Genomic DNA, 57,671 nt, shown 5'->3' with positions numbered 1-57,671 from the left:
TGAGGTTGGCGCTGGACAGGTACATCACGCGGTTGACGATTTCGTCGGTCCAGCCGCTCTGGTGCATGGCCAATGGCGCATTGGTCACCGGCGGCAAGGCATTCGCCGTTTTCGGCGTGGCGGCTTGAGTCAACGCGGCCAAGCGGTTGGCGAAGTCATCGACACGGGTGTCGCTGCTGGCATTCTTCAGGTCCTTGAGGCCATCTTCGATCAGCCCGCTGAACGCTTTGTCGCCGCCTTGGTCAGTGCTGTCCTTGGTGGCTTGCTGGTCGACCATAGTGGCCAGGCCAGCAGCGAAATTCTGTGCGGCGGTCGGTTGATCCTGGGTCGGGGCCGGGGCCGCTTTCGCCTGCGCCTGGCTGCTGGCTGAGACATGACCGCCCTGCTCCATCGCCAGGCGCACGGCCGGCATGGCATCCAGGGGATCCGCTTGCGGGTCGAAGGCCGGCTTGGCCTCCTCGGTTGCTGCGATCGGTGCCGCGACTACCGGCTGAGCCTTGTCATCCTTGGCGGTGGTCACGGGCGCCGGGGTTTCTACCGGTATTACCGGCACAGCCACCGGGGTGACGGTGGCAATCAATGCCGGGTCGACCACCGGATCAGCCGGAGGCTGCTGCACGAGGGTCGGGTCGGCCGGTGCGTCATCGTCTTTGCTGGCAGAGTCGTCGGTCTTCGCCGGCGGGGTGGCAGGCAAGGGTTTGCCGCTATCGGCAACTGCTGGCGTGCTGGCGGCAGGTTTGTCGTTGCCCGCTGCGGGTTTGGCACTTGTATCCGAAGACTTGCCGGCAGTGGGTTTGGGCGAGTTATCGTCGGCCTTGACCGTGGGTTTGGCGCCTTGGCTGGCGAACACTTGAGCGAAGCCAGGGCCCGTGTCCCGTGGGGTCGCAGCCGCTGCCGGTGGGTTGGCGACGGGTGCTTGAGGCTTGGCCGCAGGGGCAGCCTGAAGGAGCAAATTCGGGGCGACTGGCATAGGTAAAGGTCTCCACTGCATGGGGATCGGGGATGCAGTATCAGGAGGTACAGCAAGAGTTGGGCCAGGTTGGTATATCGACCGAGTAAATATCCATTTTTTCGGTAACGGCCAAATGGTGGGAGCTGGCTTGCCTGCGATGCAGGCAACTCGGTACATCAGGTAAACCAGGGTGATGCCATCGCAGGCAAGCCAGCTCCCACATTTGAACCGAGATCGACAGTTAGAAACCGGTCGGCTTTCAGGCCGCCGCGCTTTTGATCTTGATCTGGGGCGCCCCGTCAAACACGCTGGCCGAACGCAGGCTTTGGAGCGTGGGTAACCCGGCAGGACGCCGGGTTAGCCGCGCTGGGCCAAGGATGGCCCATCGCGGTAGCCCACGCTCCAAAGCCGGAGTGAGGGCACACCGAGCCTAGGCGAGGTGCCGAGTGTTGGGGCGAGGACCTTTTGGTTACTTTTGGGTCCTTCCAAAAGTGACCCGCTGTAAGAGCGGAACCAATAGTGGCCGTTACCTAAATAACGGATATGCACACACTCAACTCAAACCCCAAACCGCTGCCGCTCCGACTCATACATCGGCTTAACCAAAGCAAACTCACGATCAATCTGATCCACCAACTCGCCCAAATCCCCAACCGCAGGTCCAACCGATTCAACCTCCAACCGCTGACACAACTGTGCCAACCGCACCGCCCCAAGGTTCCCACTGCTCCCCTTGAAGCTATGCGCAATCCGCCCCAACGCCTTCGCATCATCCCTAGCCTTGCGCAGCGCCTCGACACGCTTCTGGGAATCATCGAGAAAGGTATCAAGCAATTTGGGATACTCACCCTCCATGACTTCCTGCAAACCCGACAACACATCCGGGTCCAGATGTAGATCAACCACTTGCTCGCTCCTTGATCAAGAATCGGCGGATTATGCCAGAGCCTCCCAGCAAAACTCCACGCAGACACTGCGCCCGCCGTCGGACCAGCGTACATCGCTGCTCAACTGCCGTACCAAGCTCAAACCCCGGCCAGACAGACGGTCGATGTCCAGCGGCCGCGCCAGCACCTGTTCCACGTCAAAGCCCGCGCCGCTGTCTTCAATACTCAGGCTCAGGCGACCGCCCCCCTGCGTCGGCACCACCTGCACATGCACGCGCACATAACCGCTGGTCAGCAGGTTCAGGCGGTCATTGCGCAGGTGGTAATACTCGGCAAACCCTTGGGCATCGCGCTTGAGCCGGGAGTCCAGGCCCAGCACGCCATGCTCCAGCGCATTGGAGTACAGCTCGGCCATCACGCTGTAAAGCGCCCCGCTCTGCTCGCGAAGGCCATGGATTTCCAGCAGCAGTTGCAGCAGGTACGGCAAAGGGTTGTAACGTTTTAACGTTTCGGCGCGGAATTCAAAACTCACCGACCAATCCAGCGGGCATGCCTGCCCGCTGTCGGCGTACAACTGCCCGGTGGCACGCGGCTGCTGGCCGGCTTGCAGGGTGATTTCCACCATGCTCACGTCATCCCGCGCTTCACCTCGAAACGCCGCCAGGGCCTGTTCGATATCTTCAAATAAACGGTCAGGTTCGCGATTGGCAGCGAACACCTGCTGCAAACGCTCTGCGCCAAACAACTGGTCATTGGCGTCAGCAGTGTCCAACACGCCATCGGACAGCAAGAACACCCGGTCGCCCAGGGCCATGGGCCAGACTTCGGTGCGATCATCAAAGGCCTCAGCCGCCAGCACCCCCAACGGCAAATGTCGGGACGCCAGTGGCGTACGCTTGCCGGTGGCGACTTCATGCACATACCCTTCGGGCATGCCGCCGTTCCACACCTCCACCACCCGCCGCTGCGTGCTCAGGCACAACAGCGTGGCGCAGCAGAACATGTCCACCGGCAGGATGCGCTTGAGCTTAGCGTTCATCTCGCCCAGGATTTGCGCCAGGCCATAGCCCTTGGCGGTCATGCCGTAGAACACTTCTGCCAGGGGCATGGCGCCCACCGCCGCCGGCAGGCCGTGGCCGGTGAAATCACCGAGCAACACATGCATGTCGCCGGAGGGCGTGTAGGCGGCCAATAACAAGTCGCCATTGAATAACGCATAGGGCGATTGCAGGTAGCGAATATTCGGCGCGGCGTTGATACAGCCCGAATGCGCGACCTTGTCGAACACCGCCTTGGCCACCCGCTGCTCATGCAGGAGATAGTCATGATGCTTGGCGATCAGGTCTCGCTGCTGCAGGACCGTGGCCTGCAACCGCCGCAGACGGTCCATCGCATTGATCTTCGCCGCGAGAATAAGTTGGTTATAGGGTTTGGGCAGGAAATCATCGCCGCCGGCATCCAGGCATTGGGCCAGGGCTTCGCTCTCGCGCAGGGAGGTGAGGAAAATCAGCGGCACCAGCTCTTCACCCGCCAACTGCTTGATCCGGCGCGCGGCTTCAAAGCCATCCATCACCGGCATCAGCGCATCCATTAACACCAACTGCGGGCGCTCACGGATAAACACCTCGACCGCCTCCGCACCGTTGGTGGCCGTCAGCACGTGGTGGCCCTGGCGCCGTACGATGGTCGCCAGCAACAGCAGGTCAGCGGCGCTGTCTTCGGCGATCAGGATCGTCAGCGGCTCAAGAACGGGGGCCAGGACGCTCAACTGATGTCGAACAGTTTGTCGAAGTTGGAGATAGCGAGGATCTTGCGCACATCGGAGTTGCTGTTGATTACCCGGACCTCCGACTCGTCGCCCCCCGCGTGATCACGCAACAGCAAGAGCATGCCCAAGGCCGAGCTGTCCATGTAGGTGGTGTCCTTCAAGTCGACGACGTACAACTCAGGCACTTTGTAGAACCGCTCATAGGCGTCGCGAAAGGTTTGATGGCTGCCGAAATCGAACCGGCCTTTGATCACGATCGTCAATTTCTTCCCATCCAGGGATACTTCTGACTCAACTGACATGCGACTGCTTCCTTGTCATTGGCAATGACACAAGGTTTAGCAGGTGAACCGGCTATGGGCAACACAACGAATCAAATGTGTGTGGGCGATGCAATATCGTAGTGAGCGGGCTTGCCCCGCGCCGGGCTGCGAAGCGGCCCTAAAACCTGGCACCGCGTTTTAGCTGAAAAACCCGATGGCCTTGTTGGGGAGGCTTCGCCCCCCCGGCGCGGGGCAAGCTCGCTCACTACAGTAGTGTGTAAATACCCATGGCCATCGCAGGTAAGCCGGCTCCTTAATACTGTTCTTGGCGTGGAAGGCGCTGTGACAGTTCATCCAACAGCTTCTGCTCGCGCTTGTCTTCCAGCGCCCGCGCTTCATCGATGTAACGCTGCACCAGTTTGCGCAAGCCTTCGACGCGGGCAAATGCCTGCTGCCAACTCTCGCGGGCCTTGTCGAGGTTGTTCTGGTGCCACGCCAGGCTCTGGCGTTGCTGGGCGACGGCAGTTTCCAGTTGGTTGAGAAAGCCTTGGTAGCCCATCAACCATTGGCCCGAGACACCTTTGGTGCCGCGCTCGATCCATTGCTGCTGGTACTCGCCGCGAAAGCGCTCCAGGTCACCCAGTTTGCTTTCCGCCAGGCGGACCTGGCCCTGGAAATAACCCAGGCGCTGAACGGCAGTTTTTTCGGCCTTTTCGGCCATGTCCACCACCGGAGCCAGGCGCGCAGCGCGGCTGTTGGCCATGGCTTAGCCGCCCGGCGCGGGAGCAAAGATCGTCTGCAGGTGCGCTTCGCTTTCGCCCATGCTGATCTTGTCGTTGAGGCCCTGGCGCAAGTAGGTCACCAACTGAGGTTGCAGGGCGATGGCCAGGTCGGTCTCGCGATCGCCGCCGGCCACGTAGGCGCCGACGCTGATCAAATCGCGGCTCTGCTGATAACGCGACCATAATTGCTTGAACTGTTGCGCGCGGGCCATGTGTTCCGGCGTGACCACCGCCGGCATAACCCGGCTGATGGACGCTTCGATGTCGATGGCCGGGTAGTGCCCCTCTTCTGCCAGGCGCCGCGACAGCACGATGTGACCATCGAGCACGCCCCGCGCCGAGTCGGCAATCGGGTCCTGCTGGTCATCGCCCTCGGACAGCACGGTGTAGAACGCGGTGATCGAGCCACCGCCGGCCTCGGCGTTACCGGCGCGCTCCACCAGCTTGGGCAGCTTGGCGAACACCGACGGCGGATAGCCCTTGGTGGCAGGCGGCTCGCCAATGGCCAGGGCAATTTCCCGCTGGGCCTGGGCGAAACGTGTGAGCGAATCCATCAGCAAGAGGACGTTCTTGCCCTTGTCGCGAAAATATTCGGCGATGCGGGTGCAGTACATGGCGGCGCGCAAACGCATCAGCGGCGCATCATCCGCCGGTGACGCGACCACAACCGAGCGCTTGAGGCCTTCTTCGCCGAGGCTGTGCTCGATGAATTCCTTCACCTCACGGCCCCGCTCGCCGATCAGCCCCACCACGATGATGTCGGCTTCGGTGAAGCGCGTCATCATGCCCAGCAACACCGACTTACCCACGCCGGTACCGGCGAACAGGCCAAGGCGCTGGCCGCGACCGACCGTCAATAATCCGTTGATGCTGCGAATGCCCACATCCAGCGGCACGCTGATGGGGTTACGGTTGAGCGGGTTGATGGTGGGCCCGTCCATCGGCACCCAATCTTCGGCCTTCATGCCGCCTTTGCCATCCAACGCACGACCGGCACCGTCAAGTACGCGGCCGAGCATGCTCATGCCCATGGGCAGGCGGCCGGTGTCGGCCAATGGCACCACGCGAGCGCCGGGGGCAATGCCCGCCAGGCTGCCGACGGGCATCAGGAAAATCTTGTTGCCGGAAAAGCCCATCACTTCGGCTTCGACCTGCACCGGGTGGTAACTGTCGTCGTTGATCACCATGCAGCGGCTGCCCATGGCGGCGCGCAGGCCTTCGGCCTCGAGGGTCAGGCCGACCATGCGCAGCAGGCGCCCTTCAAGGATTGGCTGGCCGGGCAACTCTGTGGCGTCGGCGTAACCGCTCAAGCGCTTGGCGAAGCTGGTGCGATCAAGGCGCATCGGGGGTGTCCAGGTCCACGCTCAGGTCCGGTTCGGCCGGGTTCAACACCTGCTCGTGGGCCTGGTCCAGCAGCTTGGCCATGATCTGGCTGATGCGGGTTTCCACCGTGGCGTCGATGCGGCTGTGTTCGGTCTCGACACGGCAGCCACCGGGTTGCAGCGCCGCATCTTCGACGATGCGCCAGGTTTCTTCATGGCGCTCGCGCAGGGCTTTGACCTGTTCGAAATCCTGCGGGTTGATGTACAACCGCACATTGCCGACGCCCAGGGGCAGCAGCTTGAGCGCTTCGCGCATCACGCTTTCGATATGGCTGGAGTCCAGCACCAGCTCACGCTGGATCACCTGGCGGGCAATGTGCTGCACCAGGTCGACCATGGACTTTTCGATCTGCGAATCCTGCTCGGCGATAGGCTCGAACAGGCAGCCCATCAAGCGTTCCAGGCTGGCCAGCTTGACGCTCAGCGCTGCCTCGGCTTCCTGGCGCACCTTGAGCGTGGTGCTGCGAAAACCGTCTTTTTCACCGGCGGCGAAGCCTTCGTTGTAGGCCTCCTGGCGGATGCTTTCCAACTCTTCCAGGGTCAGTGGCTGGACTTCATCCAGCGGCACTTCTTCCATTTCCACCGGGGCTTCTACAACCGGTTCCGGTTCAGGCTCCGGCACGTGCGGGTCGAAGCTGGGCAACGACCAGATGTCGAACCCGCCGACATCCCGTGCGCGAATCAGATCGCTGGGTGCCTCATCTTTGTTCGACATGGAAAGCGCCTTAAATCATTTCTTCGCCGCCCTTCCCGCCGAGAACGATTTCTCCGGCTTCGGCCATACGGCGGGCAATGGTTAGGATTTCTTTCTGCGCGGTTTCCACGTCGCTGACGCGTACCGGGCCTTTGGCTTCCAGGTCGTCGCGCAACAGTTCCGAAGCGCGCTTGGACATGTTCTTGAAGATCTTTTCCTTGACGCCCTCGTCCGAGCCCTTGAGGGCCAGCACCAAAACATCAGACGACACTTCACGCAGCAGCGCCTGGATGCCACGGTCGTCGACATCGGAGAGGTTGTTGAACACAAACATGAGGTCTTCGATCTGGCCGGACAGGGTGTCGTCGATCTCGCGGATCGAGTCCATCAACTGGCCTTCGACCGAGCTGTCGAGGAAGTTCATGATGTCGGCCGCGCGCTTGATACCACCCAAGGTGGTACGCGAGGCGTTCGAGTTGCCGGAGAACTGCTTCTCCAGAATGGTGTTCAATTCTTTGAGGGCCGCCGGCTGCACAGTGTTGAGCGACGACACGCGCAGGATGATATCCAGGCGCACTTTATGGTCGAAGTGGCCGAGGACTTCACCGGCCTGGTCGGGGTCGAGGTACGCCACTACGATCGCCTGGATCTGCGGGTGCTCGTAGCGGATCACGTCGGCAACGGCGCGCGGCTCCATCCATTTCAGGCTGTCGAGGCCGCTGGTATTGCCACCCAGCAGGATGCGGTCGATCAGGCCGTTGGCTTTGTCTTCGCCCAGGGCCGAGGTGAGCATCTTGCGGATGTAGCTGTCGGAGCCGACGCCCAGGCTGGTCTGGTCGCCGACGATCTCGACGAACTCGCTCATCACCTGCTCGACTTGCTCGCGGTGCACATTGCGCATTTGCGCCATGGCCACGCCGACTCGTTGAACCTCTTTGGGGCCCATGTGGCGCAGCACTTGGGCGGCGTCGGTTTCACCGAGGGACAGCAGCAAGACTGCGGCTTTATCGACCTTGGTGAGCTTGGCAACAGCGGCTCGATCACTCATCTGCGTTAATCCACTCTTTCACGACCTGGGCCACACGGCCCGGGTCTTCTGCTACCAGACTCTTGATTGCGTTCAACTGAGCGTCATAGCCTTCGCTCGGGCTTGGCAACAGAATGCTTTGCGGGCCGCCCAGGCTGACGCGGTCGTTGGCCAGTTCGCCGTCCAGGCCGCCCATGCCACCCAACTCGACATCGCTGCCACCAAAGGCAGCCAGTTGTTTCTTGCCGTTGCCGGTGATGTTGTTGAGCACCGGGCGCAGCACGCCAAACACCAGTACCAGGATAAACAACACACCCAGCACTTGCTTGACGATGTCCCAGAACCACGGCTGCGTGTAGAACGCGGCCTCGGCGATGACTTCGCCACGTTCGGCGGAGAACGGCATATTGATCACGCTGACGCTGTCACCACGGCTGGCGTCGAAACCGACGGCGTCCTGCACCAGGCGAGTGAAGCGCGCCAATTCGTCGGCGCTCCATGGGGCGCGGGTTACCGCACCGTCAGCAGCGTTGACCTTGACTTGATCATCGACCACCACCGACACCGACAGGCGATTGACGCGCCCCTGTTGCTGCTTGGTGTGGCTGATGGAACGGTCAAGCTCGAAGTTCTTGGTGGACTGGTTACGCTTGTCCGCCGGGTACGGTGCGAGCATCGGCTGGCCAGTGGCCGGGTCCATGATCTGCTGGCCGTTGGCATCCAGCAATGGCTGGCCAGGCTGGATCGCACCCGCGGTAGCGGCAGCGCCACCTGTGGTTTGCGGAGCCGAGGCCGGGGCCGGTGGCTGGTTGCTCAGGGCACCCGGCACGCCTTGCGGCGGGCCATTGGCGGCGGTGCGTTGTTCGCTGGTCGACTGCTCGCTGCGCAACGCCGGCTGGTCCGGGTTGAACTGCTCGGAGGTCGACTCGACGGCGCTGAAGTCCACGTCGGCGGACACTTCAGCCTTGTAGCGATCATTGCCCAGCACCGGTTGCAGGATGTTGTGCACACGCTGAGTGAGCATGCTTTCCATGCGACGGCTGTAGTCGAACTGCTTGCCGGCCTGGGTCAGCGCGGAGTTTTCGGCCATGTCGGACAGCAGGTTGCCCTTCTGGTCAACGACGGTGATCTGCGACTTGCTCAGCTCAGGAACACTGGTGGCTACCAGGTTGATGATCGCCAGGACCTGGCCAGGCTCAAGGGAGCGGCCAGAAAACAGCTCAACCAATACCGAAGCACTGGGCTTGCGCTCATCGCGCACAAACACCGAGCTTTTCGGAATGGCCAGGTGCACGCGGGCACCCTTGACGTTATTCAGGCTGGAGATAGTGCGCGCCAGTTCGCCTTCCAGGCCACGACGGTAGCGGGTGGCTTCCATGAACTGGCTGGTCCCCAGGCCCTGGTCCTTGTCGAGGATTTCAAAACCGATATTGCTGTCGGACGGGGTCACGCCGGCCGCCGCGAGCTTCATGCGCGCACGGGCCACATCGTCGGCCTTGACCAGCAGGGCCCCGGAGTTGGGCTCCACGGTGTAGGCGATGTCGGCGGCGGCCAGGGTTTCCATGATCTGTTTGGAATCCATGCCCGCCAGGCTGCCATACAGCGGCCGGTAATCAGGTTGCTGCGACCACAGCACCACGGCAAAACCAATCGCCACGCTGGCAGCCAGGCCGACCAACAGGCCCACCTGACGCAACATGGTCATTTCGGAGAGGTTTTCCAGGAACGACAGGCCAAACAGCGGCGGCTTGCCGTCTGCCTTGGCGGGTGCGTTGTCCACGACTGCTTCTGCCATGACTTAAATCTCGTCCTTAAACCGGCATCTGCATGATGTCTTGGTAGGCCTGAACCAGCTTGTTACGCACTTGGGTCAGCGCCTGGAACGAAACGCTGGCCTTTTGCGAAGCGACCATCACGTCGGTGAGGTCCACGCCGCTTTTGCCGATCTCGAACGCATTGGCCAACTGGCTGGAGGCTTGCTGGGTGCTACTGACTTTGTTAATCGCCGAACCCAGCATGTCGGCAAAACTGCTTTGGCCCAATTCCGGCGCTGGCGCGACGGATTTCGGTTGAGCCATGGCGTCCATTTGCATGGAGCGCATATCCAACATCAACCGATTGAACTCAATACCCTGGCTCATGACCTTCTCTCTCCGACAACCCGCAGTTTTTTGACGCTACGCCGCAATTACTAAGGGAGGTAGCAACAAGGGTGCCAGCTCTGTATCAACTCGTAAGAAAAGGCGACAAAGCTTGTCGGCCTTGATACTAACTGCCGCGATAAAACTAGGTTGCAAACAGATACGCTTCCACGTCCATGCCGGCGTCGCGCATCTGCGCCAGCTTGTAACGCAGGGTACGCGGGCTGATGCCCAGGCGTTCGGCGGCCTCTTTGCGGCGGCCGCGTTCGGAACGCAGGGTGTCGATAATCATCTGGAATTCGCGGCGACGCAGGTCGTCGCCCAGGGCACCAGCGGTTTCGATTTCAGCCACCACGGGCGCAGGCGCCAAGGTTGGGAGCGGCGCCACGCCGCTGCCCATGGCTAGGCAGAAATCCTGGGGCTGAATCAGGCCGCCCTGCTGCAAGATCAGCGCGCGCTGGATGGCGTTGTCCAATTCCCGCACGTTGCCCGGCCATGGGTAGCTGATCAGGCAGGCCTGGGCCTCAGCGGACAGGCGTGCCTGAGCGTGCTTCATTTTTTTGACGTGGTTGTTCAACAGGCGCTCGGCCAGCGGGATGATATCTGCCGGGCGCTCACGCAGAGGGCGCCAGGCCAGGGGGAACACCGACAGGCGGTAGAACAAATCCTCACGGAAGCGCCCCGCCGCCACTTCGCCCGCCAGGTCGCGGTTGGTGGTGGCGACCACGCGGATATCCAGCTGGATCGGCTTGCGTGCGCCGACGCGCTCGACTTCACGCTCCTGCAGCACCCGCAGCAACTTGGCTTGCAGGCCCAGGGGCATTTCCGAAATTTCATCGAGCAGGATGGTGCCGCCGTCGGCCTGTTCGAACTTGCCGGCCTGCGCCGCGATGGCGCCGGTGAACGAGCCTTTTTCGTGGCCGAACAGCGTGGCTTCGAGCATGTTGTCGGGGATCGCCGCGCAGTTGATCGCGATAAACGGTTGTTTGGCGCGGGTCGATTGTTGGTGGATGTAACGCGCCAGCACTTCCTTGCCGGTGCCGGACTCGCCGGAGATCAACACAGTGGAATCACTGCGCGCCACGCGTGCCGCCAGCTCCAGCAACTGAGCACTGGCCGGCTCGAAGGCAATCGGGCCCTCGCTTTCGCTGGCCGAGATCACACCGAGGGCATGCCGCGCGACCAGCTCAATCAGTGCTTTAGGCTCGAAGGGCTTGACCAGGTAATCTGCCGCGCCCTGGCGCATCGCGTCGACCGCGCGCTCAACGGCGCCATGGGCGGTCATCAGCAACACCGGCAACTGCGGCTGGCGTGCACGCAGCAGGCTGAGCAACTGGTGGCCGTCCATGCCGGGCATATTCACATCACTGACCACCAGGCTGAAGGACTCCTGTTCCACTGCCTCCAAGGCTTCCTCGGCAGAACCGACCGCCCGGTAGTCATGGCCCGCCAGCAGCAGCGTGTCAGCCAATGCTTCACGCAGGGCGCGATCGTCTTCCACCAACAGAACCTTGATAGCCATATCCTCTCTACTCCGCGCTTGCCGCGCATGAAAACAGCGGCAAGGTCATCAATGCACAAGTGCCACGCCCCAGGCGGGAATGCAGCTGCAATTCTCCCTGATGAGCACGCGCCACTGCCTTGACCACGGTCAGGCCCAGGCCTGTACCGTTGGTCTTGGTGGTGAAAAAGGGTTCGCCCAAACGCTGCAACACGGCGGGCTCGATACCGCTGCCGCTGTCACTGATGCACAGGCGCAGAGTTTGCTCGCGGTTGTACAGGTGCACCTTGAGCCGCGCGCCAGGGCCGCTGGCCTGGGTGGCGTTTTCGATCAGGTTGAGCAGTGAACCCACCAAGGTGTCGCGGTTGCACAGCAGCTCACCGAGATGGCTGTCGCACTGCCAGCGCACCTGGACGTCTTGAATATGGGTGGCGGCCGCCGCTTGCAGGGCCTGCATCAACTCGGATGGCGTGATGCGGTCGGTCAGCGGCAGTTCACCGCGGGCAAACACCAGCATGTCGCGCACTTGGTGTTCCAACTCGTGCAAACGCTCCTTGAGGCGTCCGGCAAAGCGCTGGTGGGTGGCGGCGGGCAATTGCTCATCAGTCAAATGACTGGCGTAGATCAACGCTGCCGACAATGGCGTGCGGATCTGATGCGCCAGAGAAGCGACCATGCGCCCCAGCGAGGACAAACGCTCGTGGCGGGCCAGTTGATCTTGCAAGTGACGGGTTTCGGTCAGGTCGTTGAGCAGCACCAACTGGCCCGGCTCCGCGTCAAGAGAACGGGTAGCGATGGACAACCGGCGGCCATCCTTGAGCGAGATCTCGTGGCCGTCGTCTTCACGCGGCGCAAAACAGCGGGTGATGACGTGCCGCCACAGCTCGCCTTCCAGCGGCAGACCAAGCATGTCGCAGGCGGCCGGATTGGCTTCGCGCACGCGGCCGTCTTCATCGATGACGATCACGCCGCCAGGCAATAGCGAGAGCAGGTTCTGCAGACGGTTGGCCAGGCGCTCTTTCTCGGCCAATTCTTCCATGCGCTGGGCACTGACCACGGCCAGCTCGCCTTTTAGCTCGGACACCCGGGCTTCGAGCAGGCTGTAGGAATCGGTCAGTTGGCTCGACATTTGGTTGAACTGCGAGAACGCGTGCTCAAGACCCTGACGGGTCGGCGGTTCTACAGGCGGGATCAACCCCTGGATGACAGGGGCCGAAGATAGTTGGGCGGCGTGGGGCATCATGCTCTCTCGCTTGGCTGACCGTCAGTTAAACGGAACGTTGCGAGGGCTGTAGCAATACTTGTGCCGAAAAAAAACCAAGGTGCCCGGCCTCGCCAATACAGTTTCGTTTTGACGAGTGGCTGTTGCCGTCAGACAAGGCGCAGCGACGACTCATAGCTGGCTATGGGGAGGAGCTGCAACGCAGTATGACGGCAACAGACGCCGTCAAAAACGGAACAGTATTGGCGAGGCCGGACACCCAAAATCAGCGGCTTGAAAAACAGGCGTCAATCATCCGCCTGTTCATCACCTTCTTTGCGGCTCATACCGTACTTGCGCATCTTCTCCACCAGCGTGGTTCGACGGATACGCAGGCGCTCAGCGGCGCGGGCGACGATGCCGTTGGCATCGTCCAGGGCTTGTTGAATCAAGCCTTGTTCCAGGTTGCCGAGGTAGTCCTTCAGGTCCAGACCTTCAGGCGGCAACATGGCGGTGGAACCGAAGTCCGGAGTATGGCCGTTGATGGCTACGCGCTCTTCCATGTCGCTGCGCAGGCTGTCGACCAGTTGCTCGTCTTCGTCGTCGACGTAGCGGAATTTCTTCGGCAACTCGACCACGCCGATCACACCGTAGGGGTGCATGATCGCCATGCGCTCCACCAGGTTGGCCAGCTCGCGCACGTTACCCGGCCAGCCGTGGCGGCACAGGGACATGATTGCAGCGGAGTTGAACCGGATCGAGCCGCGCTTTTCGTGCTCCATGCGCGAGATCAGTTCGTTCATCAGCAACGGGATGTCTTCCACGCGCTCACGCAGCGGAGCCATCTCGATGGGGAATACGTTGAGGCGGTAGTACAGGTCTTCGCGGAAACTGCCGACCTCGATCATGCTTTCGAGGTTCTTGTGGGTGGCCGCGATGATGCGCACGTCGACGCTCTGGGTCTTGTTGCTGCCCACGCGCTCGAAGGTGCGCTCCTGCAACACGCGCAGCAGCTTGACCTGCATCGGCAGCGGCATATCGCCGATTTCATCAAGGAACAGGGTGCCGCCGTTGGCCAGCTCGAAACGCCCGGCACGGCTGGTGATCGCCCCGGTAAAGGCGCCCTTCTCGTGGCCGAACAGTTCGCTTTCAAGCAACTCTGCCGGGATCGCCCCGCAGTTGACCGGCACAAAAGGCCCGTCGCGGCGCTTGGAGTGATAGTGCAGGTTGCGCGCGACCACTTCCTTGCCAGTGCCCGACTCGCCGAGGATCAACACGCTGGCGTCGGTATCGGCCACTTGCTGCATCATTTGGCGCACATGCTGGATGGCACGGCTGGTGCCGACCAGGCTGCGGAACAGGTTAGGTTCGCGATGGCGACCGCGCTCGCGCGCCTGGTCGTACATCTCACGATAAACCTGGGCACGGTGCAGGGAGTCCAGCAATTTGCTGTAGCTGGGCGGCATTTCCAGGGTGGAAAGCACGCGGCGGCGTTGGTCTTCTGGCAGATCGACAGAAGAAATATCGCCCATTAGCAACACAGGAAGGAACTCATCCCATGTGGACAGTGTCTTTAACAAGCCCAAAACAGCGCCAGGAGCGTTTACCGTCCCGATCAGCACGCATATGACTTCACGGCTCGACGACAATGAGCTGACCACCTGCTGCCAGTCATGGCTGCCGCAGGGCAAATTTTCTTCACCGAGAAAATTTAAAATCACCGCCAAGTCGCGGCGGCGGACGCTATCGTCATCGATCAGCAGAATTTTGGTTTCACGCCACATGCAATAGCAACTTCCCTAGTAAAACTTCCTGCCCGGTGTGAGGGCAATCGAGACGGCTGTAGGACTTCTTACTCTATAGACGTCTGAAATCTGAAAACAGCACTAGTTAAGTCAAAAAAGCTGGCACGGTCAAATTTATGACGCGCCGAATCGGATTAACTGCGCCTGTTCAGCCGAACAGATGGTAAACCTTTGACGCGTTTTTCGCTTGGTTGATCTGCGACATCTCTTCGAAAATCGCCTGGCGCTCGCCAGTCGTCACCTCGAGCAATTGCTGGTACACCGCCAGTAGGCTCTCAAGCTTTTCGCGCAACGCATCCTCATCTACCGGCGCTTCGTTGAGCACCTCATCGATCACGTGACGGCAGCCCAGGTCCAGTTCGCCGATGGCGTCCCAGTTACGGTCCGCCAGCGCGCCCATCAGCGCCTCACGGGTTTCATCAATGCGTTGCAGTGCTTGGCTCATGACGTGTTCCTCAAGGCCGATGGCCTTATTCTGCTGCTGCCTGTGGCGCCGCGATAGCGTCCCAGCCTTCTTTTACGGTGATCAGCAAACGCGCCACTTCGTCGATCATGTCGGCGTCGTTATGCAGGTTCGCTTCCATCAGTCGGTTGGTCATATATGCATACAAACTTTCCAACTGCTGGACGTAAGCCGGGTTATCACTCTTTGCTGCATCCAGGCCGTCACGCAGGCCGATCACGATATCAATCGCCTTGCCGAGCATCAGGCCCTTGGCCGCGATGTCGCCACGCGCCAGCGCGCCTTTGGCCTGCGCCATGCGGTCCAGACCGCCCTCCATCAGCATCTGCACCAGGCGATGTGGGCTGGCTTCGGAGATCTGAGCATGGGAATTGACCTTCTGGTATTGGCGAAGGGCTCTCATGGGATTCATGTTTCTACCTCGTGACAGGCGACAGCGGAAAGGATTTCAGTAACCAATATGTCGACTGGCTCGCAAAAAGCTTTAGCGCGAGTCGTCGTCTGATACAAAAAGGCCAGGCAGTTTGCCTGGCCTTCTTTATTTACTTGGAATCAATTATTGGTTTTTGGATTGTTCAACGCATTGAGCGTGGTCATGACGCTGGTGCTTTGCTGGCGCAATTGGGCGACCAGGGTGTCCATGGCGTTGTATTTGGCAGAGAGGCTGCTGGTGAGCAGGGTCATGCGCTCATCGAGCGTTGCCTGATCCTTGGACAGATCTTTCAACGTGTTCGACAAAGAAGCCGTGCGCGTAGCCAGTACGCCCGTGCTTGCCCTGGCGTAATCATCCGTCGCACTTTTCATGCGCGCCAGCATGCCGGTTTTGCCGGAAAACATGCTGCTGATGTCGGCTGCGTTGGTCTTGACCGCCGCGTCCCACTTTTTATCGTCCAGCGCCAGCATGCCGGTCGTCGAACTCGTACCCACGCCGAATTGAGCCAGGGACTTGAACGTACCGGTGCCAGACAGCTTGTTGAACTCGTTGCGGATAGCGTTCTGCAGCGCACGCATGCTGGAGTCGCCCGTCAGGGCCGCCGCCGTAGTGCTGCCATCGAGGTTGGTAGTGACCTTGGTCTCGGCGGTCATCGCAGTCATCAAGGCGTTGTAAGTATCGACAAAGCCCTTGACCCCGGATTTGAGGGCCGCGTTGTTTGTGCTGACCGTGATCAGCGTGGCGTTCCTCGGCGCATTTTCGGAATCGTCACCAGCCGTCACGGTAGCCGAGACCGAGACCAGCTTGATGTTCACCCCACTCAGGGCGCCTTCGATGTTGTTGGACTTGGAAACGGAATTGACCCCATCAATGCTGTATAGAGCATCCAACGGTTTATCAACGACCGTAGCGCCGACATCCAATCCCGAAGTCCCCGACAGCGTCAGGTCCGAACCCGTCCCCATGGTGGTCGAGGTCAGGATCAACCGCGAACCATTGGCGTCGGTCTGGATGTTCGCACTCAACCCCGAAGTACCGAATTGGGTATTGATCGAATCACGCACCTGCTGCAGGGTCGCACCAGCCGGGACGCTCAGGTCGTAGCCCTTGCCCGACTGCGTGATAGTTAACTTCGTCGGCTTATCAGTGGCGTTTACCACCGCATTGGCACCCGCGGAGAACGTTGTACTGGACAACTTGGACGCCTGGGCCAACTGACTCACGATCAAACGGAAACTACCGTTGGACGCCGTATTGCTCGCCGTCATGGTGGCGACCTTTTCATCCGAGGATGAACCCGTCAAGCCGGTGAAGCTGTTGCCGGTGGACATTGTGTCGAGGGCACCACGAAACGCATCCAGCGCTGCCTGAATCTTGCCGATCGAAGACAGCGTGGTGGTCGCCTTCTGGGACGCGGTATTGATCTGCGTCTGCTTGGGCACCTTTTCGGCGTCCACCAAGGACTTCACGATCGCTTGCGTATCGATGTTCGAACCGATACCACTTACCGTTGAACCCGCCATCATCTATCTCCTGTTCGGTGGCTGCCGTTATCTTGACTTATTACACCTCAAGACACGACAGCAACAAGTTTCATGCCAGCTCAGGCCTTGTCGTCAAACAACAGGTGGCTTGCGCTGGAAAGGTTCTGTGCCAGCTTCAGCGCCGTTTCCGACGGAATCTGACGGATCACTTCACCGCTGTCGGTGGCGATCACCTTGACCACCACACGATGGGTGGAGTCATCAATTGAAAAGTCCAGCTTGCGCTCGGACGCTTGTACGAATTCGCGAATATCGGTAACTGCTTTTTCCAGGTCCGCACGCTCAGGCTCTTTGCCTGTTGCCGGGGTTTCCTGGACTTTAGTGACGCTCTTGTCGGCGGCCACCTGCACAGGTGCGCCTTGAGGGGCAACCGGCGGATAAGACTGGTTCAGCTTTACACTCATGTCCATGTCCAATCTCCTCTAAACCGAAAAAACGGAAGGGCACTTAGCGCGCCCTTCCGTTAGTGACCAAGCGCTGGAGTTACTGAAGCAGCTTCAGTACAGCGGATGGCAGCTGGTTAGCCTGCGACAGAATCGCGGTGGAAGCCGATTGCAGGGTTTGTTGCTTGGTCAGCTCGGCGGTTTCGGAAGCGAAGTCGACGTCCTGAACGGTGGAGCGTGCAGCGGTGGAGTTCTTCTGAATGTTCTGCAGGTTGTCTGCAGTAGTAGTCAGACGGTTCTGGGTAGCACCCAGGCCCGAACGAACACCGTCGATGGTGCCGATGGCTTTGTCGATGACAGCCAGGGCGTTCTGGGCCTTGGTGGCGTCGGTCACGTCGGTTTGAGCAACGGTGGTCTTGGTCGCAGCTGCTTCGGTAGCAGCACCGGCCGCGAACAGACCAGCAACACCAGCACCACTCAGGGAGTAGCCTTTGGCGGAGTCCAGCGACACTTGACCGGTAACGATCAGGGCGTCCGCCAAGGCAACTGCAGTACCGTAAGCCCCAGCACCATCTTTAGCAGCAACAGTCACCGAACCTGGAGCAGTCGAACCGCTGACCACGATGTTCTCACCGGTGTCGGACTTGACTTCCAGAGTCTTTTTGGTTTCGTCGAAGCTGACGCTGATACCCAGTTTGGCGGCGTTGGATTTCAGCTGGTCGGCCAGGCCGGCTTGGGTGGTAACGCCCTTGAACTCAACGGCAGCGCCGCCAACGGTCAGGGTGAACGAAGCAGGAGTAGTAGTGGCAGCCGCTTCGTCTACAGTGAACTTGGCTTCGGTGCTGGCAGTTGCAGTCAGGCCACCGATGAGGCCGTTCAGGTTGCTGGCGATGGTTTTAGCCGAGTCGCCGGCACCGGCAGTGTAGGTACCGGTCTGGCCGTTACCAGTGACGTTGATCGCGCCGGCAACAGTACCGGTACCTGGAGCGATGGCAACGCTTTTCAGCTGCTGGGAGCCGATGTTGTTGGCCGAAACGTTTTCCAGGCTCAGGTTGATGGTTTCGTTAGCGTTTGCGCCAACCTGGATGGCTTTGGTACCGTACGAACCGTCCAGCAACTTCTGGCCACCGAAGGTGGTAGTAGTGGAGATACGGGTCAGTTCCGAAGTCAGAGCCTGGTATTCGTCGTTGTTCGACTTACGGTCGTCAGGGCTGAGGGAACCAGTTGCCGAGGACAGAGCCAGGGTACGCATTTTTTGCAGGATGTCGGTCGAAGCCTGCATCGCGCCTTCAGCGGTCTGAGCGATCGAGATACCGTCGTTCACGTTCTTGACTGCTTGGCCCAGGCCGTTGATTTGGCTGGTCAGGCGGTTAGCGATCTGCAGGCCGGCAGCGTCGTCTTTAGCGCTGTTGATACGCAGGCCGGAAGACAGGCGCTGCATGGAAGTGGCCAGGGCGCCGCCGGCTTTGTTCAGGTTGCCCTGAGTAGTGATCGAAGCAATGTTGGTGTTTACTGTTAAAGCCATGACGAAATCCTCGTTGGATGGATACTGCGGCTTCCGGCCCTGGCAACCGCCGGGTGTGGCCTGAGAACCTACGTAATAGTTATCGTCGTGGTAGCCGGATGCTTGAGGATTTTTTTGAAATTATTTACTGGCGTCGTGCCACCCCTTGTAATTCAAGGGTTTACGCAGGCTCGAAACCCAGATTTCATTAGGTTTTCTGGCGCCAAATAAAAAACGCCGATGATCTTTCGATCATCGGCGTTTTTTTATTGAAGCGATTAAAGCATCAAGGGCGATAAAGAATCGCCGAACCCCACGACAGGCCCACACCAAAACCACTGATGGCCACGCGCTTCCAGGTGGCGTCCATCACGTGTTTTTCCAGCAACAACGGAATGCTCGATGAAACGGTGTTGCCGGTCTCGACCATGTCCTTGATGAACTTGTCCACCGGGGCGTCTTCAAAACGGCGCGCCACGGCGTCGACAATGGCCGCACTGCCCTGGTGAATGCAGAAGGCATCAATCTCGTCAGCCTTGAGGTCCGACTCGTTGAGCAGCTCGTGCAAATGTGCCGGCACTTTAAGCAGCGCGAAGTTGAACACCTGGCGGCCATTCATAAAGAACACGCCGTCGCTGACCTTAAGGTGCGGTGCGCCGGAACCGTCGGTGCCGAACTTGGACTTGCCGAGCAACCACGGCGCGTCTTCGCCCATCCAGGTGGCGGTGGCAGCATCGCCGAACAGCATGGTGGTGTTGCGGTCTTCCGGGTCGACGATCTTCGAGTACGGGTCGGCGGTGATCAGCAGGCCGTTTTTCAGGCCCGTGGCTTCCATGAAGCCTTTCATCGCATAGATGCCATACACGTAGCCGGAGCAGCCCAGGGAAATATCGAACGCCGCGACGTGAGTCGGCAGGCCGAGTTTGTCCTGGACGATGGCGGCGGTGTGGGGCAAGCCCTCTTCATCACCGTTCTGGGTCACGACGATCAGTGCGTCGATGGACTCGCGCTTCAAATCCGGGTTGTTGGCAAACAAAGCGTTGACCGCTTCGACACACAGGTCAGACGTTTCCTGCGCGGCATCCTTGCGCGGCAAAAACGCCGAACCGATCTTGCCAATGATGAACTCTTCATCCTTGGCGAATTTGGCACCCTGGGCGTAGTTATCGATCCCGTCTGCCGGCACGTAACTGGCGATGCTTTTTATGCCAATCATTGTGGCTTCCCAATACTAAATAGCTGGAGAACACCCCTGGGACTGCGCCCGGAGTGCTGACAATAAAGGGGATAACCCCATAAAAATCTCGCTGAAAGCCGCCCCGCAAGGACCCTGTGACGACTTATCCTTTTCACACGATACAGTGAAGATGCGCTTTATGACTCACAGGTCACTCAATTTTGTGTGCTTTGTGCAAAACCTTCAAACAATTAAACCCCATAAACGACAACGGCCCGCCCTGTTTCCAGAGCGGGCCGCTTGACGTAATGCCGCTTACATCTTGTTGAAGAGGCTCAACTGCGAGACTTTTACAAACGCCAGCTGCGAGGCTTCCAGCATGGTTTGCTGCAGGGTCAGGTTGATCGCGGCTTCGCCCATGTCGATATTGGCCAGTGCACTCATGGTGGTGGTATTGGCCAGGCCGATACTGGCGTTTGCGTCGGATTGCACATCGAGCGCGTTTTCGCGCGCACCAATCGAGCCGATCACATTGCCCAGTTGGGTAGTCGAGTTATCCAGGTTACTGACTGCGGCGTTCAGCGCATCCTGAAGCTTCACGCGCGCGCCCGGAATACCGTCAGCCGGTTTTTCCAGCGCTTGGCGCAGCTGACTCAACGTGTCGAGGGCGTTCTGGGTTTTTTGAGTGCTGGCACCGGCTGAAAACTGGTCACCGACCGCAGGAGCACTGCTCAGACCGAAGGTAACACCCGCTGCGGTGATCGAATTCGGTGTGGTCGTCGTGTCTATCACGCCCGAGTCAATCGCCTTGCTGTTCGTGCTATACGGCTGCGCAAATACCTGGAAGGCCGTAGGGTCGGTGTCACTGAACTTGATCAGCACCCCGCTATTGCCGGGAAAGGTACTGGCATAGTCTGTCGCACTGCTGACGTTGCCATTAGTCAGTTGTGCCACCGACTGGTTGCTTGCGGTACGCGAAACGCTGAACGTATCCGGTTTGGCAGCCAGGCTGAACTCGCGGCCCTTGACCAACGCATCGGCATTCGGCCCGGTGGCAGTGTCGGTAAGGTCGATGGTGATGTCGAACTTAACCCCGCGAAGGTTCACGCTGCCGCTGCCTTCCTTGGTGGAATCGAACGTGCCATTACCCGCAATCTCTGAGGTAATGTCATTGTTGTCCTTGTCCGTCACCGTGTACTGGGTGCTGCTGGTGAAGGTGAGCTTATACGGCTGGCCGTCGGCAAACTGCTTGGTGTAATCGACGCCCGAGGTCACCAGGCCGGCCGAGATCGCTACCTTCTTGTCATCGACCAGCGGCGGAGAAATCGCTGGCGGCAGCGGCGCGGTCGCAGGTGCAATGTAGGTAGATTGGGTGCGGCTGCTGTTGGCCGCGCCTTCCAGAATGGTTTTGCCGGTATCGCCCGTGCGCACAGTGAGCGTCTCGGAAACCTGCAGGCTCAGTTCGTTTTCGTCGCCCTGGTAGCTGTAGGTGCCATCGCTGTTGCGCGAATACGGTGGTGTTTGGGTCTTGGAGCCGGAGAACAAGTAATTGCCCGCCGCGTCCTTGCTGTTGAGCAAACCCAATACCTGCTCTTCCAGGGCCCCCACTTCGACCGAGATGGACTTGCGATCAGCATCGCTGGTCACACCGCCAGCCCGCAGGGCCAGTTGCTTGCCAGCCTGCATCGCCTTGTCGAGCGCATCCAGGATGCTCTGCTCGTTGGTCAGCGAACTTTTCAGGGAGCTGATATTGCCGCTGGACTGCGCCAGCATATCTTTCTGCTGCTGCAACATCAGCAAACGCTGCGCGGCCACCGGATCATCCCCAGCGGTCTGTACACGCACGCCGGAACTCGCCTGCTCCTGGGCCTTAACCACGCTGGAATAATTGTTCTGATACTTGCTCGCACTGGTGTCGAAATACTGCTGTGTAGAAATGCGCATCGTCCCAGACTCCCTTAAAGACTATTAATCAGCGTGCTGAAGGTTTCTTGCGCAGCCTTGATGATCTGCGACGACGCTGTGTAGTACTGCTGGAACTTGATCATGTCGCCCGCCTCTTCGTCCAGGTTGACCTGGGACACGGAGTTGCGCGCATTCTTGTTAGCCGTCAACAACGCATTGGTGGCGCTAGTGTCAGTGCTGGCCGCAGCGGCCTTGGCGCCAACGGTGGACACCAACTTACTGTTGGCCCCGACCAGGCTGGTGCCGCCGGTGCCATCTGTCGCCACGCCCACGGTGGCCTTGGTTTGCAGATTCAGCAGTTGCTGGGCATTGCGGTTGTCGGATACGCCCGTGGCGTTAAACGAAAAGGTGGTGCTGTCGCCATCGGTTGGCGAGCCCGCAACCGTGGTGTCAAAGCCAAAACTCTTGGCCGGCACAACCAGGGCACCGCTGGCATCACGCATCGGCACGTTGACGGTGATTTTATTGGCCTGCCCCGGAATGATGGTCCCCGAACCGATAGGATCGCCCTTGGCGTCGTTAAGGGTATAGCTCTGAGTGCCATCAGCCGCCGGCTTGCCGAACACCATCTTCACCGGCATCGAATTTTCAATGCCAACGCGCAGTTGCGCGGTAGTGGCGCCACCCTGGATGTCCAAGGGCAGGGTCAGGGTCGGCGGTGTGAAGCTACCGGTGCCCTGGTTGGTTTTGCTGGCCTCCCCTTTCAGCGGCGCGGCAAACGCAATCTTGCTCGGGTCGTTGAGGACAGTACCGATATCCTGGGCGCCACTGGCGGTCGGGCTGACTTTAAAGCTGTCACCCGCCTGCATCGGTCCGTTCTTGAGTTCCAGGGTAAAACCATCGATCACCGAGGGCGGTGTGGCCGTGATATCAAACGTGCCCATGGCTTTGCCATCAGAGCGCTCGACGGTGATTTTGTTGAGATCGGCAGGGTCGCTGAAGGTGACCTTGTAATCGAAGTTGGTCAGCTTGCTGGTGTCCTTGATCGTAACACCCAGGCTACCAACGCCCTGATTGCCTTGAGCGGAAAGGCTACGCAGCGCGACAGACGCAGCGCTGTTGATGTCCTTGAACATCGACGAGCCGAATTCGCCGTTCAGGTCGATGCCCTGGCCCAGCTGGCTGTTGATCGTATCGGCAGTGACGATAGCAATGCGACCCAGGTCATTGATGGCCGGCATCAACACATCGCTGCGATAGCGCAGCAAGCCGCCGATGCTGCCACCACTGATCACATTGCCCAGGTCCATCGCCGTCCCGCCAGACGCATTCATCTGAATCGTGTACTGGCTGGTGTCGCTCTTGCTCGGTACGGCGGAAAGGGTGTTGGACCGATCGCCCAGCACCAGGGACTGGCCAGTACCGGTGCTGACGCTGAACACACCGTTCTTCTCGCTGGCGTTCACGCCGATCAACTCATTGAGCGAACGTACGGCTTCGGCGCGCGCGTCCAGCAGGTTGGCCGGGGTGGTGTTCGAAGCCCCCTGCACCTGGGTGATCTGCTTGTTGAGCGAAGCAATCGACGAAGTCAGCTGGTTGACCTGATCGGTCAGGGAGGTCAGCTGGCTGTTAATGGTTTCTTTCTGCTGGCTCAACTGGCTGGAGATCGAGTTGAAGCGGTTGCTCAATGTCTGGGCGCTCGTCAGCAGTATTTGGCGAGCCGAGGTATCGCTCGGGTTGGCCGAGGCGGTCTGAACAGCGGCAAAGAACGAGCTGAGTACGGACGACATGCCCGTCGTCTTATCCGACAACGTCTTGTCCACGGCGCTCACTTGATCCAGGTAAGCCTTGGCATCGCTGTTGAGCGAGGTGCTGTTCTGGTACGCCGTGTCCAGGTATTCGTTGTACACCCGGCGCACGTCGGCCAGGGTCGTGCCGCTGCCGATGAATACGCCGCCATACGGGTTCGACGCATTCGCGCTCTGGGTAGTCTGCTGACGCGAATAGCCCGCCGTGTTGGCGTTGGCAATGTTGTTACTCAAGACCGACAACGATCCTTGAGCAGCGTTAAGCCCCGACATCCCGATATTGAGCAAACTCATGGTTCAGACCTTATAAATGTGTGGTTGCGCCAGCGGCAGCGTAGTTCTGGTAACTGTCCATCGTTTTGGCGATCTGCGAAATCTTGCTGGCGTAGGCCGGGTCAGTTGCGTAACCGGCTTTTTGCAACTCGCGTACAAACTGTTCCGGGTTGTCGGCCGACTTCACAACTTCTTTATAGCGATCATTGCTTTGCAGCAATGTCACCAGGTCATGGAAGCTGTCCTGGTAAGAGTTGTAGGAACGGAACTGCGCCGTTTCCTTGACCATTGCCCCATCACGGAACTCACTGGTGATCGCACGCGCCTGGCCGCCCTGCCAACTCTGGCCAGCCTTGATGCCGAACAGGTTATGGCTGCTGCTGCCATCTTCGGCGCGCATCACCGATTTACCCCAACCGGTTTCCAGGGCGGCCTGGGCCACCAGGTACTTCGGATCGACACCAATGCGCGCGGCGGCCGCCTTGGCCATTGGCAACATGGTCGCGACAAATTCATCCTGCGAACTGAAGGCCTTCTTCGCCGGCGCCAACGGTGGCTGGGCCACGGCACGGCCGTAGACCTGCATGCGGTCGCCGGGCACCGCGAACGTGCGCGCCGTGCTGTTGACCACGTTGTCATCGGCCGCGCTGTTACGCAGTGGCGCGCTTTTGGCATCAATAGCAACCGGCGCGTTCGGCACAATGCCGGCGAGCAAGCGATCAGTCAGCTTGCTCGGCAAGGCAATCCGGCGCTGGTTCATCAATTCCATGTCATTGCTGTGCGATGCAGCAGCGCCAGCCTGTGGCTCAGCCACGCGGTAAGCCCACAGCGGACGCTGGCCGTTGGAACGCCCCAACGGACCTTCGGCCTGGGTGCCGGCGGCAATTTCCGTCGGCACGTTGACCTTCTTGGCAGCCTCAGCCGCCGCCGGGCCCTGCAGGGTGGCGGCCTGGGCCTCCACCGGTTTGTTCTTCTGCATCTGGCGCATCAGCACATCGGCCAGGCCGATACCCCCGCCTTCGCGGGACATCGAGACCGCCAGTTGCTGGTCGTACATTTCCTGGTATTGCTTGGCGGCCGGCGTGTTCAGCGGGTTGTCCTTACCCAACGCCTCGGTGGCCGAACGCATGGACTTGAGCATCTCGCTCAAAAACAGCGACTCAAACTCCTGCGCGACCTTGCGCATGTTGCCTTCGCTGTTCTTGTCGTCGCCGACCTTGAGCTGGTTAAGCCGGTTCAAGTCGGAGTAAGACCCCGAGTCCGCCGTGCTGCTGATACCGCTCTTGCGCATGTCCATGACCATGGCCTCAGATCACGATCAGGTCGGCTTGCAGGGCGCCGGCCTGTTTCAGTGCTTCAAGGATCGCCATCAAGTCGCCCGGCGCCGCGCCCACCTGGTTCACCGCACGGACAATCTCATCCAGGGTGGTGCCGGGGCCGAACTTGAACATCGGCTTGGCTTCTTGCTGGGCGTTGACGCGTGAGCGTGGCACCACCGCCGTCTGGCCGTTGGACAAAGGCCCAGGCTGGCTGACGATAGGGTCTTCGGTGATGGTCACGGTCAGGCTGCCGTGGGTCACCGCTGCCGGAGACACCTTGACGTTCTGGCCGATCACGATGGTACCGGTCCGCGAGTTGATGATGACTTTGGCCACCGCCTGCCCTGGGTCCACTTCGAGGTTTTCCAGGATCGACAGGTAATCCACGCGTTGGCTTGGGTCCAGCGGCGCGGTGACGCGGATCGAGCCGCCGTCGATGGCCTGGGCGACGCCAGGGCCGAGCATGTCGTTGATCTTGTCGACCACGCGCTTGGCGGTGGTGAAGTCGGAGCGGTTGAGGTTCAGGGTCAGGCTGTTGCCCTGGTTGAAACCGCTCGGCACGGTGCGTTCAACCGTGGCGCCGCCCGGAATACGACCGGCCGATGGCACGTTGACGGTAATCTTCGAACCGTCGCGACCTTCAGCATCAAACCCGCCCACCACCAGGTTGCCCTGGGCGATGGCGTAGACGTTGCCGTCGATACCTTTCAAAGGCGTCATCAGCAAGGTGCCGCCGCGCAGGCTTTTCGAGTTACCGATGGACGACACCGTAATGTCCACCACCTGGCCCGGCTTGGAGAACGCCGGCAAGTCCGCACTGATCGACACCGCCGCGACGTTTTTCAGTTGTACGTTGCCCGAACCCGCCGGCACCTTGATGCCGAACTGCGAGAGCATGTTGTTGAAGGTCTGCAGGGTGAACGGGGTCTGGGTGGTCTGGTCACCCGTACCACTGAGCCCCACCACTAGGCCGTAGCCGATCAACTGGTTGGAACGCACACCGGAAATGCTCGCGATGTCCTTCAGGCGTTCGGCCTGGGCGACAGCGCTTAAGCAAAGCAGGAGCGCGGCCGCCATCAGCTGTTTGAAGTTCAAAGTGGCCACCTAGAAAGGGAACAGCGGGCTAAGGAAGAAACGGTCGAACCAGCCCGGCTGGCTCGCATCGGCAAAGGCGCCCGTGCCGGAATACGTGATGCGTGCATCGGCAATCCGCGTGGACGGCACGGTGTTGTCGGTGGAGATATCATCGGCACGGACCATGCCGGCAATGCGCACCAGCTCGTCGCCGGTGTTGAGGGTCATCCACTTTTCACCGCGTACGGCGATGATGCCGTTGGGCAGTACATCGGCCACAGTCACGGTGATCGAACCGGTCAGGCTATTGCCCTGCCCCGCCGCGCTCTTGCCGTTGGTGGCACGGTCGCCGCTGTAGCCGGCGCTGAGGCTCAGGTCGCCATCACCCAATGGGTTGTTGACGTTGGGCACGGCGCCGAACAACGACGTCAGGCCGATGCCAGCCTTACTGGTCTTGCCGACTTGAGAGTTGGCGTTCTTGCTGGCCTGGGTGCGCTCGTTCAGGGTGATGGTGATGATGTCACCGACCCGGAATGCCTTGCGGTCGCTGTACAGGTTCTGTTCGAAGCCAGCCTGATAAATCGAGCCATTGTTGGCAGCCGCCGGCAACGGCGTGCGTGGCAACACCGGCGCGTAGTACGGGTCATTGGGTTTTGGCGTCGGGGCGACACAGCCCGCGAGCACGGCAATCCCACTCAATGCCAGAACAGAAACATAGCGATTCATGACCCTTACCTCACGGTGTTGCAGGCGCTCTCAAGAACGCCCCATAGACTTGATTACAGATTCTGCGTTACGAACGAAAGCATCTGGTCGGCGGTGGAGATCACCTTGGAGTTCATCTCGTAGGCGCGCTGGGTGGTGATCATGTTGACCATCTCCTCAACCGTGCTCACGTTGGACGTTTCCAGGGTGCTTTGCAGCGTGGTGCCGAAACCGTTCAGGCCAGGGGTGCCGATTTGCGGCGCGCCGCTGGCGGCGGTTTCCAGGAACAGGTTGTTACCCATGGCCTGCAGGCCGGCCGGGTTGATGAAGTCGGCGGTTTGCAGGTTGCCGATCACTTGCGAAGCCGGGTTACCGGCGACGGTGATGGACACGGTGCCGTCGTTGCCGACAGTGAACGTCTTGGCATCAGCCGGTACGACAACGGCTGGCTCCAGAGAGAAACCGTTGGCCGTCACAATCTGGCCGTTGGAATCCAGGTGGAAAGTACCGTCTCGGGTGTAGGAAGTGGTGCCGTCCGGTTGCAGGATCTGGAAGAAACCACGGCCGTTGATGGCCATGTCCAGCGGCTGGCCGGTCTGCTGCAGGTTGCCGGCGCTGAAGTTCTTCTGGGTGCCGACGATCTGCACACCGGTACCCAGTTGCAGGCCCGACGGCAGTTCGCTGTCCTGGGTCGATTGGGCGCCTGGCTGCTTCTTGATCTGATAAAGCAAGTCCTGGAACTCGGCACGGTCACGTTTGAAACCCGTGGTCGACACGTTGGCCAAGTTGTTGGAAATGGTGGTCAGGTTGGTGTCCTGGGCGGACAGACCTGTTTTGGCAACCCATAGAGCCGGAAGCATGCTGTTCTCCTTCGTGCGCCTGTTTGTTGGCGCTGCGTTGCAAATTAATTAGGGGCTATCAGCTCATCTGCATGACGCGAGTCATGGCCTGATCGTCTTCTTTAGCGCTGTTCATCATCTTGATGTGCAGCTCGAACTGCTTGGAAAGCGCCAACACCGCTGTCATTTCTTCTACGGCATTGACGTTGCTCGCCTGCAGGAAGCCCGAGGTCAGCGTGACCCTCGCGTCGGCTTGAGCCGGCTGGCCATCCTTGGTGTGGATGGTGCCGTCCAGGCCTTTGCTCATGTTCTTCAGGTCCGGCTGGACCAGCTTGATGCGGTCCACTTCAGCCATCACACGCGGGCCTTCACCCATGGCGCGGATGCTGATGGTGCCGTCGGCACCCACTTCGATTTTCTGCTGGGGTGGCACGGCAATCGGGCCACCGTTGCCCATGATCGGCATGCCGTTGCCGGCCCGCAGCACGCCCAGTGCATCGACGTTCATGCTGGCACTGCGCACGTAGGCTTCGCCGCCATCCGGGGTTTGCACGGCCATCCAGCCATCGCCGCTGACGGCAACGTCCAGGTCTCGGCCGGTCTCAATCATCGCGCCAGGGGAGAAGTCGGTGCCTGGGCGCTCGGTCAAGGCAAACGCCCGCGCCGGAAAGCTGTCACCGAACACCGGCATCGAACGCGCCTGCTCCAGGTCACGCTGGAAACCATTGGTGGAAATGTTCGCCAGGTTGTTGGCATGGGCCTTCTGCGCCAGAGCATTCTGGCTGGCGCCGGTCATTGCCACATAAAGGTACTTGTCCACGCTCTTTCCTCTTTCTGACGGACGCTTGCCGCCCACCGCTGTACTGATGAGGCTTAAGCAATTTGCGAACCAACTTTTGAAAAGAGGCTCAAGTGCAGGCTGGGCGGGGGTTTGGCGGCAGGCCTCAAGTTTTCAAGGCTGGGAGAGAGTCGAAAAAACGGCGGACTACTGCCGCCTGCGGCAAGTGGCGGTCTTGAAAGCGACAAAGATCAAAGGTGGGAGCTGGCTTGCCTGCGATAGCGATCAGTCAGTGAAGCCTGCGGGAGCTGACGCTCCGCTATCGCAGGCAAGCCAGCTCCTACAGTTTGACCCTGTTTAGCCAGTGGGTTATTTGTCCGCCTTGATCACTTCGTAATCGCGCAACTTATTGGCGATGGTGGTGTGCGACACCCCCAAGCGCTTGCCCAACTGCCGACTGCTCGGGTGCTCGGCGTACAAACTTTCCAACACCGCCTTCTCAAACCGCCCGACGATGTCTTCCAAGCCGCCCTCCAGGGAAAAATCGCCAAGCGGCTGACGCACCCCGTAATCCGGCAACCGAATATGCTCCGCCTTGACCATCCCGCCCTCGCACAACGACACCGCCTGGAACAGCACGTTTTCCAATTGCCGTACGTTGCCTGGCCAGTGGTAGTGGCTCAGGCGATCCATCGCGGCGGGCGCCAACTTGGGCAATGGGCAGCCGATCTGCCGGCTCGCCTGGTCCAGAAAGTGATCCACCAAGGGCGCCAGTCCATCGAGGCATTCGCGCAGCGGCGGGATGTGCAGGGACAGCACGTTGAGGCGGTGATAAAGGTCCTGGCGGAATTCGCCACGGGCGCACAGTTCAGACAAGTCCACTTGGGTAGCACAGATCACCCGCACATCCAGGTACACCTCTTCATCGCTGCCTACGCGGCGGAAGCAACCGTCCTGCAAAAAGCGCAGCAACTTCACCTGCAAGCGCGCGCTCATTTCCCCCACGCCGTCGAGAAACAGCGTACCGCCCGCCGTCAGCTCCAGCAGCCCCAGCTTGCCTTCGGCGCGTGCGCCTTCGAACGCGCCGGGGCCGTAGCCGAACAGCTCGGTCTCGGCCATTGACTCCGGCAAGCCAGCGCAGTTAAGCGCCATCAACGGCGATTGACCACGCGGGCTGGCCAGGTGACAGGCACGGGCCAGCAGTTCTTTGCCGGTGCCGGTTTCGCCTTCTATTAATAGAGGCGCATCCAGCGGCGCCATGCGTCGCGCCTCGCGAACCACGGCGGCCATGACCTTGGAACTCTGGAAGATGCTGTCAAAGCCGCGCAGCTCCTGCTTGCGCACGTTGTAGATGCGTTCACCGACGCGGTCGGCGCGGTGCAACGTCAGCACGGCGCCGGCCATGGCGTCGCTGTCATCATGTTCGGACGATTGCAGTGGCGCGATGTCCGCCAGGAACACGTCACCCTTGACCTTGACCCGCAGGCCGTTGATCCGCGATTTGCTCGCACGCACCAGCTCCGGTAAGTCGAAGTCCTCGGCATACCGTGACAGCGGAATCCCCGGCACTTCATCCACCCGCACCCCGAGCAACTGGGCCGCCGCACGGTTGGCGGCGACGATGGAACCGCCCATGTCGATCGACAGCACCGGAAACTCCAGGGCGCCGAGCAGCGCATTGAGTTCCATGTGCCGGCGCTCGCTGGGCATCAGCCCTACCCTTTTCACCCCAAACACGCCGGCAATCGCCTCGAACTGCGGGCGCAGCGCCTGGAACTGCATGTTCACCAGGTTCGGGCAGTACAGGTAAATGGCATTGCCATGCTCACCGCCGACCTCGCCCTTGGCGACGTTGACACCGTACTCCACCAACAGGTTGAGGATGTCCCGCAGGATGCCGATGCGGTTCTGGCAGTGCACTTTGATACGCATGAAAAGGCCCGAAAGTTGGGTAAGCGCCGCGTCTTTTTGTCGCTGGGCGCAGATAGTCGTCAAGATTATGTGACAGCTTTGGGGGTTTTCCCAGCCCAACACAGCAGCAAACTCGACATCCGTAACGAATACTTTACGAAAAACGGTAAACTTTCCTACTCAGAGGCGTTTTAAACAGATGGAATCCCGGCGCGCGCGGGTTATCAATAGGCTCAACGCAGGACATAACAAGAACGAATGCCTAGCAGGAGAGCCGTATGAAGCAGACGCAGTACGTGGCCCGCGAGCCCGATGCGCAAGGTTTTATCCATTACCCGCCGGAAGAACACGCGGTGTGGAACACCCTGATCACTCGTCAATTGAAAGTGATTGAAGGGCGCGCCTGCCAGGAATACCTGGACGGCATCGACAAGCTCGGCCTGCCTCTGGACCGAATTCCACAATTGGGCGAGATCAACAAGGTGCTGGCCGACACCACCGGCTGGCAAGTCGCCCGCGTGCCGGCGCTGATCCCTTTCCAGACCTTCTTCGAATTACTCGCCAACAAGCAGTTTCCGGTGGCGACCTTTATTCGCACCCGCGAAGAACTGGATTACCTGCAAGAGCCGGACATTTTCCACGAGATCTTTGGCCATTGCCCGCTGCTGACCAACCCCTGGTTTGCCGAATTCACCCATACCTACGGTAAGCTCGGCCTGGCGGCCACCAAGGAGCAACGGGTGTACCTGGCGCGCTTGTACTGGATGACCATCGAGTTTGGCCTGGTGGATACACCCGAAGGTCGGCGCATCTACGGTGGCGGTATTCTGTCGTCGCCCAAGGAAACGGTGTACAGCCTGTCTTCCGAGCCTGAACACCAAGCCTTCGATCCGCTGGAGGCCATGCGCACGCCGTATCGCATCGATATCCTGCAACCGCTGTACTTCGTGCTGCCAAACCTCAAGCGCCTGTTCGAAGTCGCGCAGGAAGACATCATGGGCATGGTCGAGCGTGGCATGCAGCTGGGTCTGCACGCCCCAAAATTTCCACCGAAGCCCAAGGCTGCTTGAACCCTACATCTTAAGGCCAGGTGAGTCTGTTCCCTGGCCCCTCGTTGCTTTAGGGTAACGCTACTGACCTTCAAACATTCGAATTCAGGACACCTCCATGACCACCTTGAACCAAGCCCACTGCGAAGCCTGCCGCGCCGATGCCCCGCAAGTCAGCGATGAAGAACTGCCGGTGCTGCTCAAGCAGATCCCCGACTGGAACATCGAAGTCCGCGACGGCGTGATGCAGCTGGAAAAGGTTTTCCTGTTCAAGAACTTCAAATTTGCCCTGGCCTTCACCAACGCCATGGGTGAAATCTCCGAAGCCGAAGGCCATCACCCAGGCCTGCTCACCGAGTGGGGAAAAGTCACCGTGACCTGGTGGAGCCACTCCATCAAGGGCCTGCACCGCAACGACTTCATCATGGCCGCACGCACGGACGAAGTGGCCAAGGACGCCGAGGGCCGAAAGTAATGCATTTCGATGCCATTGGCCGCGTGCCCGGCGACCCGATCCTCGGGCTGATGGACCTGTATGCCCAGGACACCAACCCGAACAAATTCGACCTGGGCGTGGGCGTCTACAAGGATGACCAGGGACTGACGCCGATTCCACACTCGGTGAAGTTGGCCGAGCAGCGCCTGGTGGACACGCAAACCACCAAGACCTACATCGGCGGCCACGGTAATGCTGCGTTCGGCTCGCTGATCAGCGAACTGGTGCTCGGCGCAGAGTCGGCGCTGATCCGTGAACGCCGCGCCGGCGCCACCCAGACCCCAGGCGGCACCGGAGCCCTGCGCCTGAGCGCCGACTTCATCGCCCACAATCTGCCCGGCCGTGGCGTATGGCTGAGCAACCCGACCTGGCCGATCCACGAAACCATTTTCGCCAAGGCCGGGATTAAGGTCAGCCATTACCCGTACGTGGGTGCAGACAACCGCCTGGATGTGACGGCGATGCTCACTACCCTGTCCAGCGTGCCAGAGGGCGATGTGGTGCTGTTGCATGCCTGCTGCCACAACCCGACCGGTTTCGACTTGACCCAGGATGATTGGCGCCAGGTGCTGCAGATTGTGCGTGAGCGCCAGTTGCTGCCGCTGATCGACTTCGCCTATCAGGGCTTTGGCGATGGCCTGGAGCAGGACGCCTGGGCAGTGCGGCTGTTCGCGGCGGAGTTGCCGGAAGTACTGGTCACCAGTTCCTGCTCGAAGAATTTTGGCCTGTACAGCGACCGTGTTGGCGCGTTGATCGTGTGTGCGGCGGATGCCGAGAAGCTTACGGATGTGCGCAGCCAGCTTGCTAACACGGCACGCAATCTGTGGTCGACGCCGCCGGATCACGGCGCAGCCGTGGTGACCACGATTCTGGGCGATGCCGAGCTGAAAAAGCGATGGAGCAATGAAGTCGAAGCCATGCGCTCGCGGATCGCCCACCTGCGATCCGGGCTGGTGGAGGCGTTGGCGCCCCACGGTTTATCGGAGCGGTTTGCCCATATTGGGGCGCAGCGCGGGATGTTTTCCTATACCGGCTTGAGTGCCGAGCAGGTCAAGCAACTGCGGGAGAAGCACAGCGTGTACATGGTGAGTTCGGGGCGGGCTAACGTGGCGGGGATTGATGCGACGCGGTTGACGTTGCTGGCTCAAGCCATCGCCGACGTCTCCAACTGACGAAACCGAATCAGAACTGTGGGAGCTGGCTTGCCTGCGATGGCGGTCTATCAACAAAAAATGTGGGGCTGACACACCGCTATCGCAGGCAAGCCAGCTCCCACATTTTTGACCGTGTGAAGCCTTTAACTTGTGACCAGTTCAGCCTTCAGCAGGGCCTCTTTCGCCTGCGCATCCGCCAACCGATACAACTCGATACTCCCATCCCAGTGCTCGATCAACGCCGTGCACGACTCCACCCAATCCCCGCAGTTGAGGTAATCCACCTCGCCCACCTTACGAATCTCCGCATGGTGGATATGCCCGCACACCACGCCATGCAACCCGCGCTTGGTCACTTCGTGGGCGATCGCTTCTTCGAAATCGCTGATAAAGCTCACGGCCGTCTTGACCTTGTGCTTGAGGTAAGCCGACAGCGACCAATAGCCATAGCCATACCGTGCACGCCAATGGTTCAGCCAGCGGTTCAGCGTAAGAGTGAACTCATAGGCCGAGTCGCCGAGAAACGCCAACCAACGGTGATAGCGGGTGATCACGTCGAACTGATCGCCATGGATCACCAACAGATGACGGCCATCAGCCGTCACATGCACCGCTTCATCCACCAATTGGATATTGCCCAGGATCAGCTTGGAGTAGCGGCGCAGGAATTCATCGTGGTTGCCGGTGACGTAGATTACCTCGGTGCCGCGCTTGGCCATGGTCAGCAAGCGGCGGATCACGTTGGTGTGGGCCTGGGGCCAATACATGCCGCCGCGCATTTTCCAGCCGTCGATGATGTCGCCTACCAGGTAGACCTTATCGGCGTGGTAGCCCTTGAGGAACTGCGACAAATGTTCGGCCTGGCAATCCCGGGTGCCCAGGTGCACGTCGGAAATCCACAGGGTACGAACCCGTTGCTTACGGCTGGGCTTGACGAACTCGGCACTGGTCATGGGCATCCCTCGACGCTGTTTTGGCGAGCTTGCGCCTTGGCGGTTAATAGCCCATGACAGCTGTGCGTCAGTCTGATGACAGCGCCGACCGAACGCGAAGCGTTGTAGACTGCCGGCTTGCCGCCCAGGAGACCGCGATGAGCCCCACTCTCACGCTACGCCACTACCTCGAAGCGCCCATCGCCCACAGCCATGATCATGCGCAGTTGGTGTTCGGCCTGTCCGGGCACCTGGATTTCGAAGTGGACGGCCGTGGCAGCCAGGTGCGCGAAAGCAGCGTGATGGTGCTGCCCTTCTCCGCGCATCATGCCTGCGGCAGCCGCGATGGCAGCCGCTGCCTGGTGCTGGATGTGCCCACCGAGCATTGGGTGCTGCAATCGTTGGGCGAACATGCCGATGCCAGTCGCCGCCTGCTTGATCAACCCACGCGACTCGCCCTGGATTCGCGGCAAAGCCAACTGGTGCAATGGCTGGCGCAGAGCCCGGTGGATGATCCGCTGATCGTCCAGCAAGGCGCGGTGCTGTTGTTGGCCAGCCTCAATCACCCGCTGGCTCAACCGCTGCCGGGCCGGCGCCTGCCGTACGAGGCATTCAATGCGCATATCGAGCGCCACGTTGCACACCCGTTGCAGGTAGCCGACCTGGCGCGCATCGCAGACCTGTCGGTGGCGCGCTTGCACGCGCGGTTCATGGCGGAATGTGGGCAGACGCCGATGGACTATATCCGCCGCCGGCGCCTGCACATGGCCTTGGACCTGCTGCGCAAAACGCCGTTACCCATTGGTGAAATCGCCGATCGCGTCGGCTATACCTCGCAGAGCGCATTTGCGGCCGCGATGCTGCGTGAGTTTGGCGCCTCGCCGGGCGCATTGCGACGCAACGCGTAGGAAGAGTCTCGCAATAAAAATCGCGAGCCGGACGACAGACGCCTGCACGACAGACCCACTAGACTGCGCTTCTGTCACCCGCTTGATTCAAGGATCACAATGACTCCCCGCTCAGCCCTCGGCGCCCTGCACATCGGCGCATTGATGTTTGGCCTCACCGGTGTATTCGGCAAACTGGCGGCCGCCTCGCCCGCCATCATCGTCTTTGGCCGCGCTGTGTTTGCCGTGGTTGCCCTGGCACTATTTGCACGGTTCGCGAGCAACACTGCCTGGAAAAAGCTGGAGCTGCGCGACTGGCGCCGGCTGCTGGTCAGCGGCGTATTGCTGGCCGCGCATTGGGTAACGTTCTTTATTGCCGTCAAGGTGGCCGGCGTGGCCGTCGCGACCCTGGGGTTTACCGCGTTCCCGGCCTTTACCGTGATCCTTGAGGGACTGATTTTCCGCGAGCGCATTCGCGCCAATGAAGTGCTGTTGGTGGTACTGGTCAGCATCGGCCTGGTGCTGGTCACGCCGGACTTCAACCTCGCCAGCGAAGCCACCGGCGGGTTGCTCTGGGGGATCGCTTCGGGGCTGCTGTTTTCCCTGCTGTCACTGAACAATCGCGCCAGTTCCGGGCGCATCCCTGCGGTGCAGGCGGCGCTGTGCCAGAACGTGGTGGTTGCAGCGTGCCTGTTGCCCGTGGCAGCACCTGGGCTGGCGGACGTGCGGGCGATTGACTGGCTGTGGATCGGCTTGCTCGGCGTGTTCTGCACGGGCCTGGCCCACAGCTTGTTTGTCGCCAGCCTCGCGGTGATCAAGGCGCGCACGGCTTCGGTGGTGTTTGCCATGGAGCCGGTCTACGGCATCACCGCAGCCTGGCTGCTATTTGCCGAAACCCCGACGCTGCGCATGCTGCTCGGCGGTGTGCTGATCATCGTCGCGATCGTGTTGTCGGGCTTGATGGGCGGCGCCAGCCAGGCCAAACAGCCTGCGGCAACGGCCTGATCTCTAAAACTTACTGCGTGCGGTCGTTGTGCCCCAGGTCACGTTGCGGGTCGATCTGGTCGCGCACGCGCTGCTTGAGCACCTTGGCTTCAGGGAAGCCGCCGTCGGCCTTACGCTCCCAGATCTGCACGCCATCGCAGGTGATGCGAAACGCGCCGCCGGTGGCGGGCGCCAGTGACACTTTGCCCAGGTCATCGGCAAACGTGCTCAACAATTCCTGCGCCAGCCAGGCGGCGCGCAGTAGCCACTGGCACTGGGTGCAATAGGTGATAACGATCTCGGGTTTGATCGAAGACATAATTTGAGAAGCTCCAGGCGTAACGGGCTTGGCGGATCGAGTGGCTATAATACCGGCCTTTATCGTCCAGCCTTGAGATTCATGATGCGCCGCCTGCTGTCCTGCCTGTTTCTGTGCTTGCTTCCCCTTGTTGCCGATGCCGTTGAAACGCCACGCCCGAAAATCGGCCTGGTGCTGTCCGGTGGCGCCGCCCGTGGGCTGGCGCATATCGGCGTACTCAAGGCGCTAGAGGAGCAAGGCATTCAGATCGATGCGATTGCCGGCACCAGCATGGGCGCGGTGATCGGCGGGCTGTACGCGTCGGGGTACAAGATCGATGAGCTGGAAAAACTTGCGCTGAGTATCGACTGGCAACAGGCGCTGTCTGACGCACCGCCTCGGGAAGACGTACCGTTCCGGCGCAAGCAGGATGACCGGGATTTCCTGGTCAAACAGAAACTCAGCTTCCGCGATGACGGCAGCCTCGGCTTGCCACTGGGCGTGATCCAGGGCCAGAACCTGGCACTGCTGCTGGAAAGCATGTTCGCCCACAGCAGCAACACGCGTAACTTCGACAAGCTGCCAATCCCCTTCAGAGCCGTTGCCACCGATATCACCACGGGCGAAAAGGTGGTATTCAGCAAGGGCCACTTGCCCCAGGTGATCCGCGCCAGCATGTCGATCCCGGCCGTGTTCGCGCCAGTGGAGTTGGACGGAAGACTGCTGGTGGACGGCGGCATGACCGACAACATCCCGCTGGATGTGGCACGGGAAATGGGCGTGGATATCGCCATTGTCGTGGACATCGGCACCCCGCTGCGCTCGCGCAAGCAACTGGCCACGGTGGTGGACGTGCTTAACCAATCCATCACCCTGATGACCCGGCGCAACTCCGAAGAGCAACTCAAGGACCTGCACCCCAAGGACGTGCTGATCCAGCCGCCGCTCGCTGCCTATGGCGTGACCGACTTTGGCCGCGCCAAGGACATGATCGACGCCGGCTACCGCGCTACCCGCGCCCTCGATGCCCGCCTCGCCCATCTGCGCCCCGTCGAGCCAATCGACCCGCAATTGATGGCGGCCCGTACCCCAGGAGAACGCACGCCGACAATCACCGCCATCAGCGTGGAAAACGACTCGAAAGTCAGCGACGACGTGATCCGCTACTACATCCGCCAGAACCTGGGCGAGCCGCTGGACCTGGGCCGCCTGCAAACGGACATGGGCACCCTGTATGGCCTGGATTACTTCGAGCAAGTGCAATACCGCGTGATCAAGAAAGGCAAGGAAAACACCTTGGTGATCAGCGCGCGCGGCAAGCGCAGCGGCACCGATTACCTGCGCCTGGGCCTGAACCTGTCGGATGACATGCGCGGCGATAGCGCCTTCAACCTTGGCGCGAGCTACCGCGTGAACGGTATCAACCGCCTCGGCGCCGAATGGCTGACACGGGTGCAGATCGGTGATCGACAAGAGCTGTACAGCGAGTTCTACCAGCCGATGGACACTGGCTCGCGTTACTTTGTCGCCCCTTATATCAGCGCCCAGGCGCAGAACGTCGAACTGATCCTGGACAACGACCCCATCTCCGAATACCGCCTGGAACGCTACGGTTTCGGCTTGAACGTAGGGCGCCAGATTGGCAACAGTGGCGAGATCCGCTTCGGCGTCGGTGAAGCCTGGGGCAAGGCGGACGTGCGCATCGGCGACCGCGACCTGCCCAGCGTGAGTTTCAGCGAGGGCTTCTATGAGCTGAAGTACTCCTTCGACACCCTGGACAATGTGTACTTCCCCCACACCGGCGAAGACATCGGCCTGGCCTACCGCGAATTCGAACCGGGGCTGGGCTCAGACCAGCGCTACCGCCAATGGGAGTTCAAGCTGGACAAGGCCATGAGCCACGGCCCGGACACACTTGTGCTGGGCGGGCGCTATGGGCGCACACTGGATGATTCGGATGTGGTGATTTCCAGCTTCCTGCTGGGGGGCGCGCGGCAGTTGTCGGGCTTCCGCCAGGATGCGATCTCGGGCCAGAACATCAGCTTGATGCGGGCGGTGTACTACCGCCGGCTGACGCCACGCTCGTACCTGCCGCTGGATTTCCCGTTGTACCTGGGGGCGTCACTGGAACGCGGCCGGGCGTGGAACAACGACAATGAGTTCGACAGCGGCTATATCAACGCGGCGAGTATTTTCCTGGGCTTTGATACACCGTTGGGGCCGCTGAACTTCAGCTATGGGTTCAACGATGACAATCAGAAGGCGGTGTATCTGAACCTGGGGCAGACGTTCTAGGGCTGCCACAGCACGAATGTGTGGGCTTGTTGTGGCGAGGGAGCTTGCTCCCGCTGGGGCGCGAAGCGGCCCTAAAAAGATTAACTCGTTTTTTCAGATAGACCGGGGTCTGCCATGGGGTTGCTGCGCAGCCCAGCGGGAGCAAGCTCTTTCGCCACAGCAAGCCCCATTATCAATCCGCCGTATCAGGACTTTTCCAGGTTCGCCAGGATGTGCCCGTGCACGCGCATGCACACACTCAAATCGGCTTCATCCACCCCCACAAACAACTCATGACGCAACGCCGTGGCGATCGTCTCGATCTGCTCGATCAGTGGCCGGGCGGTATCACACAGCAGGATGCGCTTGGCACGACGGTCTTCCACCACCGCCTGGCGTTGCACCAGGCCTTGGCCTTCAAGGCTGTCCAGCAGCCGGGCCAGTGTCGGCCCTTCCACGCCAACGCTTTGCGCCAACTCACGCTGGGTGGGCGCTTCTTCGAAACGGGCAAGGTGCAGCAGCACCAGCCAGCGAGCTTGGGACAAGCCAAGCCCCGCCAAACGGCGGTCCAGCTCGGCGCGCCAACCACGAGACATCTGCGCCAGTTGCATGCCAAATCGGTGTTGATCGGTTAACGGCATAAAAAACTCTTGTTTTAGACTGAAAATAAAGTGTGGCTAATTATTAGTCAGCTAAGCATGAGCTTTGCCAGTAGGCAAGAGTTGCTATGTACTGATCTATTACATTGTCGTAATTGGCGCACTAAATCTCGAATTCAGACTGCAAAGCCGCCCGCACGCAGTACAAAACACCCTCAGGAACACGGCCGGTAAACAGCGGCGCGATCTCCGCCACAGGTGGCAATTCGCCCTCTCCGTCGAGAAACGCATCCTGGATTTCGCCGAGCAGATCCTCTGGCAAATCAAGCGCCTGCTCCAACGACAACTGCTGCTTGCCGATGGATTCCGCCAGCAAGGTGTAGACGTTCTTTTCCGAGCATTGCAGTTGGCCGGCGATCTGGATCGGGGTCATGCCGGCGCGTGCCAGGCTGATCAGTTCGTGGCGGATATCGGCGACTTCCTTCGGCGCTTCGGCCTGGCCGCCGAGCACTTCAAGGAAGGCCTGGCCGTAGCGCTCCAGCTTGCGTGCGCCCACGCCACTGACGCGCGCCATCTCGGCCATGCTGGTGGGTTGCTCGCGCAACATCTCCAGCAGGGTGGAATCGGGAAAAATAACGTACGGCGGCACGCTGTGTTCCTGCGCCAGTTTGCGGCGCAGGGTGCGCAAGGCCTCCCACTGCTCGCGCTCTTCGCCACGCACCAACTGACTGGCCTGGCTGGTGCTGCTCTTGGCGGTGGTCTGCGGCTTGAGGTCGCGGCGCAGCTCCAGGCTCACTTCGCCCTTGAGCAACGGTCGGCAGCTGTCGTTCAGGCGCAGGCCGCCAAAGCCCTCGATATCGATGTCTACCAAGCCCCGCGCAACCATCTGCCGGAACAGTGAGCGCCACTCGCCCTCGGCGCGGGCCTTGCCGACGCCGTAGACCGAAAGTTTCTCGTGGCCGAAGCTGCGCACTTTCTCGTTGTCCTTGCCCAGCAACACGTCCACCAAATGACCGACGCCATAACGCTGGCCCGTGCGATAAATAGCGGACAGAGCCTGACGCGCCGGCTCCGTGGCGTCCCAGGTCTGCACGCCATCAATGCAGTTGTCGCAATGGCCGCAAGGCTCAGGCATGTCTTCGTCAAAATACGCCAGCAAGGTCTGGCGACGGCAACGGGTCTCTTCACACAGCGAGAGCATCGCGTCGAGCTTGTGCTGCTCCAGGCGTTTGTGACGCTCGTCGCCTTCGGAGTTCTGCAGCATCTGCTTGAGCATCACCACGTCTTGCAGGCCGTAGACCATCCAGGCATCCGCCGGCAGGCCATCACGGCCGGCGCGACCGGTTTCCTGGTAGTACGCCTCGAGGGATTTAGGCAGGTCCATGTGCGCGACAAAGCGCACGTTGGATTTGTCGATGCCCATGCCGAACGCGATGGTGGCTACCATGATCAGCCCCTCCTCATTGAGGAAGCGCTTCTGGTGAGCAGAGCGCGTTTCGTTGGGCAGGCCGGCGTGATAAGGCAAGGCCGGATAACCTTGCTCGCAGAGGAACGCGGCGACTTCATCAACTTTTTTACGCGACAGGCAGTAAACGATGCCCGCGTCGCTGCGCCGCTCGGACAGGAACGCGAGCAACTGCTTGCGTGGCTGCTCCTTGGGCACAATGCGGTAGAAAATATTCGGCCGGTCAAAGCTCGACAGAAAGCGCTCGGCGTTCTGCAGGTGCAGCCGCTCGACGATTTCTTCGCGGGTGCGCTTGTCGGCGGTGGCCGTCAGGGCAATCCGCGGAACGTCGGGGAACAACTCAGCCAATTGCCCCAGTTGCAGGTATTCGCGACGGAAATCGTGGCCCCATTGCGATACGCAGTGGGCTTCGTCGATGGCGAACAGGGCGATTTCCAGGCTCTGTAGAAAGGCCAGCATGCGCGGCTGCACCAAGCGCTCAGGGGCCAGGTAAAGCATTTTTACTTCACCGCGCTTGATACGGGCCGCCAGGTCGCGCTGTTGCTCGGCACTGAGGGTAGAGTTCAAGGCCGCCGCAGCGACGCCGAGCTCTTCCAGGGTTGCCACCTGATCGTCCATCAGTGCGATCAGCGGCGACACCACCACCGCCAGGCCATTGCGCAACAGCGCCGGCACCTGGAAGCACAACGACTTGCCGCCCCCGGTAGGCATCAAGACCAGTGCGTCACCACCACTGGCCACGCGCTCAATGATCGCACCCTGGCGGCCACGAAAACTGTCGTAGCCGAAGATGTCCTTGAGGACGCGTTGAGCCTGCTCGAGCATGTAAAACTCCAAAATAGTGCGGAAATCCCTCTGTACAGGCTGGTCGAAAAAACCCGGTCTCACGGGAAATAATCCGTAAGCGAAGTTTTCGCGCGCTGGGTTTGGCCTGCAAGGGCATCACAAAACGCGGCAGTATACCCGAGCGATACCCGGCAAAGGGCGCCACTGACGAATTGCAGCCCGTCTCTAAAAGCGGGCAAATCTGCATGGCGGCTGGCCTGGGCGCTCAAGAAAGCCTAGAATTCAGCATCGTTTATTTCCAAGGTAGTCCTTCAATGTCCTTCGCTGAGCAACTAACCCGCCTGCAAGCCTTCCTCGACGCCGATGAGCTGCATGACGAGGCGCTGGACTACGTGGCCGCCCACGGCTATCTGACCGCCCTGTCGATCTGCGCCGAGGTCGTACCCGACCGTGAATGGATCGACGCCCTGTTCGCCGAAGAGCCGCACTACGCCGACGACGCGCAACGCGAAGAAATCGAATCCACCCTGTTGGCCCTCAAGGCCCACATCGGTCGCCAACTGGCGTCGGACGAAGAATTCGAGCTGCCATGCGAACTGGACCTGGGCGAAGAGCCGGACGACTCCGACCTGCGCGGCTGGTGCATCGGTTTCATGGAAGGCGTGTTCCTGCGCGAAGCCGCCTGGTTCGAAACTGCCGAGGAAGAAGTGAGCGAAATGTTGCTGCCGATCATGGTGGGGTCGGGCCTGTTCGACGACCAGCCGGAGTTCGCCGATATCGCCGCCGACGCCAACCTGATGGACGACATGATCGTACAGATCCCGGAAGCCCTCACCGCGCTGTACCTGCTGTGCAACGCCCCTGACGAAAAACCGGCGATCCTCAAGCCACGTCACCACTGAGTCGCTTGCCCGTGACACCCATGGGCAATCGTTCGCTGCTCCTGCGCTACGTGCTGCTGGCCATCGGCTGGTTGAGCGTAGCGCTGGGGGTGATCGGCATCTTCCTACCGGTCTTGCCGACAACGCCCTTCCTGCTGCTCGCCGCCGCTTGCTTCGCCCGAAGCTCCCCACGCTTCTACCATTGGCTGGTGCAACACCCGCGCCTGGGTCCGTGGATCCGCGACTACCTGGACGGCAACGGTATCCCTCTTAAAGGCAAGGTCTACGCCATCGGCTTGATGTGGTTGAGCATCAGTGTGTCCTGCTACCTGGTGCCATTGCCGTGGGCACGTGGCTTCATGTTGACCAGTGCCGTGCTGGTGACGATCTACATCCTGCGCCAAAAGACCCTGCCGCCTCGATAACGGCGGCGCCTGGCTTGCCTGCGAGCAAGTCCTCTGCGTAGCAGCTGTCGAGCCTCGGCGAGGCTGCGTCAGCGGTGTGTCAGACAGGCCGCCAACGCAGCCTCGCCGGGGCTCGACAGCTGCTACGTGCTATGACATTGAAAATGTGTAGATACACCGCAGGTTCATTCAGAGGACGCGTCGCTGCGTTGCGGGCAAGTCGTGGCGTCGCACCGCGGGCGCCCACACGAACCACTCACCCGACCTTGGTCGACACTGACTAACCCCGAGCATCATGCGAGACTGTCCAACCGGGCCTGGAATGCCCGGGTGTTCCCATGCTCGGAGTTACCATGACGCTGTCCAGCGGGCTGATCGCCGCCGTTGCCCTGGCCTATATGGCCATAATGTTTGCCATCGCCTTCTATGGTGACCGTCGCCGTGCGCCACTGCCGCCGCGCATGCGTGCCTGGGTGTATAGCCTGTCGCTGGCCGTGTATTGCACCAGTTGGACATTCTTCGGTGCTGTAGGTCAGGCCGCCGAACAGTTGTGGGCATTTTTACCGATCTACCTGGGACCGGTGCTGTTGCTGGTGTTGGCACCCTGGGTCCTGCAAAAGATGATCTTGATCAGCAAGCAGGAAAACATCACGTCCATCGCCGACTTTATCGCCGCGCGCTACGGTAAATCCCAATCGTTGGCGGTGGTGGTCGCGTTGATCTGCCTGGTGGGGGTACTGCCCTACATCGCGCTGCAACTCAAAGGCATCGTGCTGGGCGTCAATCTGCTGATCGGCGCTGGCGCCGACACCACCGGCACTCGTGCTCAAGACACCGCGCTGATCGTGTCACTGGTGTTGGCGCTGTTCACGATTGTCTTCGGTACACGCAACCTCGACGCCACGGAGCACCACCGCGGTATGGTGCTGGCGATTGCGTTTGAATCCCTCGTCAAGCTGTTCGCGTTTCTCGCGGTCGGCGCGTTTGTGACCTACGGCTTGTACGACGGATTCGGCGACCTTTTCAGCCAAGCGATGCTCGCCCCCCGCCTGGATGAATACTGGAAAGAGACCGTCAACTGGCCGTCCATGGTGGTGCAGACCGGTGTCGCGATGATGGCGATCATCTGCCTGCCTCGGCAGTTCCATGTCACGGTGGTGGAGAACATCGACCCTCAGGATCTGCGCCTGGCCAAATGGGTGTTTCCCGCGTATCTGATTCTTGCCGCGCTGTTTGTAGTACCGATCGCCTTGGGCGGCAAGATGATGCTGCCCAGCTCGGTAATGCCCGACTCCTACGTGATCAGCCTGCCGATGGCCGAAGCCCATCCCGCACTCGCCGTACTGGCGTTTATCGGCGGCGCTTCAGCGGCCACCGGCATGGTGATCGTGGCGAGCATTGCCTTGTCGACCATGGTGTCCAACGACATGCTGCTGCCCTGGCTGCTGCGCCGTTCCGGCGCCGAGCGACCGTTCGAAGTGTTCCGCCACTGGATGCTGTCGGTACGCCGGGTCAGCATCGTGATCATCCTGCTGTTGGCCTACGTGAGCTATCGCCTGCTGGGCTCAACCGCGAGCCTGGCGACCATCGGCCAGATCGCCTTTGCCGCCGTCACCCAACTGGCGCCGGCGATGCTCGGCGCACTGTATTGGAAGCAAGCCAACCGACGCGGTGTATTCGCGGGGCTCGCTGCGGGCACTTTCCTGTGGTTCTACACCTTGGTCCTACCGGTTACGGCGAAAAGCCTGGGTTGGTCCCTTAGCCTTTTCCCAGGACTGACGTGGATGCATTCGCACCCGCTGGGTCTGTCCGTCACCTCATTGACCTTGGGCACGGTGTTCTCCCTGGCGGGTAACTTTACGCTGTTTGTGTGGGTGTCGATGCTGTCCCGCACGCGGGTTTCCGAGCATTGGCAAGCCGGGCGGTTTATCGGCCAGGAAATCAGCCAGCGCGCCACCGCACGCTCGATGCTGTCGGTGCAGATCAGCGACTTGCTCAGCCTGGCCGCACGCTTCGTGGGTGAGGAACGGGCACAGCAAAGCTTCATCCGCTTTGCCTATCGCCAGGGTAAAGGCTTCAACCCCAATCAGAACGCAGACAACGAGTGGATCGCCCACACGGAGCGGTTGCTGGCGGGTGTACTCGGTGCATCGTCGACCCGGGCGGTGGTGAAAGCCGCCATCGAAGGGCGCGAGATGCAGCTGGAGGACGTAGTACGCATCGCCGATGAAGCGTCGGAAGTGCTGCAGTTCAACCGCGCATTGCTGCAAGGTGCTATTGAGAACATCACCCAGGGCATCAGCGTGGTCGATCAGTCCCTCAAATTGGTGGCCTGGAACCGGCGTTACCTGGAGTTGTTCAACTACCCGGACGGGCTGATCAGCGTCGGTCGGCCGATTGCCGACATCATCCGCTACAACGCCGAACGCGGCCTGTGCGGGCCGGGCGAAGCCGAGGTTCACGTGGCGCGCCGCCTGCACTGGATGCGCCAGGGCCGTGCGCACACCTCTGAACGTTTATTCCCCAATGGGCGGGTGATCGAGCTGATCGGCAACCCGATGCCCGGCGGCGGTTTCGTAATGAGTTTCACTGACATTACCGCCTTCCGCGAAGCCGAGCAGGCACTCACGGAGGCCAACGAAGGCCTGGAACGACGGGTGACCGAGCGCACCCATGAGCTGTCGCAGCTCAACGTAGCGCTCACCGACGCCAAGGGCGTGGCCGAGTCCGCCAGCCAGTCGAAGACGCGCTTCCTGGCGGCGGTCAGCCATGACCTGATGCAGCCCTTGAACGCTGCACGCCTGTTCTCCGCCGCCCTCTCGCACCAGAACGAAGGCCTGTCCGGCGAAGCCCGGCAATTGGTGCAGCACCTGGACAGCTCGCTGCGCTCCGCCGAAGACCTGATCAGCGACCTGCTGGATATCTCACGCCTGGAAAACGGCAAGATCAATCCGCAGCGCCAGCCTTTTGTACTCAACGAGCTGTTCGACACTTTGGGGGCAGAGTTCAAGGCGCTGGCCCAGGAGCAGGGTCTGCGCTTCCGCCTGCGCGGCAGTCGAGTGCGTGTCGACAGCGACATCAAGTTACTGCGGCGAATCCTGCAGAATTTTCTCACCAACGCCTTCCGTTATGCCGACGGCCCGGTGCTGCTGGGCGTACGTCGACGCAAGGGCGAACTGTGCCTGGAAGTGTGGGACCGTGGCCCCGGGATACCGTTGGATAAACAGCAAGTGATCTTTGAAGAATTCAAGCGTTTGGACAGCCACCAGACCCGCGCGGAGAAAGGCCTGGGGCTTGGCCTGGCCATCGCAGACGGCCTGTGCCGTGTGCTGGGCCATCGCCTGAGCGTGCGCTCATGGCCTGGCAAAGGCAGCGTATTCAGTGTGCGCGTGCCACTGGCGCGCAACCAGGCCAGCCCGCAGGTCAAGACACCACAGGAAACCGGCCTGCCGCTGAGCGGTGCTCAGGTGCTGTGCGTGGATAACGAAGAGAGCATTCTGATCGGCATGCGCAGCCTGTTGACGCGGTGGGGGTGTGAAGTGTGGACCGCGACGGACCAGGCGCAATGCGCGGCGTTGCTGGCGGATGGCGTGCGCCCGCAACTGGCCCTGGTGGACTACCACCTGGACCATGGCGAAACCGGTACTGAGTTGATGGGATGGCTGCGCGCGCAATTGGCGGAGCCGATTCCCGGCGTGGTGATCAGTGCCGACGGCCGCCCGGAGATGATGGCCGAGGTGCATGCGGCGGGGCTGGATTATTTGGCTAAACCGGTCAAGCCGGCGGCGTTGCGGGCTTTGCTGAGTCGGCATTTGCCGCTGTAGGCCGGTCCGACTGGGTCAAATGTGGGAGCTCGCTTGCCTGCGATAACGGTGGATCTTTCACGACCGCTATCGCAGGCAAGCCAGCTCCCACACCCACCGCATCTTATTCAGGTAGATGGGCAACACCGTCTGAATCGGTCATCGCCCGCTCCAACAAATCCGCCGGCAAGCTCTTGCTGGCCCGAGCACCAAGCAACCGCAATTGCTCGGTCCGGCTGACCAGATTTCCGCGTCCATCTGTCAGCTTGTTTCGCGCCGAGCTGTAAGCCTTATCCAGCTGTTGTAAGCGGTTACCTACTTCATCCAGGTCTTGGATAAACAGCACGAACTTGTCATACAGCCACCCCGCACGCTCGGCGATTTCTCGCGCGTTCTGGCTCTGGCGCTCCTGCTTCCACAGGCTGTCGATCACGCGCAGGGTAGCGAGCAACGTGGTCGGGCTGACGATCACGATATGGCGGTCGAACGCTTCCTGGAACAGATTCGGTTCGGCCTGCAACGCAGCGGAAAACGCTGCTTCGATCGGCACGAACAGCAACACGAAATCCAGGCTATGCAAGCCTTCCAGGCGTTTGTAATCCTTACCGGCCAATCCTTTGACGTGGTTGCGCAACGACAGCACGTGCTGCTTCAACGCTGCTTGGCCGATCACATCATCATCCGCGGCCACGTACTGTTGATACGCGGTGAGGCTGACCTTGGAATCCACCACCACCTGCTTGTCGCCGGGCAACATGATCAGCACGTCGGGCTGGAAACGCTCGCCGTCCGGGCCCTTCAGGCTGACCTGGGTCTGGTACTCGCGGCCTTTCTCCAGGCCCGCATGCTCCAGCACCCGCTCAAGGATCAGTTCACCCCAGTTGCCTTGGGTTTTCTGGCCCTTGAGCGCGCGGGTCAGGTTGGTGGCCTCGTCTGACAGGCGCAGGTTCAGTTGCTGTAGGCGCTCAAGCTCCTTGGCCAGGGAAAAACGCTCGCGCGCCTCGCTCTGATAGCTCTCTTCCACGCGTTTTTCGAAGGACTGGATGCGCTCTTTCAATGGGTCGAGCAGTTGGCCCAGGCGCTCCTGGCTGGTTTCGGCGAAGCGCTGTTCACGCTCGTCGAAGATCTTGCCGGCCAGTTCGGCGAACTGTGCACGCAGTTCATCCCGCGAGCCTTGCAGGTCGGCTAGGCGTTGTTGATGGCTATCCTGCTGTTCACGCAGTTCTGCGCGCAAAGCGGCCGACAACGCATCGAGGCGGCGGAGCTCGGTCTCCCTGGCGCTGCGGTCGAGGTTCCAGGCGTGGGCGGCGTCGCGCGCGTTGTCGCGGTCGATCTGCAGCAGTTCGACTTCGCGGCGCACAGCGGCCAAGTCAGCCTGCTTGGCCGCGTTGGCCTGGCTCAGATCGCTGATCTCATCGCGGCTGGCATCCAACTGTGCGGCGAAGCCTTCCTGGGCCAGTTGCGCGGTCGCCAGGCGCTCTTCGAGCAGTTCCCAGCCGGTCATGCGCGCGGTCAGCCGGCGCTGAAGCTGCCAGCACACGGCCAATAAAGGCACAGCTGCGCCAGCAAGGCCCAGGGCAATACTGGTCCAGTCAAAAACCATAGACATGTCTGCCATCACCGAAAAAAAGCAAGGTTAGCGGAGCACAGGGCCTGAGGACAGCTCAGTCTTCGACCTGGCCCAGTTCACGCTGGGCGCGGCGGTCACCGGCGCGGGCCGCCAGGCGCAGCAGGTCGTGGCCGATGCGGCGGTCGCGGGCATTTCCGCACTCACGGCACATCAGTTGGCCCAGGCGGCTTTGGGCGGCAACCACGCCTTCACGGGCCGGCTGCTTGAGCAAACGCCCGGCGAAGTGTTTGACGTTGGTGTTGTGACCCAGGCGGGGGCTGTCGAGCAACCACAAGGCAACTTTCAAGGAGAAGCGTTTGGGAGCGGTAACAGTTTGAGGAGTGTCGGTAACAGAAGGTGATACTGAGCGAAACTTCATAAAGCACTGTGGGACAGAACGGAAGGCGCGCCACTCTACTCTTTTTTTCGTACAGGTAAAGCTGAAAAAACTCTGTACGCCCGTTCTAGAGCAAGCGCTCGGGACAATCCACAGAAGCTGTGGATAACTCAGTGGACAACCCTGCTTTAACTCGCGCAAAGCCCCATGGCATGGGGGTCGCAGTCAAACTGACGATTTTTTCACCAATAAAAAAAAGCCAGATTTTTCATTGACTTAAATTTCCATTGCAGGCAACTGGTGGCTCTGCAGTGCAGTTGACAGCGCGGTTACACACCCCGCAACTAATGTGCACAAGTACCCATCCGCTGGTTATATCGCCGGCTTTTCTTGAAGCAATTCGCCGCAATAATGTTACCGCCAGGGCAAAACAGGGACTTTTCAAATCTTTGCTGGCTCGCCACACTCCCCGCCCTAAAACGCAACGGTGGGTGAGTCGATGAAAGGAATGCTGTTGTTCGCCGTGTTGCTACTGGCCATCTGCTCCGCTTCCCTGGGAATCAATGCGGCACTGCCCTCCCCGGATGGCGCGCTGTTTGCCATCGCTATCCTGCTGTCGGCGGCTTTCACTGCCGTGAGCCTGTGCATTGAATTGGGCGAAGGCCGCATCAATGACATGGCCGATGTGATGAAGGTGGTCGAGACCGGCCAGTCACTGCGCTTGACCCTCGCCGCCTACGGACTGGGCTGCTCGCTGGCAGCGGCGATCACTGTGCTGGTCTATCGAGGCCTGCTGGGCGGCTGATTGAAGTTTTTTGACTTGCATACTTCCCTAACCTGATTCAATCCGTTACTATCCGCGGCGTTAGTACCAAGCTGAAAGTCAATTCTGGTCGAACAAGTCCCCTGAACAACACGGGATCGACCACCTCGATGGTTTCCAGGTATCACTTGCGACGACACGGCCTTTGAACAAGCAAAGGGTGTCGCGAAGTTTCAATACTCTGACCGAACCAACCTGCAAATTGATCAGGATCTTCACCCCGGGCCCAGAACCTTTGCCCCTGTTGTGTTGCCTGCCCTCCTAAGTACCTACCTGCCAGCCCAAGCGCGCCTAAATTATTAGCGCTTCAAACTGGCTGCTTTGTTCCAGTCGGGTTCTTCGTTTGATCAATAGTGATCAACGTCACTGGAACGTTTTAATACGGCACGGTTCTTATCCGTGTCATTTGTAGGAACACCCATAACATGAACGCTCAAATCCATACTCAGGATGCCATTCGCACCCTCACCAACGCTTTTGCCCCAATGAACTGCCTGATCATGGCCGCTCGCAAAGGCTGCTTCAGCTTCACCCTGGTTAACGAACACGGCATCGCACGTCACAGCGAACGCCTGTACCCCGATCAATACTCCAGCGCAGAACCGCTGCAGGCCGTGATCGAGCGTACCCGTCAGGCACTGGTTGCCTGATCGACCCGAGTCGCTGAAACACAAAAGACCCTGCTCAAAAAGCAGGGTTTTTTATTGCCTGCGATTTGAGTATCAACCTTTTGCCCTAAGTTCAAATAGATATAACCGTTATAACTGGATGCAGAAGATGTTTTAAAAACAGTCCTTTACATCGTAAATATGACACTACACTTCAACTCAAGCGGCTTGATCCGCTTCCGGCGAGCCTGAGATCCGATCCACCGCTGCCAAGCCCCCCCCTTCTCAGGACTCGTCGACCACTTTCACGGATTGAGGCGTGTATGGGTATCGCTGCCAGCGAATTGTGTCGTTATGTGATCCGGCCGACCTTGCTTTACCTCGGCCGCCATAACCAAACGGCTGAGTCCTTGCTGCTGGGCATTGCCGCCAGCCAATCGGAATTGGGTTCCGCCTTGCATGACCGGCGTGGACACGGCCTGTACAGCATCACCGAACCTCGCCATCGCGCCTTGTGGGACGATTACCTCGCGCTGGACCCCGATCGCGCGAGCCTGGTGCGCGGCCTGGCCAGCCAGCATGCGTTCCTCAGCGCGCCGCAACTCGAACTGACGGTTAACCTGCGCTATGCCACGGCCATTGCCTGGCTTTTAGTCGAACAACACACTCTCGCACTGCCCCCGCCGGGTGATGTGCTGGGTATGGCGCGTATCTGGAAAGAAATTTTTCACCCTCAAGGACGCCTGCGTGATTTCACTCAAGCCTGGCAAACCTGTGTTTCACCCATGAATCACGCGGTTTGCTGACCGGGCAATTTGCAAGATTCGTCAAAAAACCCGAATTCTGGTCGGATTGTCCTACAAAACCGCTCTATCTCCTACGTTTCAGCCTATAGCGCGATGTTAAATTTATTGATACTTTCCGCAGCGGTGATCACTCGGAGTTCTAATAATGAAAAAAGTAATGCTCAAGACCACACTTAGCCTCGCCGTTGCCATGGCCTCCTCCCAACTGTTTGCAAGCGGTTTCGCGCTGAACGAACAAAGCGTGAGCGGGATGGGTACCGGTTTCGCGGGTCGCTCTTCTTCTGCCGATGATGCAAGCACTGTTTACGGTAACCCTGCCGGTATGGCTCGCCTGAATGGCCAGCAAATCACGGGTGGCGTTGCAGCAATTGATGCCTCGACTGACATCAGCGACACCGGCGGCAACTCGCGCGGCTCGAATAAAGGCGACATGGTCCCGTTCACCGCGGTGCCATTCGGTTTCTACACCAACAAACTCAATGATCAGTGGGCCATCGGCTTCGGTGTATATGCACCGTTTGGCCTGGTGACCGACTATGAAAACGGCTTCCAGGGCCGTGGCTTCGGCAGCAAGAGCGAAGTGAAGGTCATGACCTTCCAGCCAACTGTCAGCTATGCCTTCAACGACCGCGTATCCATCGGCTTTGGCCCGACCATCAACCGGATTTCCGGTGTACTGGAATCGGACAGGACGCTGAACCCTGCCGTCAGCGATACCAACGTCAAGATCAAGGGTGACGACACCGCGCTGGGCTTCAACGTCGGCGTACTGGTCCAGGCCACCGATACCACCCGTGTCGGCCTGACCTACCACTCGAAGGTCAAGTACAAGCTTGAAGGCCACACCACCGTCAGCGGCCCTACGGCGACTCAACCGTTTTTGCGAAACAACCGTTACGATGCTTCGCTGAAAATCGACACGCCTGAGTCCTACGACCTGTCGGTCACTCAAGACCTGACCGATGCCTGGAAATTGTATGGCGGTGCTACCTGGACGCGCTGGAGCCGCCTGAAGGAAATCACCGTCAACAACGAAGGCGTTACAGCCGCTGGCGGCGCTTTGGCAACAAGCCAACTCACTTCCATCACCGAAGAACAAAACTGGCACGACACTTGGGCCTACGCGGTGGGTACCTCCTACCAGTTGACCAAGCAAGTGGTGCTGCGTACCGGCCTGACGTTCGACCAGTCGCCCACCAACAATACTGACCGCTCGCCGCGCATCCCGACTGGCGACCGTACGATTTTCAGCGTTGGCCTGGGCTACAAAGTCATGGATAACATGACCGTCGACCTGGCTTACTCCTACCTGAAAGAAGAAGACATCAAGGTCAACCAGACCGCTGATGCACCGTCGACGGCGAGCTACCGCGCCAAGTACGAAAACAGTGCCAATGGTTTCGGCCTGGGCATGACCTACACCTTCTGATCCAGACAGGTGTAAAAAAGCCCCGCTCTCCTGCAAAGGAGGCGGGGCTTTTTAACGGCTGACAATCAAGGCTTGGAAGCAATCGCCTCTTCCACCGCCTTGATCAGGTCCGGGTTGTCCGGCTTGGTCAGGCTGGAGAAATTGGCAATCACCTTGCCTTGTCGATCCACCACGTACTTGTAGAAATTCCATTTCGGCGGCGCGTCGGTCTGCTGCGCTAACACCTTGAAAAGGTGTACCGCATCCGGGCCCTTGACCTTCTGTGGTTCGGTCATGGTGAAGGTAACGCCATAGTTGACGTAACACACCTTAGCCGTCTCTTCGCCGGTCTTGGCTTCCTGCTTGAAGTCATCGGAGGGCACGCCGATCACTTCCAGCCCTTCGCCCTTGTAGCGTTGGTACAAGGCTTCGAGACCTTTGAACTGTGGGGCGAACCCACAGAAGCTCGCCGTGTTGACGATGACCAAGGGTTTGCCGGCAAACCGCTCGCACAGGTCGATGGATTCCTTGGCGCGCAGCTTGGGCAACTGGCCTTCCAGCAGCGGCGGGCAACTGGCAGCCAGGGCGGCACTGCCGACAGCCATCAAGACGGGTACAGCGAGCCAACGCATCTGCATGTCGTGTGTCCTTGAAAATAATCAGACCATGAAGTTAACAGATCGACATACCCAACTGCATCAACGCGAGACCGCCGTTCTGCCAGCCCCACCAGGCCAGCAGCACCATGATCAACCCCGCGATAACGACTAAACCACGTATCGCTATGCTCATGCCGCCTCCATCTGCGCCTGCAATCGCGCCACTGGCCGCTCACGCACCGGCCAATTCAAGGCCGCGGCGAGCAGGCTCAACAGAATTGCCACCTGCCAGATCAAATCGTAGCTACCGGTTCGATCATAGACCACCCCACCCAACCAGCCCCCCAGGAACGAACCGAGTTGGTGGAACAGGAACACTATCCCACCAAGCATGGAGAGGTTTCGCACACCAAACAGCGTCGCGACTGTGCCGTTGGTCAGCGGCACAGTGGACAGCCACAAGAAGCCCATGGCCATGCCGAACACGTAGGCCGTAACTTCGGTAACCGGCGCCCAAAGAAACACCACGATCACCACCGCACGCAGCAGGTACAACCCTGTCAACAAACGCGGCTTGGACATGCGCCCGCCGAGCCAGCCAGCAGTGTAGGTACCGAAGATATTGAACAGCCCGATCAGTGCCAGCACCGTGGTGCCTGTGGTGGCTGGCAAGTGCTGATCCACCAGATACGCCGGCAGGTGCACGCCGATAAACACCACCTGGAAACCGCAAACAAAAAAGCCAAAGGCCAACAGCCAGAACCCGGAGTGAGAGCACGCTTCCTTCAAGGCTTCGCGCAAGGTTTGCTGACCGGTCATCACCGGCAGTGGCCGGTCCTTGAGCATGGCGACCAGTGGCAGAATCAGTGCCACCATCAAGCCCAGCGCAAGCAATGCGGCGGACCAGCCCAACCAGCTGATCAAACCCAGTGTGCCCGGCACCATGGCGAACTGACCGAACGAACCGGCAGCACTCGCGATTCCCATCGCCATGCTGCGTTTTTCCGGGGCCACGGCGCGGCCGACCACGCCGAGAATCACCGAGAACGAGGTGCCGGACAGCCCGATACCAATCAACAAGCCAGCGCTGAGCGACAACGACCATGCCGAATCAGACATGCCCATCAACACCAGGCCCACGGCGTACAGGATACCGCCTACAAACACCGCTTTAGTGGCGCCAAACCGATCGGCAAGGGCGCCGGTAAACGGCTGCGCCAAACCCCAGATCAGGTTCTGCAAAGCGATCGCGAAGGCGAAGGTCTCACGGCCCCAGCCGAACTCGCTGCTCATCGGCGCCAGGAACAGGCCGAAACCGTGCCGCACACCCAACGACAGTGCCAGGATCAGCGCACTCCCCACAAGAATCCAGCCACTGGTGCGCCACATGGAAGTCATTTCTTATTCTCCGCTCGCGGGTATATACCCGCTTATAGTCGAACAAACCCGCGTTCAGGCGAGTTCGTCCAGCAAGGCCAACAAGGTTTCGCGTTTTTCCGCGCCGAGTTGATCGATCAATTTTTGCTGCGCCGCCTCCCAGGCGGGTAAAGCTGCAGCGAGTCGTGCTTCACCGTCCGCCGTCAGCATCACCAGGCGATTGCGCAGGTCATCGCCTTCCACCAGTTGCACCAGGCCTTCGCCTTCCAACACCCGAAGGTTGCGCCCCAAGGTGCTGCGGTCAAGTCCCATGGCTTCCGCCAGGCTGGAGATGCTCGGTTGATCGAGCCGCTGCAAGTTGCACAGCAACGAATACTGGGCGACGTTGATCCCGAAGCCATCAAGGGCGCCGTCGTAATGCCTGCTGACGCCACGGGCGGCACGTCGCAGGTTGGTACATAAACACTGGGAGGCAAGCATGGAACGTGTATATACCCGCGATTAAGGAAATGCAAGAAAGTGTTACAGCGCCAGAGCCACCAGAACCGCGACTTCCAGCAGCTCCAGCAAGGCGCCAGCGGTGTCACCCGTGGTGCCGCCCAGGCGATTGACCATCAGTTGGCGCAGGCCCATGAAGCAGAGTGCAGCGAGCAATACCGCAAGCCCACCCCTGAAGCCGCCGATCAGGATGCAGGCCAGGCCGCTGAGGATCAGTACCTGTTGGCCGACGATCCTCGGTAAATGATCCGACAACGCCTGGCCCAATCCTCCGGCACGCACATAGCGTGTGGTCAGAAACAGCGCCAGCATCGATGCGCGTCCGATCAGCGGCGCCAGGATCAGCGCTGCACCGTCATGTTGCTCGATCAACGCCACCAAGGCGGTGAACTTGAGCAGCAGCACCAACCCCAGGGTGACCACGGCAATCGGCCCGCTGCGCGGGTCCTTCATGATCGTGAGCGTACGCTCGCGGTCGCCGAAACCGCCCAACCAGGCATCGGCGCTGTCCGCAAGACCGTCCAGGTGCAGGCCGCCGCTGAGCAACACCCAGGCCGTCAGCAACAGCGCGGCATGCAGCAACAGCGGCGCGCCCATCAATACCGTGTTCAAGGCCCACAACAGCACGCCGAACAAAAGCCCCACCACCGGATAAAACAGCAGTGAACGTCCCAGCTCCTGAGGCTGCGGCATGCCCGGCAGACGAATCGGCAGGCTGCTGAGAAATTGCAGGGCGATCCAGAATGGCAGCATGATCACTCCAGCGCCTTCAGCACGCCGTCAGCGCAAACTTGCAGGCTGAATAACCCACCGTGGCCGACTTCGACATTCAAGAGTTGCTCCCGGGGCAAACCGCGTGCCTGTGCCAATAACAGACGCATCACGCCGCCATGACTGATCAACAGCACGCGCTCACCCGCATAAGCCTGGTGCAGGCGTGCGACAGCACCCAAAACGCGCTCGGAAAAGTCACTGACAGGCTCCCCTTCCGGCGGCGTGAAACTGTAGGGATCGGCCCAGAACAGGCCCAGCCCTTCGGCGTCGGTCTCCATCAAGGCTGCCGCACTCTGCCCTTCCCAGGCGCCAAAGTGCAGCTCTTGCAACGCCTTTTCCAGCGTTACCGGCAAATTGAGCTGAGCCCCCAATTCATCGGCAAACCGCGCGCACCGTTGCAGCGGCGAACTGACCACGCGGTCCCACGGCCCCTGCTCCACTATCGCCGCGCGCATCTGCGCCCAGCCCTTGACGGTGAGTGCGTCGTCCAGGCTGCCACGCAAGCCGCCGCCTAGCTCGGTTTCGCCGTGTCGCAGCAGGTCCAGGCGCAAGGTCATGCCGGGCGGTCTGCCACGGCGGCTTCGGCGAAGGTCGCCATCTGCCCGTGCAACGCACAGGCCAGGCGCAACAACGGCACGGCCAGCGCTGCGCCACTGCCTTCGCCCAGGCGCAGGCCCAGGTCCAGCAGCGGTTGCGCGTCGAGGCTTTGCAGCACATGACGATGACCTGGCTCGGCACCACGATGGCCGAACATCAGCCACTCCCGGCAAGTTGGGTTCAAGCGCGTCGCGACCAGTGCGGCGACAGTGCAGATAAACCCATCCACCAGCACCACGATGCCCTCTTGAGCACACGCCAGATACGCGCCCACCAGGGCTGCAATCTCAAAGCCGCCGAGATTGAACAGGGTGTGCAATGCATCACCGCGCTGTCCGGCGTGTAACGCCAGTGCACGTTCGATCACGGCCACCTTGTGGCTGACGCCCTGGGCATTCAATCCGGTGCCCGGCCCCGTGAGATCACTGACCTGGCAGTCGAGCAAGGCACACGCCAGCGCACTGGCAGCGGTGGTGTTGCCGATGCCCATCTCGCCGCCGATAAACAACTGCGCACCGTTTACCGATGCACGATGCACGCTGTCGCGGCCGGCTTGCAGGGCCAATTGCCCCTGGACCTCGGTCATCGCAGGGCCGTTGACAAAGTTTGCGGTGCCCGCGCCAATATTCAGGTGGCGTACACCGGGCAGGTCCAGGGACGGATTCACCGTGCCAAGGTCGACCACTTCCAACTGCGCCCCCAGCTGCCGCGCCAACACGCTGATGGCCGCGCCACCCGTGACAAAGTTATGCAGCATCTGCCCGGTGACTTCCTGTGGGAACGCCGACACGCCTTCCGCGACCACGCCATGGTCACCGGCGAAGATGGCGATCCATAGCTGATCCACCGACGGTTTGACTTGGCCCTGCAAGCCGGCCAATTGCACCGCGAGCGCTTCCAACTGGCCGAGGGAACCGGCCGGCTTGGTCAATTGCTGCTGGCGCGCCAGGGCGTGTTCATACGCTTGAGCGTCGCTCGCCTTACACGGGTTGAGCCACCAGGTGTCAGTCATAACGCAGTACCTTTCAAAGTCAGGGGCAGGCCGGCAACGGTCAGGACCACACGCTGACATTGCTCGGCCAAGGCTTGATGCAGCCAACCGGCTTCATCCACATAGCGGCGAGTCAATTCGCCCAGCGGCACGACACCCAGACCGGTCTCGTTGCTGACAAAAATGAGTTCACCCGGCAGCGAGGCCAGGGTTTGCAGCAGTTGATCGCGCTCCAAAGCCAAGCGCTCCGGGTCTTCCAGCATCAGCAGATTGGTCAGCCACAGGGTCAGGCAATCCACCAGCAGGCAGCGCTCGGCAGCCGCGTTTTCGCGCAGCACCCGCGCCAGTTCGATAGGCTCTTCGACCAAGCCCCAATGGTCGGGGCGACGTTGACGATGCAAGGCGACACGCTCATTCATCTCGCCATCCAAAGGTTGGCTGGTGGCGATGTAAGTGACCGGCAAAGCGCTGTCGCTGGCGAGCTTTTCGGCAAGACGGCTTTTGCCGGAGCGGGCGCCGCCGAGGATCAGTTGGAGCATAGCGTCACACCTTTTTTTACAACGCGGTCAAATGTGGGAGCTGGCTTGCCTGCGATGCAGTCACCTCGGTGTAGCAGGGAGACCCGGTTGATGCCATCGCAGGCAAGCCAGCTCCCACAGGGGGATCGTGTGCACACCATCAAATCCCGCACAGTTTGCGTAACAGCTCGGTGT

General features: G+C 60.4%; 54 protein-coding genes (2 of these 54 only partly in view). 13 read left to right on the top strand and 41 right to left on the bottom strand.

The window, feature by feature from the left end:
* From BFP95_RS15515 to BFP95_RS15385, 27 genes are all read right to left on the bottom strand, one after another.
* Positions 1-970 carry the 5' portion of a flagellar hook-length control protein FliK gene (locus tag BFP95_RS15515; protein ID WP_065910395.1) on the bottom strand. Its footprint begins 371 nt before the window's first position, so the window shows 970 of its 1,341 coding nt (coding positions 1-970); its start codon is at positions 968-970; its stop codon lies off the left edge, out of view.
* Between the two features lie 540 nt (positions 971-1,510).
* On the bottom strand, positions 1,511-1,858 hold the full coding sequence (locus BFP95_RS15510) for an Hpt domain-containing protein (protein WP_065873744.1): 348 nt from the start codon (positions 1,856-1,858) through the stop codon (positions 1,511-1,513).
* A gap of 30 nt (positions 1,859-1,888) precedes the next feature.
* Positions 1,889-3,607 carry an ATP-binding SpoIIE family protein phosphatase gene (locus tag BFP95_RS15505; RefSeq protein WP_065873745.1) on the bottom strand — a complete coding sequence of 573 codons (1,719 nt, stop codon included), beginning with the start codon at positions 3,605-3,607 and terminating at the stop codon, positions 1,889-1,891.
* Entirely contained in the window at positions 3,604-3,909 is a 306-nt protein-coding gene (locus tag BFP95_RS15500; protein WP_049712153.1) for an STAS domain-containing protein, read from the bottom strand. The genes BFP95_RS15505 and BFP95_RS15500 overlap by 4 nt, the downstream gene beginning before the upstream one ends.
* A 274-nt stretch (positions 3,910-4,183) precedes the next feature.
* Entirely contained in the window at positions 4,184-4,633 is a 450-nt protein-coding gene (gene fliJ / locus BFP95_RS15495) for a flagellar export protein FliJ (RefSeq protein ID WP_065873746.1), read from the bottom strand.
* 3 nt (positions 4,634-4,636) lie between these two features.
* Positions 4,637-5,995, bottom strand: coding sequence for a flagellar protein export ATPase FliI (fliI, locus tag BFP95_RS15490; protein ID WP_065873747.1), 1,359 nt, complete (start codon positions 5,993-5,995; stop codon positions 4,637-4,639).
* On the bottom strand, positions 5,985-6,749 hold the full coding sequence (gene fliH, locus BFP95_RS15485; RefSeq protein ID WP_065873748.1) for a flagellar assembly protein FliH: 765 nt from the start codon (positions 6,747-6,749) through the stop codon (positions 5,985-5,987). The genes fliI and fliH overlap by 11 nt, the downstream gene beginning before the upstream one ends.
* A gap of 10 nt (positions 6,750-6,759) precedes the next feature.
* On the bottom strand, positions 6,760-7,776 hold the full coding sequence (gene fliG, locus BFP95_RS15480; RefSeq protein WP_015885192.1) for a flagellar motor switch protein FliG: 1,017 nt from the start codon (positions 7,774-7,776) through the stop codon (positions 6,760-6,762).
* The gene (fliF, locus tag BFP95_RS15475; RefSeq protein WP_065873749.1) at positions 7,769-9,550 is read right to left on the bottom strand and encodes a flagellar basal-body MS-ring/collar protein FliF; all 1,782 of its coding nucleotides are present in this window, start codon (positions 9,548-9,550) and stop codon (positions 7,769-7,771) included. Before fliF ends, fliG begins: the two co-directional genes overlap by 8 nt.
* 16 nt (positions 9,551-9,566) lie before the next feature.
* Positions 9,567-9,896: a flagellar hook-basal body complex protein FliE gene (gene fliE / locus BFP95_RS15470; protein WP_049712148.1), complete on the bottom strand. Its 330-nt coding sequence runs from the start codon at positions 9,894-9,896 to the stop codon at positions 9,567-9,569.
* A 145-nt stretch (positions 9,897-10,041) separates the two neighbouring features.
* Positions 10,042-11,418, bottom strand: coding sequence for a sigma-54-dependent transcriptional regulator (locus tag BFP95_RS15465; RefSeq protein ID WP_065891082.1), 1,377 nt, complete (start codon positions 11,416-11,418; stop codon positions 10,042-10,044).
* 7 nt (positions 11,419-11,425) lie between these two features.
* A complete protein-coding gene (locus BFP95_RS15460; RefSeq protein WP_065891105.1) occupies positions 11,426-12,637 on the bottom strand; it encodes a sensor histidine kinase in 1,212 nt (403 codons plus the stop codon).
* Positions 12,638-12,906: 269 nt separating this feature from the next.
* Positions 12,907-14,382: a sigma-54 dependent transcriptional regulator gene (locus BFP95_RS15455; protein WP_049712146.1), complete on the bottom strand. Its 1,476-nt coding sequence runs from the start codon at positions 14,380-14,382 to the stop codon at positions 12,907-12,909.
* A gap of 169 nt (positions 14,383-14,551) precedes the next feature.
* The gene (locus tag BFP95_RS15450; RefSeq protein ID WP_065873751.1) at positions 14,552-14,848 is read right to left on the bottom strand and encodes a flagellar assembly protein FliT; all 297 of its coding nucleotides are present in this window, start codon (positions 14,846-14,848) and stop codon (positions 14,552-14,554) included.
* Positions 14,849-14,873: 25 nt separating this feature from the next.
* Complete coding sequence (gene fliS, locus BFP95_RS15445; protein ID WP_065873752.1) at positions 14,874-15,278, bottom strand: flagellar export chaperone FliS; 405 nt, start codon at positions 15,276-15,278, stop codon at positions 14,874-14,876.
* A 140-nt stretch (positions 15,279-15,418) separates the two neighbouring features.
* Entirely contained in the window at positions 15,419-16,822 is a 1,404-nt protein-coding gene (gene fliD / locus BFP95_RS15440; protein WP_065891083.1) for a flagellar filament capping protein FliD, read from the bottom strand.
* A gap of 80 nt (positions 16,823-16,902) precedes the next feature.
* Positions 16,903-17,253, bottom strand: coding sequence for a flagellar protein FlaG (locus BFP95_RS15435; protein ID WP_049712143.1), 351 nt, complete (start codon positions 17,251-17,253; stop codon positions 16,903-16,905).
* Positions 17,254-17,326: 73 nt separating this feature from the next.
* A complete protein-coding gene (locus tag BFP95_RS15430; RefSeq protein WP_065873754.1) occupies positions 17,327-18,751 on the bottom strand; it encodes a flagellin N-terminal helical domain-containing protein in 1,425 nt (474 codons plus the stop codon).
* Positions 18,752-19,016: 265 nt separating this feature from the next.
* Positions 19,017-19,946 carry a ketoacyl-ACP synthase III gene (locus BFP95_RS15425; protein ID WP_015885203.1) on the bottom strand — a complete coding sequence of 310 codons (930 nt, stop codon included), beginning with the start codon at positions 19,944-19,946 and terminating at the stop codon, positions 19,017-19,019.
* A 276-nt stretch (positions 19,947-20,222) separates the two neighbouring features.
* The gene (locus BFP95_RS15420) at positions 20,223-21,851 is read right to left on the bottom strand and encodes a flagellar hook-associated protein 3 (protein WP_065910394.1); all 1,629 of its coding nucleotides are present in this window, start codon (positions 21,849-21,851) and stop codon (positions 20,223-20,225) included.
* Positions 21,852-21,865: 14 nt separating this feature from the next.
* Positions 21,866-23,914, bottom strand: coding sequence for a flagellar hook-associated protein FlgK (flgK, locus tag BFP95_RS15415; protein ID WP_065910393.1), 2,049 nt, complete (start codon positions 23,912-23,914; stop codon positions 21,866-21,868).
* 10 nt (positions 23,915-23,924) lie between these two features.
* Complete coding sequence (gene flgJ / locus BFP95_RS15410) at positions 23,925-25,196, bottom strand: flagellar assembly peptidoglycan hydrolase FlgJ (RefSeq protein WP_065881165.1); 1,272 nt, start codon at positions 25,194-25,196, stop codon at positions 23,925-23,927.
* A 4-nt stretch (positions 25,197-25,200) separates the two neighbouring features.
* The gene (locus BFP95_RS15405) at positions 25,201-26,289 is read right to left on the bottom strand and encodes a flagellar basal body P-ring protein FlgI (RefSeq protein ID WP_175402991.1); all 1,089 of its coding nucleotides are present in this window, start codon (positions 26,287-26,289) and stop codon (positions 25,201-25,203) included.
* A 27-nt stretch (positions 26,290-26,316) separates the two neighbouring features.
* Entirely contained in the window at positions 26,317-27,012 is a 696-nt protein-coding gene (gene flgH, locus BFP95_RS15400) for a flagellar basal body L-ring protein FlgH (RefSeq protein WP_010208725.1), read from the bottom strand.
* Between the two features lie 53 nt (positions 27,013-27,065).
* Complete coding sequence (gene flgG / locus BFP95_RS15395; protein ID WP_065873759.1) at positions 27,066-27,851, bottom strand: flagellar basal-body rod protein FlgG; 786 nt, start codon at positions 27,849-27,851, stop codon at positions 27,066-27,068.
* A gap of 58 nt (positions 27,852-27,909) precedes the next feature.
* Positions 27,910-28,650, bottom strand: a complete 741-nt coding sequence (locus tag BFP95_RS15390) for a flagellar basal body rod protein FlgF (protein ID WP_065873760.1) — start codon at positions 28,648-28,650, stop codon at positions 27,910-27,912.
* A gap of 327 nt (positions 28,651-28,977) precedes the next feature.
* The gene (locus tag BFP95_RS15385) at positions 28,978-30,540 is read right to left on the bottom strand and encodes a sigma-54-dependent transcriptional regulator (protein ID WP_065910392.1); all 1,563 of its coding nucleotides are present in this window, start codon (positions 30,538-30,540) and stop codon (positions 28,978-28,980) included.
* Between the two features lie 257 nt (positions 30,541-30,797).
* Here BFP95_RS15385 and phhA point away from each other — a divergent pair, with 257 nt between their 5' ends.
* The 3 genes from phhA to BFP95_RS15370 all read left to right on the top strand — a co-directional run bounded on the left by phhA (position 30,798) and on the right by BFP95_RS15370 (position 33,236).
* On the top strand, positions 30,798-31,589 hold the full coding sequence (phhA, locus tag BFP95_RS15380) for a phenylalanine 4-monooxygenase (RefSeq protein ID WP_065910391.1): 792 nt from the start codon (positions 30,798-30,800) through the stop codon (positions 31,587-31,589).
* Between the two features lie 97 nt (positions 31,590-31,686).
* Positions 31,687-32,043: a 4a-hydroxytetrahydrobiopterin dehydratase gene (locus BFP95_RS15375; RefSeq protein ID WP_010208721.1), complete on the top strand. Its 357-nt coding sequence runs from the start codon at positions 31,687-31,689 to the stop codon at positions 32,041-32,043.
* Positions 32,043-33,236 carry an amino acid aminotransferase gene (locus BFP95_RS15370; protein ID WP_065910390.1) on the top strand — a complete coding sequence of 398 codons (1,194 nt, stop codon included), beginning with the start codon at positions 32,043-32,045 and terminating at the stop codon, positions 33,234-33,236. The genes BFP95_RS15375 and BFP95_RS15370 overlap by 1 nt, the downstream gene beginning before the upstream one ends.
* A 125-nt stretch (positions 33,237-33,361) precedes the next feature.
* Here BFP95_RS15370 and BFP95_RS15365 read toward each other — a convergent pair whose 3' ends face one another.
* Positions 33,362-34,171, bottom strand: a complete 810-nt coding sequence (locus BFP95_RS15365) for a UDP-2,3-diacylglucosamine diphosphatase (RefSeq protein WP_049712134.1) — start codon at positions 34,169-34,171, stop codon at positions 33,362-33,364.
* Positions 34,172-34,308: 137 nt separating this feature from the next.
* Here BFP95_RS15365 and BFP95_RS15360 point away from each other — a divergent pair, with 137 nt between their 5' ends.
* A complete protein-coding gene (locus BFP95_RS15360) occupies positions 34,309-35,058 on the top strand; it encodes an AraC family transcriptional regulator (protein WP_065910389.1) in 750 nt (249 codons plus the stop codon).
* Positions 35,059-35,157: 99 nt separating this feature from the next.
* Positions 35,158-36,042 (top strand): DMT family transporter, encoded by an 885-nt coding sequence (locus BFP95_RS15355; RefSeq protein WP_065881170.1) that lies wholly within the window; start codon positions 35,158-35,160, stop codon positions 36,040-36,042.
* A 10-nt stretch (positions 36,043-36,052) separates the two neighbouring features.
* On the opposite strand, the gene BFP95_RS15350 is transcribed toward BFP95_RS15355, so the two are convergent.
* Entirely contained in the window at positions 36,053-36,340 is a 288-nt protein-coding gene (locus tag BFP95_RS15350) for a SelT/SelW/SelH family protein (protein ID WP_065873766.1), read from the bottom strand.
* A gap of 84 nt (positions 36,341-36,424) precedes the next feature.
* Between BFP95_RS15350 and BFP95_RS15345 the strand changes: the two genes are divergently transcribed.
* A complete protein-coding gene (locus BFP95_RS15345) occupies positions 36,425-38,614 on the top strand; it encodes a patatin-like phospholipase family protein (RefSeq protein WP_065881172.1) in 2,190 nt (729 codons plus the stop codon).
* A gap of 185 nt (positions 38,615-38,799) precedes the next feature.
* On the opposite strand, the gene BFP95_RS15340 is transcribed toward BFP95_RS15345, so the two are convergent.
* Positions 38,800-39,234 (bottom strand): MarR family transcriptional regulator, encoded by a 435-nt coding sequence (locus BFP95_RS15340; RefSeq protein ID WP_028617350.1) that lies wholly within the window; start codon positions 39,232-39,234, stop codon positions 38,800-38,802.
* 121 nt (positions 39,235-39,355) lie between these two features.
* A complete protein-coding gene (gene recQ, locus BFP95_RS15335) occupies positions 39,356-41,482 on the bottom strand; it encodes a DNA helicase RecQ (protein ID WP_065881174.1) in 2,127 nt (708 codons plus the stop codon).
* Between the two features lie 275 nt (positions 41,483-41,757).
* On the opposite strand from recQ, the gene BFP95_RS15330 reads away from it, so the two are divergent.
* The 3 genes from BFP95_RS15330 (at position 41,758) to BFP95_RS15320 (ending at position 46,552) form a co-directional block, all read left to right on the top strand.
* Positions 41,758-42,345, top strand: a complete 588-nt coding sequence (locus BFP95_RS15330) for a UPF0149 family protein (protein ID WP_049712128.1) — start codon at positions 41,758-41,760, stop codon at positions 42,343-42,345.
* Between the two features lie 20 nt (positions 42,346-42,365).
* The gene (locus BFP95_RS15325; protein ID WP_065873769.1) at positions 42,366-42,749 is read left to right on the top strand and encodes a YbaN family protein; all 384 of its coding nucleotides are present in this window, start codon (positions 42,366-42,368) and stop codon (positions 42,747-42,749) included.
* Between the two features lie 332 nt (positions 42,750-43,081).
* Positions 43,082-46,552: a hybrid sensor histidine kinase/response regulator gene (locus BFP95_RS15320; protein WP_065873770.1), complete on the top strand. Its 3,471-nt coding sequence runs from the start codon at positions 43,082-43,084 to the stop codon at positions 46,550-46,552.
* A 103-nt stretch (positions 46,553-46,655) separates the two neighbouring features.
* Here the strand turns inward: BFP95_RS15320 and rmuC are convergent, their stop codons facing one another.
* Together rmuC and BFP95_RS15310 are read right to left on the bottom strand one after the other, a co-directional pair.
* On the bottom strand, positions 46,656-48,020 hold the full coding sequence (gene rmuC / locus BFP95_RS15315; RefSeq protein ID WP_175405797.1) for a DNA recombination protein RmuC: 1,365 nt from the start codon (positions 48,018-48,020) through the stop codon (positions 46,656-46,658).
* Positions 48,021-48,195: 175 nt separating this feature from the next.
* Complete coding sequence (locus BFP95_RS15310) at positions 48,196-48,519, bottom strand: hypothetical protein (protein WP_025855837.1); 324 nt, start codon at positions 48,517-48,519, stop codon at positions 48,196-48,198.
* Positions 48,520-48,976: 457 nt separating this feature from the next.
* Between BFP95_RS15310 and BFP95_RS15305 the strand changes: the two genes are divergently transcribed.
* The 4 genes from BFP95_RS15305 (at position 48,977) to BFP95_RS15290 (ending at position 52,143) form a co-directional block, all read left to right on the top strand.
* The gene (locus BFP95_RS15305) at positions 48,977-49,282 is read left to right on the top strand and encodes a hypothetical protein (RefSeq protein WP_065873772.1); all 306 of its coding nucleotides are present in this window, start codon (positions 48,977-48,979) and stop codon (positions 49,280-49,282) included.
* Between the two features lie 443 nt (positions 49,283-49,725).
* Positions 49,726-49,950 (top strand): hypothetical protein, encoded by a 225-nt coding sequence (locus BFP95_RS15300; protein ID WP_003175353.1) that lies wholly within the window; start codon positions 49,726-49,728, stop codon positions 49,948-49,950.
* 281 nt (positions 49,951-50,231) lie between these two features.
* Complete coding sequence (locus BFP95_RS15295) at positions 50,232-50,714, top strand: hypothetical protein (protein WP_065910388.1); 483 nt, start codon at positions 50,232-50,234, stop codon at positions 50,712-50,714.
* 145 nt (positions 50,715-50,859) lie between these two features.
* On the top strand, positions 50,860-52,143 hold the full coding sequence (locus BFP95_RS15290) for an OmpP1/FadL family transporter (RefSeq protein ID WP_065873774.1): 1,284 nt from the start codon (positions 50,860-50,862) through the stop codon (positions 52,141-52,143).
* A 65-nt stretch (positions 52,144-52,208) separates the two neighbouring features.
* Here the strand turns inward: BFP95_RS15290 and BFP95_RS15285 are convergent, their stop codons facing one another.
* From BFP95_RS15285 to BFP95_RS15250, 8 genes are all read right to left on the bottom strand, one after another.
* Positions 52,209-52,760, bottom strand: a complete 552-nt coding sequence (locus BFP95_RS15285) for a glutathione peroxidase (RefSeq protein WP_065873775.1) — start codon at positions 52,758-52,760, stop codon at positions 52,209-52,211.
* A gap of 150 nt (positions 52,761-52,910) precedes the next feature.
* A complete protein-coding gene (locus BFP95_RS15280; protein WP_175402989.1) occupies positions 52,911-54,110 on the bottom strand; it encodes an MFS transporter in 1,200 nt (399 codons plus the stop codon).
* A 63-nt stretch (positions 54,111-54,173) separates the two neighbouring features.
* Positions 54,174-54,578: a MarR family winged helix-turn-helix transcriptional regulator gene (locus tag BFP95_RS15275; protein ID WP_065873777.1), complete on the bottom strand. Its 405-nt coding sequence runs from the start codon at positions 54,576-54,578 to the stop codon at positions 54,174-54,176.
* Positions 54,579-54,620: 42 nt separating this feature from the next.
* Entirely contained in the window at positions 54,621-55,349 is a 729-nt protein-coding gene (locus BFP95_RS15270; RefSeq protein ID WP_065881184.1) for an adenosylcobinamide-GDP ribazoletransferase, read from the bottom strand.
* A 2-nt stretch (positions 55,350-55,351) separates the two neighbouring features.
* On the bottom strand, positions 55,352-55,927 hold the full coding sequence (gene cobC / locus BFP95_RS15265; RefSeq protein WP_065873779.1) for an alpha-ribazole phosphatase family protein: 576 nt from the start codon (positions 55,925-55,927) through the stop codon (positions 55,352-55,354).
* A complete protein-coding gene (gene cobT, locus BFP95_RS15260) occupies positions 55,924-56,979 on the bottom strand; it encodes a nicotinate-nucleotide--dimethylbenzimidazole phosphoribosyltransferase (RefSeq protein WP_065873780.1) in 1,056 nt (351 codons plus the stop codon). The genes cobC and cobT overlap by 4 nt, the downstream gene beginning before the upstream one ends.
* Positions 56,976-57,497 (bottom strand): bifunctional adenosylcobinamide kinase/adenosylcobinamide-phosphate guanylyltransferase, encoded by a 522-nt coding sequence (gene cobU / locus BFP95_RS15255; RefSeq protein ID WP_065910387.1) that lies wholly within the window; start codon positions 57,495-57,497, stop codon positions 56,976-56,978. The genes cobT and cobU overlap by 4 nt, the downstream gene beginning before the upstream one ends.
* Positions 57,498-57,636: 139 nt before the next feature.
* Positions 57,637-57,671, bottom strand: partial view of a cobyric acid synthase gene (locus BFP95_RS15250; RefSeq protein ID WP_065910386.1) — the 3' end only. The gene runs 1,417 nt beyond the window's last position; the window shows 35 of its 1,452 coding nt (coding positions 1,418-1,452); its start codon lies off the right edge, out of view; it ends in the stop codon at positions 57,637-57,639.

Source organism: Pseudomonas sp. 58 R 12 (assembly GCF_900005865.1).
Taxonomy (GTDB): domain Bacteria; phylum Pseudomonadota; class Gammaproteobacteria; order Pseudomonadales; family Pseudomonadaceae; genus Aquipseudomonas; species Aquipseudomonas tritici.
This window is presented reverse-complemented; position numbering and strand designations above follow the sequence as displayed.

Coding starts and splice junctions, on each gene's coding strand:
- BFP95_RS15500 (WP_049712153.1), bottom strand. CDS start 3,909: ATGTCAGTTGAGTCAGAAGTATCCCTGGATGGGAAGAAATTGACGATC.
- fliJ (WP_065873746.1), bottom strand. CDS start 4,633: ATGGCCAACAGCCGCGCTGCGCGCCTGGCTCCGGTGGTGGACATGGCC.
- fliI (WP_065873747.1), bottom strand. CDS start 5,995: ATGCGCCTTGATCGCACCAGCTTCGCCAAGCGCTTGAGCGGTTACGCC.
- fliH (WP_065873748.1), bottom strand. CDS start 6,749: ATGTCGAACAAAGATGAGGCACCCAGCGATCTGATTCGCGCACGGGAT.
- fliG (WP_015885192.1), bottom strand. CDS start 7,776: ATGAGTGATCGAGCCGCTGTTGCCAAGCTCACCAAGGTCGATAAAGCC.
- fliF (WP_065873749.1), bottom strand. CDS start 9,550: ATGGCAGAAGCAGTCGTGGACAACGCACCCGCCAAGGCAGACGGCAAG.
- fliE (WP_049712148.1), bottom strand. CDS start 9,896: ATGAGCCAGGGTATTGAGTTCAATCGGTTGATGTTGGATATGCGCTCC.
- BFP95_RS15465 (WP_065891082.1), bottom strand. CDS start 11,418: ATGGCTATCAAGGTTCTGTTGGTGGAAGACGATCGCGCCCTGCGTGAA.
- BFP95_RS15460 (WP_065891105.1), bottom strand. CDS start 12,637: ATGCCCCACGCCGCCCAACTATCTTCGGCCCCTGTCATCCAGGGGTTG.
- BFP95_RS15455 (WP_049712146.1), bottom strand. CDS start 14,382: ATGTGGCGTGAAACCAAAATTCTGCTGATCGATGACGATAGCGTCCGC.
- BFP95_RS15450 (WP_065873751.1), bottom strand. CDS start 14,848: ATGAGCCAAGCACTGCAACGCATTGATGAAACCCGTGAGGCGCTGATG.
- fliS (WP_065873752.1), bottom strand. CDS start 15,278: ATGAATCCCATGAGAGCCCTTCGCCAATACCAGAAGGTCAATTCCCAT.
- fliD (WP_065891083.1), bottom strand. CDS start 16,822: ATGGCGGGTTCAACGGTAAGTGGTATCGGTTCGAACATCGATACGCAA.
- BFP95_RS15435 (WP_049712143.1), bottom strand. CDS start 17,253: ATGGACATGAGTGTAAAGCTGAACCAGTCTTATCCGCCGGTTGCCCCT.
- BFP95_RS15430 (WP_065873754.1), bottom strand. CDS start 18,751: ATGGCTTTAACAGTAAACACCAACATTGCTTCGATCACTACTCAGGGC.
- BFP95_RS15425 (WP_015885203.1), bottom strand. CDS start 19,946: ATGATTGGCATAAAAAGCATCGCCAGTTACGTGCCGGCAGACGGGATC.
- BFP95_RS15420 (WP_065910394.1), bottom strand. CDS start 21,851: ATGCGCATTTCTACACAGCAGTATTTCGACACCAGTGCGAGCAAGTAT.
- flgK (WP_065910393.1), bottom strand. CDS start 23,914: ATGAGTTTGCTCAATATCGGGATGTCGGGGCTTAACGCTGCTCAAGGA.
- flgJ (WP_065881165.1), bottom strand. CDS start 25,196: ATGGTCATGGACATGCGCAAGAGCGGTATCAGCAGCACGGCGGACTCG.
- BFP95_RS15405 (WP_175402991.1), bottom strand. CDS start 26,289: ATGGCGGCCGCGCTCCTGCTTTGCTTAAGCGCTGTCGCCCAGGCCGAA.
- flgH (WP_010208725.1), bottom strand. CDS start 27,012: ATGAATCGCTATGTTTCTGTTCTGGCATTGAGTGGGATTGCCGTGCTC.
- flgG (WP_065873759.1), bottom strand. CDS start 27,851: ATGCTTCCGGCTCTATGGGTTGCCAAAACAGGTCTGTCCGCCCAGGAC.
- BFP95_RS15385 (WP_065910392.1), bottom strand. CDS start 30,540: ATGCGTATCAAAGTGCACTGCCAGAACCGCATCGGCATCCTGCGGGAC.
- phhA (WP_065910391.1), top strand. CDS start 30,798: ATGAAGCAGACGCAGTACGTGGCCCGCGAGCCCGATGCGCAAGGTTTT.
- BFP95_RS15375 (WP_010208721.1), top strand. CDS start 31,687: ATGACCACCTTGAACCAAGCCCACTGCGAAGCCTGCCGCGCCGATGCC.
- BFP95_RS15370 (WP_065910390.1), top strand. CDS start 32,043: ATGCATTTCGATGCCATTGGCCGCGTGCCCGGCGACCCGATCCTCGGG.
- BFP95_RS15365 (WP_049712134.1), bottom strand. CDS start 34,171: ATGACCAGTGCCGAGTTCGTCAAGCCCAGCCGTAAGCAACGGGTTCGT.
- BFP95_RS15360 (WP_065910389.1), top strand. CDS start 34,309: ATGAGCCCCACTCTCACGCTACGCCACTACCTCGAAGCGCCCATCGCC.
- BFP95_RS15355 (WP_065881170.1), top strand. CDS start 35,158: ATGACTCCCCGCTCAGCCCTCGGCGCCCTGCACATCGGCGCATTGATG.
- BFP95_RS15350 (WP_065873766.1), bottom strand. CDS start 36,340: ATGTCTTCGATCAAACCCGAGATCGTTATCACCTATTGCACCCAGTGC.
- BFP95_RS15345 (WP_065881172.1), top strand. CDS start 36,425: ATGCGCCGCCTGCTGTCCTGCCTGTTTCTGTGCTTGCTTCCCCTTGTT.
- BFP95_RS15340 (WP_028617350.1), bottom strand. CDS start 39,234: ATGCCGTTAACCGATCAACACCGATTTGGCATGCAACTGGCGCAGATG.
- recQ (WP_065881174.1), bottom strand. CDS start 41,482: ATGCTCGAGCAGGCTCAACGCGTCCTCAAGGACATCTTCGGCTACGAC.
- BFP95_RS15330 (WP_049712128.1), top strand. CDS start 41,758: ATGTCCTTCGCTGAGCAACTAACCCGCCTGCAAGCCTTCCTCGACGCC.
- BFP95_RS15325 (WP_065873769.1), top strand. CDS start 42,366: ATGGGCAATCGTTCGCTGCTCCTGCGCTACGTGCTGCTGGCCATCGGC.
- BFP95_RS15320 (WP_065873770.1), top strand. CDS start 43,082: ATGACGCTGTCCAGCGGGCTGATCGCCGCCGTTGCCCTGGCCTATATG.
- BFP95_RS15310 (WP_025855837.1), bottom strand. CDS start 48,519: ATGAAGTTTCGCTCAGTATCACCTTCTGTTACCGACACTCCTCAAACT.
- BFP95_RS15305 (WP_065873772.1), top strand. CDS start 48,977: ATGAAAGGAATGCTGTTGTTCGCCGTGTTGCTACTGGCCATCTGCTCC.
- BFP95_RS15300 (WP_003175353.1), top strand. CDS start 49,726: ATGAACGCTCAAATCCATACTCAGGATGCCATTCGCACCCTCACCAAC.
- BFP95_RS15295 (WP_065910388.1), top strand. CDS start 50,232: ATGGGTATCGCTGCCAGCGAATTGTGTCGTTATGTGATCCGGCCGACC.
- BFP95_RS15290 (WP_065873774.1), top strand. CDS start 50,860: ATGAAAAAAGTAATGCTCAAGACCACACTTAGCCTCGCCGTTGCCATG.
- BFP95_RS15285 (WP_065873775.1), bottom strand. CDS start 52,760: ATGCAGATGCGTTGGCTCGCTGTACCCGTCTTGATGGCTGTCGGCAGT.
- BFP95_RS15280 (WP_175402989.1), bottom strand. CDS start 54,110: ATGTGGCGCACCAGTGGCTGGATTCTTGTGGGGAGTGCGCTGATCCTG.
- BFP95_RS15275 (WP_065873777.1), bottom strand. CDS start 54,578: ATGCTTGCCTCCCAGTGTTTATGTACCAACCTGCGACGTGCCGCCCGT.
- BFP95_RS15270 (WP_065881184.1), bottom strand. CDS start 55,349: ATGCTGCCATTCTGGATCGCCCTGCAATTTCTCAGCAGCCTGCCGATT.
- cobC (WP_065873779.1), bottom strand. CDS start 55,927: ATGACCTTGCGCCTGGACCTGCTGCGACACGGCGAAACCGAGCTAGGC.
- cobT (WP_065873780.1), bottom strand. CDS start 56,979: ATGACTGACACCTGGTGGCTCAACCCGTGTAAGGCGAGCGACGCTCAA.
- cobU (WP_065910387.1), bottom strand. CDS start 57,497: ATGCTCCAACTGATCCTCGGCGGCGCCCGCTCCGGCAAAAGCCGTCTT.